The following is a 54,958-nucleotide window of genomic DNA, read 5'->3' as shown; positions in this document are numbered from 1 at the left end:
TGGTGTGGTGGGAATCCGCCGCCATGAAGCGCGCCAGAATGTGCGGCTGGCCGAAGTAGCCCAGGCCCCAGCCCATCAGAGAGACGATGGCGACGAAGTTCAGCCCTTTCAGCATATCGACGTTTTCGATGCTCTTCTGCTTGATCACTTCCAGCGATTCGCCAAAGCCGCCGACGGTGAAAATGACAATCACCGGCGTCAGGATCAGGGCGAAGATCATCAGGCTCGCCTGCACGGTATCGGTCCAGCTTACCGCCAGGAATCCGCCCACGAAGGTATAGAGGATGGTCGCGGCCGCACCGGCCCACAGGGCGGTTTCATAGCTCATGCCGAAGGTGCTTTCGAACAGGCGCGCGCCCGCCACGATGCCGGAGGCACAGTAGATGGTGAAGAACAGCAGGATCACCACCGCGGAGATAATGCGCAGGATACGGCTGTTATCTTCAAAGCGTCCGGTGAAGTAGTCCGGCAGCGTCAGGGCGTTGTTGTTGGCTTCGGTGTGCACGCGCAGACGGCCTGCCACCAGCTTCCAGTTGATCCACGCGCCGACGGTCAGACCGATGGCGATCCAGCTTTCGGAGATACCGGAGATGAAAATCGCGCCCGGCAGCCCCATCAGCAGCCAGCCGCTCATGTCGGAAGCGCCCGCAGAGAGTGCGGTGACCATCGGGCCTAAGCTGCGCCCGCCGAGGATGTAATCGTCAAAGTTTTTCGTTGAACGCCATGCCAAAAACCCTATCAGGATCATGCCAAAAATATAAACGAGAAATGTCACCAGCATCGGTGTGCTAATAGCCATTCAAATTCTCCAAAATGTCGAGCGACAACCGTCCGGGTTGCCTTGTTATGTCATCACCGGAACGTAGTGATGTGTATGTGTTTCCGTTGGGCGCGCTATCCTGCCGTATACGCATCCCACTGACAAACGATTTAACACTGCATTTACATGAATTTCATCCCTGGTTTTATACGTCTTTCCTATAGGTTGCACTCGCTCACGCTTTTACGGGTTGCACCTTTAAAAAGTGTTAAGCACCGCATAAAAACTGGGCTCAGAAACCGCCGCACGTTCTTTTTCACAGCTAACCAATCGTTAACAATCCATTCATTTTCCAGCTTGCAGACCAGGTCACATTTAACACGGTTGCACAAAGTTGCAACATGGTGGATATTTCACGCTATCAACAGAACGCTATTACAGAACAACAGGAGTTTTGGCATGGGGATGACCACCATGGGGGTTAAGCTGGATGACGCTACCCGCGAACGGATTAAAACCGCTGCGACCCGCATCGACCGCACACCGCACTGGTTAATCAAGCAGGCGATTTTTAACTATCTGGAAAGACTGGAGAGTGAAGAAGGTCTGCCGGAGCTGCCTGCCCTGCTGGCGGGTGCAGCGAACGAAAGCGAAGAGGCCGCGACGGCCGTTGAAGAGAACCACCAGCCGTTCCTGGAATTTGCCGAGCAGATCCTGCCGCAGTCCGTCAGCCGCGCCGCCATTACCGGCGCCTACCGCCGTGCCGAAACCGACGCCGTGCCGATGCTCCTGGAGCAGGCGCGCCTGCCGGAAGCCGTTGCCGCTCAGGCGCACAGCCTCGCGTATCAGCTCGCCGACAAGCTGCGTAACCAGAAAACCGCCAGCGGACGCGCCGGTATGGTGCAGGGTCTGTTGCAGGAGTTCTCCCTCTCCTCGCAGGAAGGCGTGGCGCTGATGTGTCTGGCGGAAGCGCTGCTGCGTATTCCGGATAAAGCCACCCGCGATGCCCTGATCCGCGACAAAATCAGCAACGGCAACTGGCACTCCCACATTGGCCGCAGTCCGTCCCTGTTCGTTAACGCCGCCACCTGGGGCCTGCTGTTTACCGGCAAGCTGGTCTCCACCCATAACGAAGCCAACCTGTCGCGCTCTCTGAACCGCATCATCGGCAAGAGCGGCGAGCCGCTGATCCGCAAGGGCGTGGACATGGCGATGCGCCTGATGGGTGAGCAGTTCGTCACCGGGGAAACCATTGCCGAAGCGCTGGCGAACGCCCGCAAGCTGGAAGACAAAGGCTTCCGCTACTCCTACGACATGCTGGGTGAAGCGGCGCTGACCGCCGCCGACGCGCAGGCCTACATGGTCTCTTACCAGCAGGCGATCCACGCCATCGGTAAAGCGTCCAACGGTCGCGGTATTTATGAAGGTCCGGGCATCTCTATCAAGCTTTCCGCCCTGCACCCGCGCTACAGCCGTGCGCAGTACGACCGGGTGATGGAAGAACTCTACCCGCGCCTGAAGTCCCTGACCCTGCTGGCGCGCCAGTATGACATCGGCATCAACATCGACGCCGAAGAGGCGGACCGTCTGGAGATCTCCCTCGACCTGCTGGAAAAACTGTGCTTCGAGCCGGAGCTGGCGGGCTGGAACGGGATTGGTTTCGTTATCCAGGCCTACCAGAAACGCTGTCCGTTCGTCATTGACTACCTGATTGACCTGGCCAGCCGCAGCCGTCGCCGCCTGATGATCCGTCTGGTGAAGGGCGCCTACTGGGACAGCGAAATCAAACGCGCCCAGATGGAAGGTCTGGAAGGTTATCCGGTCTATACCCGCAAGGTCTATACCGACGTCTCTTACCTCGCCTGCGCGAAAAAACTGCTCGGCGTGCCGAACCTGATTTATCCTCAGTTCGCCACCCACAACGCCCACACCCTGGCGGCGATCTACAGCCTCGCGGGTCAGAACTACTATCCGGGCCAGTACGAGTTCCAGTGCCTGCACGGCATGGGTGAACCGCTGTACGAGCAAGTGACCGGTAAAGTGGCCGACGGCAAGCTGAACCGTCCGTGCCGAATCTATGCCCCGGTAGGTACCCACGAAACCCTGCTGGCCTACCTGGTGCGTCGTCTGCTGGAGAACGGGGCGAACACCTCCTTCGTTAACCGCATCGCCGATACCACCCTGCCGCTGGACGAACTGGTGGCCGATCCGGTACAGGCCGTTGAGAAGATGGCGGCGCAGGAGGGCCAGATTGGTCTGCCGCATCCGAAGATTGCCCTGCCGCGCGAGCTGTATGGTGCAGGTCGCGTCAACTCGGCGGGTCTGGATCTCGCCAACGAACACCGTCTGGCGTCGCTCTCTTCTGCCCTGCTAAACAGCGCATTGCAGAAGTGGCAGGCCAGGCCGATCCTTGAGCAGTCCGTTGAGGACGGTGAAATGCAGCCGGTGATCAACCCGGCAGAGCCGAAGGATATCGTCGGCTACGTGCGCGAAGCCACGGAAGCGGAAGTGGAGCAGGCCCTGGAGAGCGCGGTGAACAACGCGCCAATCTGGTTTGCCACCCCGCCGCAGGAGCGTGCCGCCATTCTGGAACGCGCGGCGGTGCTGATGGAAGATCAGATGCAGCAGCTTATCGGCATTCTGGTGCGTGAAGCGGGTAAAACCTTCAGCAACGCCATCGCCGAAGTGCGCGAGGCGGTCGACTTCCTGCACTACTACGCCAGTCAGGTGCGCGATGATTTCGACAACGAAACCCACCGTCCGCTCGGCCCGGTGGTGTGTATCAGCCCGTGGAACTTCCCGCTGGCGATCTTCACCGGCCAGATTGCCGCGGCGCTGGCCGCAGGCAACAGCGTGCTGGCGAAACCGGCAGAGCAGACCCCGCTGATTGCCGCCCAGGGCATTAGCATTCTGCTGGAAGCGGGCGTACCGGCGGGCGTGGTGCAGCTGCTGCCAGGGCGCGGTGAAACGGTCGGGGCCAAACTGACCTCCGATAACCGCGTACGCGGCGTGATGTTTACCGGTTCTACCGAAGTGGCCTCCCTGCTACAACGCAACATCGCCACCCGTCTGGATGCGCAGGGCCGTCCTACCCCGCTGATCGCTGAAACCGGCGGCATGAACGCCATGATCGTGGACTCCTCCGCGCTCACCGAGCAGGTCGTCGTTGACGTGCTGGCCTCTGCCTTCGACAGCGCGGGCCAACGCTGTTCCGCCCTGCGCGTACTGTGCTTACAGGATGACGTGGCTGACCACACGCTGAAGATGCTGCGCGGTGCGATGGCGGAATGCCGCATGGGCAACCCGGGCCGTCTCACCACCGACATCGGGCCGGTGATCGACGCGGAAGCCAAAGCCAACATTGAAAACCACATTCAGACCATGCGTGCCAAAGGCCGTCCGGTGTTCCAGGCGGTGCGCGAGAACAGCGAAGATGCCCGCGAGTGGCAGACCGGCACCTTCGTGCCGCCAACGCTGATTGAGCTGGCAAGCTTCGACGAGCTGAAAAAAGAGGTCTTCGGTCCGGTACTGCACGTGGTGCGCTACAACCGTAACAACCTCAACGAGCTGATCGATCAGATCAACGCCTCGGGTTACGGCCTGACGCTTGGCGTGCATACCCGTATCGACGAAACCATTGCCCAGGTGACCGGCAATGCTAAAGTCGGCAACCTGTACGTCAACCGCAACATGGTTGGCGCGGTCGTGGGCGTGCAGCCGTTCGGCGGTGAAGGTCTCTCCGGCACCGGCCCGAAAGCGGGCGGTCCACTCTATCTGTACCGCCTGCTGGCAAACCGTCCGGAAAATGCGCTGGGCGTGACGCTGGCGCGTCAGGACGCGGAATATCCGGTGGATGCGCAGGTGAAAGCCGTGCTGACCCAGCCGCTGGACGCGCTGATTAAGTGGGCTGAAAATCGTCCCGAGCTGCATGCGATTGCACAGCAGTACGGCGAGCTGGCGCAGGCGGGAACACAGCGTCTGCTGCCGGGTCCAACCGGTGAGCGCAACACCTGGACGCTGATGCCGCGCGAGCGTGTGCTGTGCGTGGCGGATAACGAGGAGGATGCGCTGGTGCAGCTGGCAGCCGCAACAGCAACGGGCTGTGAGGTGCTGTGGCCGGAAGATGCCCTGCATCGCGACCTCGCCAAACAGTTGCCAAAAGCGGTCTCGGCCCGCATTCGCTTTGCGAAGGCCGATGCCCTGCTGACCCAGCCATTTGACGCGGTGATCTACCACGGTGATTCCGACCAGCTGCGCGAACTGTGCGAGCAGGTTGCGGCCCGCAGCGGTGCGATTGTCTCGGTGCAGGGCTTCGCCCGCGGGGAGACCAACCTGCTGCTGGAGCGCCTGTACGTTGAGCGTTCGCTCAGCGTTAACACCGCGGCGGCGGGCGGTAACGCCAGCCTGATGACAATCGGTTAATCGTGTAAACTCTCCCCGGTGACGCTACGCTTACCGGGGCTACAAAACAGCCCAGGCCGGATAAGCACAGCGTATCCGGCTTTTTACATGGAGGGGATGATGAAAAGAGTATTTCTCGCAGGTGCAGCCCTGCTCATGAGCGCCAGCGCGCTGGCCGACGAGTGCGATAACGCGACCACCCAGCTTGAACTGAACACCTGTAGCGCGCAGCAGTACCAGGCCGCCGATAAAAAGCTCAACGAGACGTATCAGGCCGCCATCAAACGTGCGGCAGCGCCTCAGCGCGATCTACTGAAAAAGGCGCAGCAGGCGTGGATTAGCCTGCGCGACGCGGACTGTGCGTTTATCGGTTCGGGTACGGAAGGCGGGAGCGTTCAGCCAATGATTGTTAACCAGTGTCTGGCGGAGAAAACCGCGGAGCGCGAAGCGTTTCTGGCCACGCTGATGCAGTGTGAAGAGGGCGACTTAAGCTGTCCTCTTCCGCCGGGAAACTAGCGCACGCGGATCCCTTCGATAATCATCCGCTGTACGTTTTCCAGGGTGCTCTGGAAAAACGCCTCGTCCTGGAGCGTTTTACCTGTCACCGCCTCGACCTGGGCCGCGAAGTCAGCGTAGTGCTGGGTTGAGGCCCAAATCATGAAGATCAGATGATGCGGATCGACGGGCGCCAGTTTTCCGCTGGCGACCCATCCGGCAATAATGGCCGATTTATCGTCCACCAGCTGCTTTAGATCTCCCGTCAGCTCCGCCTGCAACAGCGGCGCGCCCTGCAACATCTCCAGGCAGAACAGCCTTGATGCCTGCGGGTAATCACGCGATACCTCCAGCTTCAGGCGTATGTACTCCTCTATCGCCACCAGCGGGGCCAGCTCTTCGCGAAATGCTTTAAGTGGTGCGAGCCAGATATCCAGGATCTGCTGCATCACCGCCACATACAGCGCCTCTTTCGAAGGGTAGTAGTAGAGCAGATTGGTTTTGGACACCCCGGCCTGCTCCGCCACCTGCTCAAGGCGCGTACCGTGAATACCAAACTGCGAAAATGTCTCCAGCGCAGCGCTGAGGATCGCCTGTTTCTTGGCGCTCACCGCCTGCGAACGTTTACCGGGTGTTTTCACTGCGCCTTGTGTCATTTTCGCTCTCCATTTTCTGTCCTGCGCTCAGCATAGCAAAACCCCCGTCTCGCCACGACCTTCTGCACCCTCAGCGCGCATGAGTGCCTGTTTTCTGTGCAATGATTTTGACCATCCAGTCCACATTTTCGCTGTTAATTTTAGCAACCATCATTTAACACATTAATAACAAAGTGATTTTCAAAACTGGCACTGCCTTTGCAAAAACATCGTGACACCTGCGACGTAATGAAGAGAGGTTCGTGATGAAAATTGGCGTATTTGTACCGATCGGCAACAACGGCTGGCTTATCTCGACCACTGCCCCGCAATACATGCCGACCTTTGAGCTGAATAAAGCCATCGTGCAGAAAGCGGAGCACTACCACTTCGACTTTGCGCTCTCGATGATCAAGCTGCGCGGTTTCGGCGGTAAGACCGAATTCTGGGACCACAACCTGGAGTCCTTCACCCTGATGGCGGGTCTGGCGGCGGTAACCTCGCGCATCCAGATTTACGCCACTGCCGCCACCCTTACCCTTCCCCCGGCAATCGTGGCGCGGATGGCCTCCACCATCGACTCCATCTCCGGCGGGCGCTTTGGCGTTAACCTGGTCACCGGCTGGCAAAAGCCGGAGTACGAGCAGATGGGGATCTGGCCGGGGGACGATTACTTCTCCCGTCGCTACGACTACCTGACTGAATATGTGCAGGTGCTGCGCGATCTATGGGGCACCGGCAAAAGCGATTTCAAAGGCGACTTCTTTACCATGAACGACTGCCGCGTCAGTCCGCAGCCGTCGGTGCCGATGAAGGTGATTTGCGCCGGGCAGAGCGACGCGGGAATGGAATTCTCGGCGAAATACGCCGACTTCAACTTCTGCTTCGGCAAAGGCGTTAACACCCCGGCCGCCTTCGCGCCCACCGCGGCACGCATGAAAGCGGCCGCCGACAAAACCGGGCGCGACGTGGGCTCCTACGTGCTGTTTATGGTGATTGCCGACGAAACCGACGACGCCGCGCGCGCCAAATGGGAACGATACAAGGACGGCGCGGATGACGAAGCGCTGAGCTGGCTTACCGAGCAGAGCCAGAAGGATACCCGCTCCGGCGCGGACACCAACGTTCGCCAGATGGCCGACCCGACGTCTGCCGTCAATATCAACATGGGCACCCTGGTTGGCTCGTATGCCAGCGTCGCCAGAATGCTCGACGAAGTGGCTACCGTGCCCGGCGCCGAAGGCGTGCTGCTGACCTTCGATGATTTTCTCACCGGCGTGGAAACTTTCGGCGAGCGCATTCAGCCGCTGATGCAGTGCCGCGCCCACATCCCTGCCGTGACGAAGGAGGTGGCGTAATGACGACCCTCAACGCTCGCCCGGAAGCCATTACCTTTGACGCGCAGCGCAGCGCGCTGATCGTGGTGGATATGCAAAACGCCTATGCCAGTAAAGGCGGGTATCTGGATCTGGCCGGGTTTGACGTCTCCACCACGCAGCCGGTGATTGAGAACATCAAAACCGCCGTGAGCGCCGCGCGTGCTGCGGGCATGCTGATCGTCTGGTTCCAGAACGGCTGGGACGAGCAGTACGTCGAGGCTGGCGGTCCCGGCTCACCCAACTTTCACAAATCCAACGCCCTGAAAACCATGCGCCAACGGCCCGAACTCCAGGGCACGCTGCTGGCGAAAGGCGGCTGGGATTATCAGCTGGTGGATGAGCTGGTACCGGAACCCGGCGATATCGTGCTGCCGAAACCGCGCTACAGCGGCTTTTTCAATACCCCGCTCGACAGCCTGCTGCGCAGCCGGGGCATTCGTCATCTGGTCTTTACGGGCATTGCCACCAACGTGTGCGTGGAGTCGACCCTGCGCGACGGCTTTTTCCTCGAGTATTTTGGGGTGGTGCTGGAGGATGCCACCCATCAGGCCGGGCCGGATTTTGCCCAGAAAGCCGCCCTGTTCAATATCGAAACCTTTTTTGGCTGGGTCAGTAACGTCAATGATTTCTGCGACGCGCTGGATCCCCCGCTCGCTCGCATCGCCTGAGGAGAACCGCTATGCCGAAATCCGTGATTATTCCGCCGGGCACCAGCACCCCGATTGCCCCGTTTGTCCCCGGCACCCTCGCTGACGGCGTGGTGTATGTCTCGGGCACGCTGCCGTTTGATAAAGATAACAACGTGGTGTTTATCGATGACCCAAAGGCGCAAACCCGCCACGTGCTGGAGACGATCAAAACCGTGATCGAAACGGCGGGTGGGACGATGGAGGACGTGACCTTCAACAGCATCTTTATCACCGACTGGAAAAACTACGCCGCGATTAACGAAATCTACGCGGAGTTTTTCCCCGGCGATAAACCGGCGCGGTTTTGCATCCAGTGCGGGCTGGTAAAGCCCGAAGCGCTGGTTGAAATTGCCACCGTTGCGCACATTGCAAAGTGAGGCGGCCATGAAACTGTCCATTTCCCCGCCCCCCTTTGCGGGTGCGCCCGTGGTGGTGCTGATTGCCGGGCTCGGCGGCAGCGGCAACTACTGGCTGCCTCAGCTCGCCGTGCTGGGGCAGGAGTATCAGGTGGTGTGCTACGACCAGCGGGGCACGGGGAATAATCCGGATACCCTGCCGGAAGACTACACCCTCGCACACATGGCCGACGAGCTCGCGCTGGCGTTAGCCGGGGCCGGGATCGCCCGTTACTGCGTGGTCGGTCACGCGCTGGGGGCGCTGGTCGGCCTGCGGCTGGCTATCGATAAGCCCGACGCCCTCACCGCGCTGGTCTGCGTCAACGGCTGGCTGACCCTCAATGCCCATACCCGCCGCTGTTTTGACGTTCGCGAACGCCTGCTGCATGCGGGCGGCGCGCAGGCGTGGGTAGAGGCGCAGCCGTTGTTCCTCTACCCGGCAGACTGGATGGCCGCCCGCGCCCCGCGGCTGGAGGCCGAGGACGCGCTGGCGCTGGCCCACTTTCAGGGCAAAGCCAATCTGCTGCGCAGGCTACATGCCCTGAAGCAGGCCGATTTTAGCCGCCACGCGGCACGCGTTCGCTGCCCCGTGCAGATTATCTGTTCCACCGACGATCTGCTGGTGCCGTCCGTCTGCTCCGCTGAACTGCACGCCGCCCTCCCGCACGCCCGCAAAACGGTCATGCGCCAGGGCGGGCATGCCTGCAACGTTACCGCGCCGGACACCTTTAACACTCTGCTGCTGAACGGGCTTGCGAGCCTGCTGCACAGCCCAGAACCCGCTTTGTAAGGAGCTTGAATGAGCGAAGCCATCACGCCCGCCGCGCTGGAAACGCTGTTTACCGGCGCACGTACCCATAACGGCTGGCTGGATATACCGGTCAGTGACGAGACGCTGCGCGAGATTTATGACCTGATGAAATGGGGGCCGACGTCCGCCAACTGCTCACCGGCGCGCATTGTGTTTGTGCGAAGCCCGGAAGGAAAAGAGAAGCTCCGCCCGGCGCTTTCCAGCGGCAACCTGGAGAAAACGCTCACGGCCCCGGTCACGGCGATTGTCGCCTGGGACAGCGAGTTTTATGAGCGCCTGCCTGAACTGTTCCCGCACGGCGATGCCAGAAGCTGGTTTACCGCAAGCCCCGCGCTGGCGGAAGAGACCGCCTTTCGCAACAGCTCAATGCAGGCCGCGTACCTGATTTTCGCCTGCCGCGCGCTCGGGCTGGACACTGGGCCGATGTCGGGTTTTGACCGGGAAAAAGTGGACGCGGCCTTTTTCACGGGCACGCTGCTCAAAAGCAATCTGCTGATTAACATCGGCTATGGCGATATGAGCAAACTGTACGGACGCCTGCCGCGTCTGGCCTTTGACGATGCCTGCGGGCTGGCGTAAATAAGGAGCCATCATGACGACCCTCGATCAACAAACGTTCCGTGATGCCATGGCCTGCGTCGGTGCGGCAGTCAATATCATCACCACCGACGGCCCGGCGGGAAAAGCGGGTTTCACCGCCAGCGCGGTATGCAGCGTAACCGATACCCCGCCCACTCTGCTGGTTTGCCTCAACCGTGGCGCGTCCGTCTGGCCGATTTTCAGCGAGAACCGCACCCTGTGTGTTAATACGCTGAGTGCCGGACAGGAGCCATTATCCAACCTGTTTGGCGGGAAAACGCCGATGGCGGAACGCTTTGCCGCCGCTCGCTGGCAGACAGGCGACACGGGCTGCCCACGTCTGGAAAATGCGCTGGCCTCGTTCGACTGCCGCATCAGCCAGGTGGTGAGCGTTGGCACTCACGACATTCTGTTCTGCGACATTGTATCCATCGTACGCCACCCGGCGCCGCAAGGGCTGGTGTGGTTTGACCGCGGCTATCACGCACTTATGCGACCCGCCTGTTAATCCGCATTCAGGAGACAGATCATGTTCGGACTTCCCCACTGGCAGTTGAAATCGACCTCCACAGAAGCAGGCGTGGTCGCGCCGGATGAAAGGCTCCCGCTCGGGCAGACCATGGTGATGGGCGTGCAGCATGCGGTCGCGATGTTTGGGGCGACGGTGCTGATGCCCATGCTGATGGGGCTGGATCCTAACCTCGCCATTTTGATGTCGGGTATGGGTACCCTGCTGTTCTTTTTTGTCACCGGCGGGCGTGTGCCCAGCTATCTGGGCTCCAGCGCCGCCTTCGTTGGGGTGGTCATTGCAGCGACCGGGTTTAACGGTCAGGGTATTAACCCCAACCTGAGCGTGGCCCTCGGCGGCATTATCGCCTGTGGGCTGGTCTACACCCTGACCGGTCTGGTGGTGATGAAAGTCGGCACGCGCTGGATCGAGCGAATGATGCCCCCCGTCGTCACCGGGGCGGTGGTGATGGCGATAGGCCTGAACCTCGCGCCGATTGCGGTGAAGAGCGTATCCGGCTCGCCGTTTGAAAGCTGGATGGCGGTGATAACGGTGCTGTGCATCGGCGTGGTGGCGGTCTTTACGCGCGGCATGATCCAACGGCTGCTGATCCTGGTCGGGCTGATTGCGGCCTGTCTGGTCTACGCGCTGCTGGCGAACGTGTTCGGTCTCGGCAAACCGGTTGATTTCACACTGATTCACCAGGCCGCCTGGTTCGGCCTGCCGCAGATGACCTCCCCCACCTTTAACGCTCAGGCGATGATGCTCATCGCGCCTGTCGCGGTGATTCTGGTGGCTGAAAACCTGGGCCACCTGAAAGCCGTAGCGGGAATGACCGGGCGCAATATGGATCCGTATATGGGGCGGGCGTTTGTGGGAGACGGTCTGGCGACCATGCTCTCCGGCTCGGTCGGCGGCAGCGGCGTGACGACCTACGCGGAAAACATCGGCGTGATGGCTGTGACCAAAGTCTACTCGACGCTGGTCTTCGTGGCGGCGGCGGTGATGGCGATGCTGCTCGGCTTTTCCCCGAAATTCGGCGCATTGATCCACACCATCCCGGCCCCCGTGATTGGCGGCGCCTCGATTGTGGTATTTGGTCTGATTGCCGTGGCGGGGGCACGCATCTGGGTGCAGAATCATGTTGATCTGAGCCTGAACGGTAATCTGATCATGGTGGCGGTGACGCTGGTGCTGGGGGCGGGTGATTTCGCCCTGACGCTGGGCGGGTTTACGGTGGGCGGGATTGGCACGGCGACCTTCGGCGCGATCCTGCTCAACGCCCTGCTGAGCCGCCGGAAAAGGGATGTACCGCAAGGAAAAGCCATCACCCCCTCCACCTGAAATACGTGCCGCTTTCTTGCCGGGTGACGCTACGCTTACCCGGCCTACAATTGGCAAGTAGGCCCGCGCAAGCGAAGCGCCGCCGGGCTAAACGGGCAGGCTGCGCGTTATTAGCTATCTGCCCCTTGTTCAGCGCTCAATCCGGCAGTCGCCTTACGTCGTTTTTTTAACTTCAACTCGCTCACCAGCACCCCGGCGATAATAAACGCCGCGCCCACCAGCGCCAGCAGGGGCAGACGCTCCCCGGCGAGTCGCCCGAAAATACCCGCCCATACCGGTTCACCGGTATAAATGACCGTCGCCCGAGTTGGGGATACGCTGCGCTGCGCCCAGTTCATGGTGACCTGGATAATGGCGCTGAAAATGCCCAGCCCCAGCGCCACGACGATAAGCCCGGTAGACATCGGCGGGACGGACTCCCCTGCCGGCACCATCGTCGCGAACGCCACCAGCGACGCGGTGGTAAGCTGCACCACCGTCACCCGCTTGACGTCCACTTTTCCTGCCCAGGCGCTAATCAGGATAATTTCTGCCGCAATGGCGACGGCCCCCACCAGAGTGATGATCTCCCCCGGCCCCAGCGCCAGCAGATTATTTTCCGGCCCGGCTAATAAAATAAGGCCGATGAACGCCAGCACGATGCCAATGCACGACATCAAGCCCGGCATTCTGCCGAGGCACAACCACTGCAACAGCGGCACCAGCGGTACGTACATGGCGGTGATGAAGGCGGATTTACTGCTGGAGATAGACTGGAGCCCCCACGTTTGCAGGCTGTAGCCCATGGCAATCGCCACGCCAATGGCGACACCCGCTTTAAGCTCTCTCAGGGTCAACCCGCGCAGGGTTTTCAGCGAAATAAGCGCCACGGCAATCGCCGCGGTTGCAAAGCGCAGCCCCACGAAGAAAAACGGATCGCTCATCGTGACCGCGTACTGAACGGCAAGAAAGGTTCCGCCCCAGAACATGGTGATCAAAATCAGGATGGCTTCCTGAGGCTTAATGGAGAAGGTAAAACGGGAAACGGACATGGGACACCAGCACGAAGAATCAATCCTGTAGTGTGCGATGCCTTTGATGACAGTTCAATGTAGCAGACATAAAAAAACCGCCGGGAAACCCGGCGGCAGGGAGTTAACCCGGCGTACTACTTGTTGCTGCCGTGGCTATTTTTACCCCCTTTTTTACCAGCCTCTGATGCGCGCTGAGGGTCGTTTTTAAAGTTGCCCCCGCTAGACTGGCCACCTTTACGACCTGCTTCTGATGCTCTTTCACGGTCTTCAGCGAAATTACCTGAACCACCACGATGGTTTGCCATCTCTAACCTCCAGAGTGTGAAACATTAGACATCATATTGCATTCAGTAAAAGAGGATTCTTTCACCTCGCGGCTCAAGGACAGTGCCTTTATCTGTGCCGCGTGAAACTAAGCTTAGTGTAATGCGGCTATCCGGCAAGCGAGAGGTAATATTCTGCAACATGATCTCAGCCTTTCGTATGAAATGTCGGGGAAGTCATTCATAAGCCGTTCTTATATTTTGAAAAATCCGCGCCGCGAAAGTTGTTTCATTTTGCTACAAGGCGCATAACCAAAAGATATTGTTATATATCAAAGAAATGCCGTTCATTTTTGCAGTCTGGCTGTGATGTCATATCTTTAAAGGAACGCAGCGATCCGCTGTAAGAAAAACCAACGAGGAGTGATGCAAAATGGCAAAAGTTCTGGTGCTCTATTATTCCATGTATGGACACATTGAAACCATGGCTCACGCAGTAGCAGAAGGCGCAAACAGAGTAGACGGCGTTGAGGTCGTGGTTAAACGCGTACCGGAAACCATGCAGGCGGAAGCCTTCGCCAAAGCCGGGGGGAAAACACAAAACGCCCCGGTCGCCACCCCGCAGGAGCTCGCGGACTATGATGCCATTATCTTCGGCACCCCGACCCGCTTCGGCAATATGTCCGGCCAGATGCGCACCTTCCTCGACCAGACGGGCGGGCTCTGGGCCTCCGGCGCGTTATACGGCAAGCTGGCCAGCGTGTTCAGCTCTACCGGCACGGGCGGCGGCCAGGAGCAGACGATCACCTCCACCTGGACTACCCTTGCCCATCATGGGATGGTGATTGTGCCGATTGGCTACGGCGCGCAGGAACTGTTCGATGTTTCCCAGGTTCGTGGCGGGACACCGTATGGCGCGACAACCATTGCCGGTGGGGATGGGTCACGTCAGCCAAGCAATGAAGAACTTTCAATCGCCCGCTATCAGGGTGAATACGTCGCGGGTCTTGCAAAAAAACTGAACGGCTAACCCAACAGGAGGACAAGTATGCCAACTCAAGAATCCAAAGCTCACCACGTGGGCGAATGGGCAAGTTTACGCAATACCTCTCCGGAGATTGCCGAAGCCATCTTTGAAGTCGCCAATTATGACGAAAAGCTGGCTGAGCAGATTTGGGAAGAAGGCAACGATGAAGTGCTGGTTCGCGCCTTCGAAAAAACCGACAAAGACTCGCTGTTCTGGGGCGAGCAAACCATCGAACGTAAAAACGTCTGAACGTTCCCCCCGCCCACGCGGGGGGTTATCTTCTATTTCGCCGCGTTGTTCATCACCGCATTGAATTTATCGACAGGACAGAAGCCGTTGCCATCCACCGGACAGCCCTTCAGCTCCAGCGTCACGCGCTGCGCAGGGGATTGCAGCGACAGTACGCTGGCGTTACGCAGTTGATCTGAACTCTGGTAGACATACTCAATTTTCATCAGCTCCTGATTAGTGTTTTTGTCATGCCAGCGCTGGAAGACAATTTTACCGCCAATCGGGGTTCTTTCCTGCTGGTCGTGCAGCTGATAAGGCCTGAAGTCCAGCGCGGTCAGCAGCGAGGCGATGTTAGAGTCGTGCCCCACCAGCAGGGTGATTTTTGGCGCTTTTGCCTGGTCGGTCACCAGCGCTTTATCAATGTACTTCACCAGCGGTTTAGCCACGTTCTGCGCCACCTCCGTCGACGTAAACAGCGAGTCCTGATAGCCGTTTTTCAGCTTCGACAGCACGCGCCACTGCTGATCGGTTTTGATTTCCCCCCAGGCCACCTGGTCTGTCGGGAAGCCTTCGTAATACTGTAGCGTGAACGCATCCACCAGCGAGTTACCCACCTTCAGCGGCCCAGAGACGCCCGGCTCTTTTTCATAATCGGCGCTGAACGTATCTTTCGCCTCCGTCAGGGAGCAGACTTTTTTCTCCTTGCAGGACGGCGAGTCGCTGTAGTTTGTCAGCTGTTCCAGCAGTTTGTAGCTTTCATCCAGCTGCATTTTCTGCCGTTCCGTCTCCATCGCTTTCAGCGCTTTCTCGCGAAACTCAGGGGAGTTATCGGTAATGACCGGATTGAAGGTGGGGTCCATGGTGCCCATTTTTTCCTGGTGATGCACAGGAACATCGCACCCGGGGAACGCGCCGGTGATAAAGAACTGCGCGGTCGCCACGGTGCGCTGGAGGCTGTTGGCGTAGGCATAGACGGTATCCGCTGGCGGGCATTCACCCGTCTTCACCATCCCCTGCTCTGCCAGCCACTCGCGCATATAGTGACCCATATACACTTCCAGTACGCCGCCTTTGGTGGTGAGCTGTCCACCCGGGACGTCCCACTCCGGCCACTGCTTCGGCGTGGACTGCTCCAGCACGCTGCCGTTATTGGCAAGCGGCGCGCGCAGGTTGTGGCGGCTCATGATGAGCACCTGTTCCAGCTGATAGCCGTCCGGCGTGTCCTGCGCCTGTGCGCCAAAGGTCACGGAAAGGGTACATGCCACGGCAACTGCGAGTAGTGCTTTTCTCATCCCTAATTCCTCACACGTTTTTAATGTCGCCCTGAGTGTGACAGATCCGTGACAGGTTTTTCGGGAAGCATTTCTCAAACTGATGATTAACGTGCTTACGGCGTGTGCCGATGAGTTTTATAAAAAAACCATACCCCACCGGAGAATTCGCTGTGAAACGTACCCGCCTTGAAGAGAGCACCTGCCCCGTCGCCCGTTCGCTGGATATTATCGGCGACTGGTGGTCGCTGCTGATTGTTCGCGACGCGCGCTACGGGGTCGCAGTCGATATTCTGGTGGCCTATCTCACCGATGAAGCGGGGATCCGCGCTACGTAAAACAGTAGCCTAACGCTGAAGCTGGTCACCGTATTCGCTCATCCAGGCGGCCAGCGGCGAGAGTGCGTCCTGAAGGGTTAGCCCCAGCTCGGTGATCTGATACTCCACGCGCGGCGGGATCTCCGGGTAGACCGTTCGCGTCACCAGACCGCGCTGCTCAAACAGGCGCAGCTGCTTCGTCAGCTCTTTCTGGGTGATGGGGGCAGCGGCACGCAGCAGATCGCCAAAGCGAACGGGCGTATTGAACACAATCAGGCGATAGAGAATGGGGATCGCCCACTTACCGGAAATCAGATTCACAAACTGCGTCATCGGGCAGGTATACGCCTCAGATTTTTTTTCGCAGCACGCTTCCAGCAGCTCTGCCATTTCACACCTCTTGCCTCGTTAGTATCCAGTTGGTACCTGGTTTCCTTTCGATACTAACGTTTCTATAGTGCTTTCTCCAGAGACATTTCAGGAGAAGAACATGGGTCGTTTAACCGATAAGTATACGTTGATTACCGGCGGCACCAGCGGTATCGGTCTCGCCACCGCGCAGGCGTTTATCGCCGAAGGGGCGCGCGTCGCCGTGACCGGACGCAACCCGGATACCCTCGCCGAAGCAGAGCGCATTCTGGGCGATAAGGCCTGGGTGATCCCAACCGACGCAGGCGATATTTCGTCGCAAAAAGCGCTGGCGGAGTCCCTCACCGCCCGCTGGCCACGCCTGGATGCGGTCTTTCTCAACGCCGGTGACGTAACGCACGCGCCGCTGGAAGTCTGGCAGGAAGAGGCCTGGGACCGTCTGATGAACATCAACCTGAAGGGACCGTTCTTTTTAATTCAGGCGCTGCTGCCGCTGCTGAATAACCCATCCTCGGTGATCCTCTGCGGCTCCGTGAGCGCGCGCATCGGCCTGCCCACCAGCAGCGCGTATGCCGCGAGCAAGGCCGCCCTGCTGTCGCTGGCGCGTACACTGTCGGCGGAGCTGCTGCCGCGCGGGATCCGCGTCAACGGTCTGAGTCCCGGTCCGGTGGAAACCCCGGCGTTTACGAAAACGGGCTTAAGCGACGAGGCGCTTAACGCGATGATGGCAGAGGTCATTAAGCTGGTGCCGCTGGGCAGAATGGGCTCGACGACCGAGCTGGCAAAAGCCGCACTCTATCTGGCCTCCGACGAGTCGAGCTACACGGTGGGAACGGAACTGCTGGTGGACGGCGGAATGGGGAGCCTGTAATTCAAAAGGCGCTGATGCCGGTGACCGCGCCGACATACAGCGCCGCCCACGCACAGGCGGAAAGCAGGCTGACGGCGTAGACCTTGACGGCGTTCAGCCTGAGCATCCCGGCCGCCAGCGGAACGATGTAACGCAACACCGCCAGGAAGCGCGACGTAAAAAGCACGATGACCCCGTTCTTTTGCAGCTGATGCTGGACCCGCAGGAACTTATTGGCATGCTTTGAGGTGAAGCGCGTGACCATCCGGGTATGCCCCATCAGTTGGCCGATATGGTAATTCAGCATCGAACCTGCCGTTGCCCCCATCACTACGGCGAGCCACGTCAGCGCAGGATGCATGCTCCCCTGGCTGACGGTAATACCCGCCAGCAGCATCACCGACGCAGGCGGCAGCACGGAGGAGATCAGCACCGTCGATTTGCTCAGCGCCATCACGAATAACAGCACAAACAGATGTGCCGGATACAGCGCAAAATGATTCAGCAGGTTATCAACCCATGCCATTTTCCCCTCCCCCGCTAATAATTTAATTGTCCATTTAAAATGAATAACCTTAAATAAACCCTCAACATTTTATTAATAAGATTTACCTAAACCGTTCTTAAACATTATTTAATTTTCTGAGCACTAAATTTAAACAGGCGTATTATCCCTCTCGTTTTACAACGATCTCGTTATGGCGAGGCTCCTGTACAAATACACGTTATCGCTCTGGTGGGTTCGAGAGAACCGGCACAGGGTAAAACAGGCACTGTCGAATCAAGGCTTTGTCAGTATAACTTCCCTTGTGGGATACGGTGTACAGTGCTGAACCCAGGACGTGGGGATCTCCTTTCCGACATGCCCTGTCTTGCTCGCCCCTGAGAGATTTTATTATTCAAAGGGAATTTACTATGTCTTACGCTATTCACAACCAAAACCTGGCTTTTAATGACAGCGCCATCGCGCAATATATGAATACCGATTTTATCGTTATCGATATTTCATTATGCGTAGCTCTGGCACGCGAGCAGTTCTTTGAAAAATTAAAAGATGATGATATTCCGTCGCATATTTTTATCGAAGATAACGGTCGCCTCGCGGGTTTAATCGCCGTACGCAAATTATTGCAGGCCACGGACACCGTGCAGCCTGTTAAGGGGTTGATGATATCGGATTTTATTCAGCTCAAACCGGAAGATGAGCGGGCGGATGTCGCCGGGCTGCTGGCGCACGCTGGTGCGGATGTAGTGCCGGTGGTGACCCACGGCAAGCTGGTGGGCTGCCTTACCGAGCGTGAAATCGCCCATCTGCTGGAAGATGACGTTACTGAAGATGCCCAGCTTCAGGGGGCGACGCTGCCGCTGGAGAAGCCCTATCTGGAAACCAGCGCCTTCAGCCTGTGGAAGAAACGCTCCGTCTGGCTGCTGCTGCTGTTTGTTGCGGAAGCGTATACCAGTTCGGTGATCCAGCATTTTGAAGAGGCGCTGGAATCTGCCATCGCGCTGGCGTTCTTTATTCCGCTGCTGATTGGCACCGGCGGAAACAGCGGGACGCAGATCACCTCGACGCTGGTGCGCGCCATGGCGCTGGGTGAAGTCCACCTTCGCGATGTGGGTCGCGTGCTGCGCAAAGAGATCAGCACCTCGTTAATGATTGCCGCCACGCTGGGTCTGGCGGGCTGCGTTCGCGCCTGGATGATGGGTATTGGGATGGAAATCACGCTCATCGTCAGCCTGACGCTGGTCTGCATTACACTGTGGAGCGCCATCGTCTCGTCGGTGATCCCGATGGTACTGAAACGCTGCAAAATCGATCCGGCGGTAGTCTCCGCACCGTTTATCGCCACGCTAATCGACGGGACCGGGCTGATTATCTACTTCAAAATCGCGCAGTATACGCTGGGGCTGGAATAACGAAAAAACCCTGCGATATTGCTATCGCAGGGTTTTCGAATTTGGCGGAAGCGTAGAGATTCGAACTCTAGAACCCTTTCGGGTCGCCGGTTTTCAAGACCGGTGCCTTCAACCGCTCGGCCACGCTTCCAAAGTGAGGCGCACTATAAACATCTCTGAGCATGATGTAAAGCACGAAATTGCATAACATTACACGTCTTCCGTCCTCCCCTTCCGTCCCGCTGATTTCTTCGCCATCGACTGGCTAAAATGTAAACATTTATTTTTACATTCATAACGTTTATTAGATTCGCGGGTGGTCATTTAGACTCTTTTTCGCACAACACCCATTAACCGTGGATCACTGCGATAAGAGATTAGCCATGACTTTATTTAACGACGATTATGAATTTTTTATTTATCAGTGATAACTACTACCTTTGCCAGGGCGTATCAAGCTCCCTGACATCAACCCATTTGATTCGCGATGACGCGGATATTCACGATCTTGATGGGGTCGATCAGGCGATGGATTTTATCATTGCGATTGAACAGGATAAGTTACGCAATAAAACCATTCGGCAGGTCAAAAAAGTTAAGCGTGATTACATTGTCCTGATGCATGAGATAGAAGCCAACCGCGCAGTGAGAATCGATAATATTATCTATTCGTCGATGCATTTTACTGCTCACCCTTTTCAGCAGCTGATGCGCTTTTACCGGGCGCTCAGGACACACTCCTTTACGCGACGCGAATATGACGTGCTGAAGCTGTTTCATTTGGAAAACCATGAGATCGCGAAAAAGCTGCAACTGTCACAAAAAACGACCAGCACCTACCGCGTGAGGATCCTCGAGAAATTAAATATGCGCTCAAAAAACATTCTGGCGATGACCCGTGTAAAATCGGCGATCGTCGATTAAAAGCTGTAACATTTTGCCTTGCCACAAAAAAAACGGGCCGTCACGTTTCGCCCTGAGGGGGTTTGGCTGGCGCGGTATACCAGTTCTCTTTGGCAACCATTACGCTGCCCTCTGGCTGCATAACAAAATTCGGGGACATGATCTGCACGTTAAATTCGTTAAACACATCCTGTATCTGGCTATGCAGTTCATTGCGGGCAACCGCGAGGGACTGTTCGGGCAGCAGACGGACCTGCAATTCGTAAGCGATATACCAGTCCATTAACCCTAACTGGCGTACCAGCGGCGGCTCGGAAAGGTCAATCCCTTTTGCCCGTTTCGCGGCCAGCTCCAGCATGGCATGCACCTGACGCCATGGGGTGTCATAACCGATCGTGACGCTGACCGTCAGATTGAGGCTGCCATCGGGCTGTAGCGCGCTCAGATTGGTGATCTTACCGCTCACCACCACCGCGTTGGGCACGGTAACGACATAATTTTCCCGGGTAATAATTTTGGTCGCCAGCATGCCAATTTCACTGACCTTGCCTTCGTTATCCGCCACCCGAATGACATCGCCTTTGCGCAGCGCGCGGGAGTAAATCAGGACCAGACCGCTCATGGCATGGTTCATCACCCCTGCCGAGCCCAGCGTTAACATCAGGCCAAAGAAGACGCTAATACCTTTAAACGCCAGCGAGTTTGCACCGGGAAGAAACGGCCAGGCGGCGGAGAGAGCAAATAGCCAGCCGGTATCGTATTGATCGCGCAGCGCCATCCTTTGCGCTTCCATGCGCGCCAGCACGCGCTGTGCGGCCTGATTGAGGGTAAGATCGTCCCCTTCGTCCAAATCCCCTTCCGTCAGCAGCATCACAGGTTTCCCGTTCATCACTATTAGCCGTCCCTGCTGGTTATAGCGGGTCACGGGGACGATGCTGAGCGGCTCACGCACATCCGCCTCGGTAAAATTGCGCAGGGTGTTGCGGATGCGTAAAACGCGTTCTTCCGGCGTGGTCAGGCCAAATTTCGCCTGGAGCATGACGATGGGCTGATGGAAGATGTAGACCGTTCGGGCGCGCTCCTGCTCCGTAGGCGCCTGGCGGGGCTCTGCGGCATACGATGAGAAGGCGCTCAGGGCGGCAAAACAGAACGCAAACGCGAGCAGGATCTTTTTCATCCTTACTACCCCAGGTCAGAAATCTTGTTATTTTTCAGGCAACCCGCGAATGCCAGGTGGGTATGTTGAGAATAGTCCAGCCTTTCGTTTCTGCAACAAGCGACGGTGAGCGTGTTGCTCTCAGTCACAATATATGTATTATGTTATAACATAACAATTTCGGATTGCGTTCTATGTTACTTAAAAATGGGTTATTTCTGGCTTCACTGCTCTCCATGGCGCCTGCCGCTTTCGCCGCAACCACCTGGCCCCTCACGATTGAAAATTGCGGCGTTAAGCAGACCTTTACGCAGGCTCCTCAGCGCGTCGTGACCGTGGGTCAGCATGAAACAGAATTACTGCTCGCACTGGGGCTGGAGAAAACGATCGCCGCGACGTCAGTCTGGTTCGGCAAGCTCCCGGCCCCGCTGGAGGATGCCGGGAAAAACCTCCCCAGGCTTGCGGATAATTCCCCCTCCTTTGAGGCCGTGGTAGGACAGAAACCTGAACTCGTTCTCGCACAGTATCACTGGCACATTGGTCCGCAGGGAGAAGTGGGAACCCGTGAGCAGTTTGCGTCGCTGGGGATTAATACGTGGATCTCCCCTGCCGACTGCACGGATAAAACGGTAACGGAAACCTCAAACGCAGACGGAGCACGTAGCGCGCCGTTTTCACTGGCGGAAATTACACGGGAAGTGACAGATCTGGCGACGATTTTTGATGTTTCCGCGCGAGGTGAGCAGCTCAATCGTGCGCTGGCGGAGCGTATTAAAAAGGCCCAGGCGCGCGCCTCCGCGAAACCGCTTAGCGTTGTATTCTGGTTCTCCAGCAGCCGTCTGAATGGCGATCCCTGGGTGGCCGGGAATTACGGCGCGCCTGGCTGGATCAGCCGCACGCTGGGGTTGAAGAACATTATTGACTCTCACGACGAATGGCCCGCTGTAACGTGGGAACATATAGCCCGCTCGCAGCCGGACGTGATTGTTATCGCCGGGATGTCCCGCAGGCTCTACCCTGCCGATGACGTTGAGGTAAAAAAAGCGTTCTTGCGCAGTGACCCGGTGACAAAGAACATGCCTGCGGTCAGGAACAACCACATCATCGTGGTGCCAGCGATGTCGTTAAACCCTTCATTGCGTAACGTCGATGCGGTTGAGCTTATCAGCGATCGGCTGGCTTCTTTCCAGGATGAACAATGAGTCATTTCGCTTTTGACCGCCGCCAGCAGGGTTTACTGGCAGCAGGTGCCATGGCGCTGCCGCTGATGCTGGTCTTTGCCGCCAGTATCGGTGATATGCCGGTGTCGTATGCCAGTACCGGGAAAGCGATCCTCAACGGACTGGGTTTGACCTCTTATGCTTTGCCGCAAACGGAGGAAGGTATCGTCTGGCAATATCGCATGAGCCGGGCAGTAATGGCCGCGTGCAACGGCGGCGGCCTGGCGTTGTGCGGGCTGGTGTTACAGTCGATCCTGCGTAACCCTCTGGCTGAGCCTTATCTGCTGGGGATTTCCGCGGGCGCATCGCTGGGGGCCGTCTGCGTGATGCTTCTCGGCATCGGGGGGAGCGTGATTGGCGTAAGCAGCGGTGCGTTTGTCGGCTCGTGCGCCGCCTTTGCGCTCATCATGGTGATTACGAACGGGATGAGTGAAAGCCCGTCGCGCATTTTGCTGGCTGGCATTGCGGGCACCCAGCTCTTCAACGCCATGACCGCGTACGTCGTCAGTACGTCCGCCAATGCCGAGCAGTCCCGTAGCGTCATGTTCTGGCTGCTGGGAAGTCTGAGCGGCGTGCGCTGGCCTGACGCGCTGCTGGCGCTGGCCGTTACGCTTGCGGGTTTACTGGTGGTATTGCTCTTTTCACGGGCGCTGGACACCTTCACCTTCGGGGATGAGGTCTCCACCACGCTGGGGATCCCGGTTACCGCCGTGCGTATTGTCTTATTGCTGACCTGTGCCATTGTTACCGCAACGCTGGTGAGCGCCACGGGCGCAGTGGGGTTTGTCGGGCTGGTCATTCCCCATGTAACGCGCATGCTATGTGGGCCGGGCCATCGTCTATCTATCCCGCTGACGTTTCTTATCGGCGCCCACTTTATGATCCTCGCCGATATCGTCTCACGCACGCTGATTGTGCACCAGGTTCTGCCCATCGGGGTGGTGACTGCGCTGGTGGGCGCCCCCGTCTTTGTGGCGTTGCTTTATCAAAACCGAAAGGAGCATCCATGAATATTACTGTGGCCGGGTTAACCGTAACCCGACAAGCGCAGACGGTGCTTAAGGATATCGATCTCGACCTGCCATCCGGGCAGATTATCGGCCTGTTAGGGCCAAACGGCTCGGGCAAGTCGACGCTGCTGCGCTGTCTCGCCGGGCTGTTTCCACGACTCAGTGAACGCGTGGCGCTTAATGGCACAACGCTAGGCATGATGCCGCTGAAAAAACGCGCGCAGCACATGGCGTTTGTCCCGCAACATGCTGAGGTCGACGGAGAACTGACCGTTGAGGACATTGTCAGACTGGGGCGTACGCCCTACCGGAAAACATTCCAGAAAACCTCGCGCGACGATGAGGCTGCGGTTGAGCAGGCGATTGGCCTGATGCAGTTATGCCGCTTACGCCAGCGGCGATGGCACTCTTTGTCTGGCGGAGAACGCCAGCGAAGCCAGATAGCCCGCGCGCTGGCCCAGCAGCCGCAGGTGCTGTTGCTCGATGAACCGACAAACCACCTGGACATTCAGCACCAGCTGGAGCTGATGCGGCTCGTTTCACAGCTGCCGCTTACGGTGGTGGTTGCACTGCACGATCTCAATCTTGCGGCCAATTATTGCCAGCGTCTGATCCTCCTGAAGGCCGGGCAGATCGCCGCCACGGGCGCGCCCGAAGCGGTTCTGACGCCGGCAAACATCGAGGACACCTGGTGCGTAAAAGCTCAGGTCTGCAAGGCCGACGCCGGGATCACGATAAGCTACAACATGGTGGCATGACGGAAGACTGGCGCAAAAACAAAAACCCCTGCGATATTGCTATCGCAGGGGTTTCGAATTTGGCGGAAGCGTAGAGATTCGAACTCTAGAACCCTTTCGGGTCGCCGGTTTTCAAGACCGGTGCCTTCAACCGCTCGGCCACGCTTCCTAAGTGAAGCGAACTATAAACACCTCACCGCGCGCTGTAAAGAGTGCGCGCATTCGTTCGCTTTAAAAATAGCCAAAATGCGTTTAATCGGTTGAATAGACGACAGATTGGCCGTTTTGGCAGCATAATATCCACCGCGGATCGTTAGTGCTTTTTGATGTACATATCTTTGGTGTAGTAATACCCGAGCTTGTCTGGCGTGAAGCCCCCTACCCACGGTTTCACCAGGTGCGTGCGCACGTAATGATAGACCGGGATCGCCGGGACATCGCGTCCCAGCAGATCTTCTGCCTGCTGGTAGAATTTACCGCGCTCCTCCGCCGTTTTCGATTTCGCCGCGTTCACCAGTGCCCGATCGTAGTCCGGATTGCTGTACTGAGTGGTGTTTTGGCTGTCCCCGGTACGGAAGTTGTTCAGGAAGGTTGCCGCATCGTCGTAATCGGCAATCCAGGCGTAGCGTACCGCGTCAAAGTTATGGGTGTGCATGGTATCAAGCATGGTTTTCCACTCCTGATTTTGCAGCTTCGCCTCCACGCCGAGGTTCTTCTTCCACATTGAGCTGGCGGCAATGGCAATACGCTGGTGCGATTCCGAAGTGTTATAGAGAAGATTAAAGCTGAGCGGATGGCTGTCGTTAAATCCGGCTTCGGCCAGCAGCTTTTTCGCCTCGGTAATGCGTTTATCCATCGGCCAGCTGGCGTAATCCGGGTTCTGAAGCTTGACGCCGCCAATATTCGGCTGGCTGATCAGCCATGCCGGGCGCTGACCCTGCCCTAATACTTTATCGGCGATGATGTCTTTATCCAGCGCCAGGTTCAGCGCCTTGCGCACGCGGGCGTCGTTGAACGGCGGCCGGGTAGTGTTGAACTGATAATAATAGGTGGCAAGCTGCGGTGAAACGTCCAGCTCGCTCCCCAGCGTTTTCTTCAGCTGAGCAAACTGGTTGATCGGCACCGTGTAGACAATGTCGATTTCGCCCGCTTTGTAGCGGTTGACGTCAGCAGCTTCAGAGGAAATGGGCAGATAGGTCACCTTCTTGATGACGGTATGTTCGTTATCCCAATATTTCGGGTTACGCACCGCCACAATGCGTTCGTTAACCACCCACTGTGACAGTTTATAGGCCCCGCTGCTGACGAAGTGCTCCGGTTTGGTCCACTTATCACCGAAACGGCCTACCAGGACTTTATCAATTGGCACCAGAGACGGGTGAGCCAGCATCGCCAGGAAAGCGGCGTTAGGTTGCGTGAGCGTAACTTCCAGCGTGGTGTCATTGATGGCTTTCACCCCCAGCGACTCGGGCGCTTTTTTGCCTTCTGCGATATCAGTGCCGTTGACGATACGCATACTACCGGGATAGCTGGCATACGGAGAGGCGGTTTTCGGGTCGACCAGCCGCTGCCAGCTCCAGACAATATCTTCCGCGGTGATGGGGGTTCCATCGCTCCAGGTAATGCCCGGACGCAGATGGAACGTCCAGACGGTGTTGTCTTTATTTTCCCATTTCTCCGCCAGGCGCGGCTGGATTTCACCTGCCGGAGAGACGCTGACCAGCCCGTCGAATAAATCGCTGATAATATTGAATTCGACATCGCTTTCGACTTTATGCGGGTCGAGCGAGGCGGGTTCACTGCCGTTGTTCCTGACCAGTTCCTGCTTATCTGCCAGCTGGGTTCCTGCCGGCACGTTAGCCGCCCAGGTTGCCGTGCTGGCGCACAGGATCCCTGCGGTTAACAAAGAGAGTGTAAAGTGCGTGCGTGTTTGTGGTTTCATTTCCTTCGCCTTATTGTCTGTTTTTATGACGATCCGGAAATAACTCTTAGCGGCCTTAGGGAAATAACGCAATATTTTTCAGTGACCTATAAGAGGTTGATCTGAATACGCCCTACAAACCGCACTTCATTCTGAGTACAAAGGCTTTGCCAGAATAAAAAACCAGCATAATCCCTAAGGGGCTGAGTAAAGATGGGTAAAACCACTTTGCCTCTGCCGCGCCGTTTCCTATTCTTTGCGCTAATTACATCTGTCATAAGAGAGTGACTCATGGATCGTATAACTACTTCTTCACGCGACCGCACATCGCTACTCAGCACCCATAAGGTGCTGCGCAATACCTATTTCATGCTCAGCCTGACGCTGGCGTTTTCGGCGATCACCGCGACGGCCAGCACCGTACTGATGCTGCCTTCTCCGGGCCTGATCCTCACGCTGGTAGGTATGTACGGTCTGATGTTCCTGACCTACAAAACCGCGGATAAACCGGTGGGTATTCTCTCCGCGTTCGCCTTTACCGGCTTCCTGGGCTACATTCTGGGGCCAATCCTGAATGCCTATCTGTCTGCCGGAATGGGCGACGTGATTGGTATGGCGCTGGGCGGTACCGCGCTGGTGTTCTTCTGCTGCTCGGCCTACGTGCTGACCACCCGTAAGGACATGTCCTTCCTTGGCGGTATGCTGATGGCAGGTATCGTGATTGTGCTGGTCGGTATGCTGGCGAACATCTTCCTGCAATTGCCTGCGCTGCATCTGGCAATCAGCGCGGTGTTTATCCTGATTTCATCCGGCGCAATCCTGTATGAAACCAGCAACATCATTCACGGCGGTGAGACGAACTATATCCGCGCCACTGTGAGCCTGTATGTGTCGCTGTACAACATTTTTGTCAGCCTGCTGAGCATCCTGGGCTTCGCCAGCCGCGATTAACTCACCGTGCTGTGAACAGGGCCCCGCTTATGCGGGGCTTTGTTTTTTTGGTAGACTTAGGCGGTTTTTGACTAACGTGTGAATGAATATGTTGAGTTTTGAAGGCAAAGAGATCGAAACCGATAACGACGGTTATCTGAAAGAGAGCAGCCAGTGGAGCGAAGCGCTGGCGGAGAAAATTGCGGAAAACGAAGGAATTACTCTCTCCCCGGAACACTGGGAAGTGGTGCGCTTCGTGCGAGAATTTTACCTTGAATTCAACACCTCGCCGGCTATCCGCATGCTGGTCAAAGCCATGGCGAATAAATTTGGCGAAGAGAAAGGCAACAGCCGTTATCTGTATCGCCTGTTTCCGAAAGGCCCGGCTAAACAGGCGACAAAAATCGCCGGCCTGCCAAAGCCGGTAAAATGCATTTAATAGCGAATACTGAAGTCAGCGTATTCCCGGTCGGGTTGATGCGGTTCCGTTAGCACCTTATCAACCCGCGCGCTGCGCGGTCCGCCCGCTTTCAGCCACGCCACCAGCTTCTCAACCCGATCCGCCTCACCGCAGGCCACAACCTCCACGCTGCCATCATCCATGTTACGCGCATACCCTGTCAGCCCGAGCTGAAGGGCTTCGCGCTGGGTGCTGTAGCGGAATCCGACGCTCTGTACAAGGCCATGAACCCAGGCAATGGTGCAAACATTTGACATCATCCTTCTCCTTATCCGACTGGCGCGTTGCATTTCCTCACTGAAGTCGGGAAAATGGCGGCCATTTCATTGGAATCGACAGAATAGCAAATTATGAGTGTACGTTTAGTGTTAGCCAAAGGGCGCGAGAAGTCATTACTGCGCCGTCATCCCTGGGTCTTTTCCGGCGCGGTTGCTCGCATGGAAGGTAAAGCCAGCCTCGGTGAAACCATCGATATTGTTGACCATCAGGGGAAATGGTTAGCACGCGGCGCATACTCGCCAGCATCTCAGATCCGCGCGCGCGTCTGGACGTTCGATAAAGAAGAAACCATCGATATAGACTTCTTTGTCCGTCGTCTGCAACAGGCGCAGCAGTGGCGCGAGTGGCTGGCAAAGCGTGACGGGCTGGACAGCTATCGTCTGATTGCCGGAGAGTCCGACGGGCTGCCGGGCGTGACCATTGACCGCTTCGGCAATTTCCTGGTGTTGCAGCTGCTGAGCGCCGGGGCGGAATACCAGCGTGCCGCGCTGATTAGCGCCTTGCAAACCCTGTTCCCGGAATGTGCCATTTACGACCGCAGCGACGTGGCGGTACGTAAAAAAGAGGGCATGGAGCTGACGCAAGGCCCGGTCACCGGCGAACTGCCGCCTGCCCTGCTGCCTATCGAAGAACATGGCATGAAGCTGCTGGTGGATATCCAGGGCGGCCATAAGACCGGTTATTACCTCGACCAGCGTGACAGCCGTCTGGCAACGCGCCAGTACGTTGCCGATAAACGCGTGCTGAACTGCTTCTCTTATACCGGCGGCTTTGCGGTCTCTGCCCTGATGGGCGGCTGTGCTCAGGTGGTGAGCGTCGACACCTCACAGGAAGCGCTGGACGTGGCGAAGCAGAACGTTGAGCTGAATAAGCTGGATCTGAGCAAAGCGGAGTTTGTGCGCGACGACGTATTCAAACTGCTGCGTAAATACCGCGACCAGGGCGAGAAATTTGACGTAATCGTGATGGACCCGCCGAAGTTTGTTGAAAACAAAAGCCAGCTGATGGGCGCCTGCCGTGGCTATAAAGACATCAACATGCTGGCGATCCAGCTGCTGAACCCGGGCGGCGTGCTGCTGACGTTCTCCTGCTCTGGCCTGATGACGACAGATTTATTCCAAAAAATCATCGCCGATGCCGCAATAGATGCGGGTCGTGATGTACAATTTATAGAGCAGTTCCGTCAGGCCGCCGATCACCCGGTGATCGCTACCTACCCGGAAGGGCTGTATCTGAAAGGGTTTGCCTGTCGCGTCATGTAACTTGAAAAGAGAAATATTGCCCGCACATAGTGTGTATGTAATGTTTCCCGGGAGGTGACTATGATTGCCAGCAAATTCGGTATCGGCCAGCAGGTCCGCCACACCTTGCTTGGATATTTGGGTGTGGTCGTGGATATCGACCCGGAGTATTCCCTTGATGAACCGTCAGCAGACGATCTGGCCGTTGACGCAGAGCTTCGCGCCGCGCCCTGGTATCATGTGGTTATGGAGGGCGACGATGGTCAGCCTGTCCATACCTATCTTGCCGAAGCGCAGCTGAGTGGTGAACTACAGGATGAGCATCCGGAACAACCCACTATGGACGAGCTTGCTCAGACCATCCGCAAACAGTTACAGGCACCAAGACTGCGCAACTAAAGGTGTAAAAAAGCCCGTCAAACGGGCTTTTTTTATTTTGCCAGCCCCAGACGGGGAATATCGATTGCCGGACAGCGATCCATCACCACCTTCAGCCCGGCATCGCGCGCCAGCACGGCCGCCTGCTCATTAATCACGCCCAGCTGCATCCACAGCGTTTTCGCGCCAATGGCAATTGCCTCCTGCGCCACGCCCCAGGCCGCCTCTGAATTACGAAAAACGTCCACCATATCCACCTTTTCCGGCACGTCCGCGAGCGTCGCATAGCCCTGCTGGCCCAGCAGCGTTTTCCCCGCCACCTTCGGCGAGACCGGGATCACGTGATAACCCTGATCCAGAAGGTATTTCATGACCCGATAGCTTGGGCGATCCGGTTTATCGCTCGCGCCGACCAGCGCGATAGTGCGCGTGGACGTCAGAATCTCGACAATGTCGTTCTCTTTCATGCTCTTCCTCCTGGCTTTTTTCAAAGTGTACGTCAAAGCGGACATCTCAACCACGCATCCCATACAGAAGTATGAGGGCAAAACGGCAGAATATGTCTATATGTTAGTAAACGTGTTTGTCGAAAACTTTTAATACATTCTTACCGGGTAGTTTGTCTACAGGAGTCTGCTATGAAAACCGGCATTGCCTGGGCTATGGTTGCGTTAATCATGCCGGTTTGTGTTTTCGCAACCACTCTCAGACTCTCAACCGACATTGACCTGCTGGTGCTGGACGGGAAAAAAGTCTCCAGCTCCCTGCTGCGGGGTGCAGACAGTATCGAGCTGGATAACGGCCCGCACCAGGTGGTTTTTCGGGTGGAAAAGACCATTCGCCTCGCCGACAACGAACAGCAGGTGTACATTTCGCCTCCGCTGGTGGTCAGCTTTAATACCCACCTTATCAGCCAGGTCAATTTTCGTCTCCCGCGCCTTGAGACAGAAAAGGAGTCACTGGCATTTGATGCCTCGCCGCGCATTGAACTGGTGGACGGGGACTCCATGCCCATCCCGGTAAAACTGGATATTCTGGCGCTGACAAAAAGGTCAAAGGGAACAGACTATGAAGCGGACACCGAGACCTACAACAGGGCCAGCAGGCGCGCCTCGCTGCCCCAGTTCGCCACCATGATGGCGGATGACAGTACCCTGCTTTCGGGCGTATCGGAGCTGGATGTACTCCCCCCTCAGTCGCAGACCCTTACTGAGCAACGCCTCAAGTTCTGGTTCCAGAATGCCGATCCGGACACGCGCGCCCGTTTTCTGCAATGGGCGAAGCAACAACCTTCGTCGTAAGCCACATTTTTTCGTCCTTTCTCTTGCAGCATCAGCCAGTTCCCGTCATCGTGTAACGAGGTAACCTCACGGATAAGATTATGGAACTGACAACACGCACACTTCCGGCGCGCAAGCACATTGCTCTGGTTGCGCACGATCACTGTAAACAAATGCTGCTTAACTGGGTTCGTCGCCATCAGCCTCTTTTACAGCATCATGCCCTTTCTGCCACGGGAACAACCGGCAACCTGATCCACCGCGAAACCGGTCTGGAAGTGAATGCCATGCTGAGCGGCCCGATGGGGGGTGACCAGCAGGTAGGTGCTCAGATTTCAGAAGGTAAAATTGACGTTCTGATTTTCTTCTGGGATCCGCTGAACGCGGTTCCGCATGATCCGGACGTTAAAGCGCTGCTGCGTCTGGCGACGGTGTGGAACATTCCGGTAGCCACCAATCTTTCAACGGCAGATTTCATCATTGAATCGCCGCAGTTTAACGATCCGGTGGAGATTTTGATCCCGGATTATCAGCGTTATCTTGCGGAGAGACTGAAGTAGTTTTTTGCCCGGTGGCGCTGCGCTTACCGGGCCTACAGAATTTGCCCGGCGCGTTACGGCTTTCTCGCCACCGGCACGTCAATACTTTTCAAAATATCGACAAACACCGACGGCTCCTCTTTGTTGAACAAGAGCCACACGCGATGGCGCGCGCGGGTTATCGCCACGTACAGTAAACGCCGCTCCTCTGCATCCGGGAAATCTTCCGGAACAGGTAATAACGCCTCTTCCATCACGGATTCCCGCGCCGGTGCAGGGAAACCGTCGCTCCCCTCTTTTAGCCCCACCACAATCACGTAGTCGGCCTGCTGCCCTTTACTGGCGTGAATGGTCATAAAATCGAGCTGAAGTTTTGGCCAGCGCGTCGCCGCTTTTTCCAGCGCCGTCGGCTTGAGGTGATGATAACGCGCCAGCACCAGAATACGCTCATCCGGTTTCGCATAGCCGCTCAGTTTATCCAGCAGCGGTTCCAGCTGATCGTCCGCCAGCAGCGTGACGGCCTTTTTATCCCCCGACGTCAGGCTGTTAAGCGGTTTCGACAGCTGGTGCGGGTTCTGCTGAATAAAACGGTTGGCTATTTCGCCAATCCGCGAGTTGAAGCGGTAGGTGGTGTCCAGATCGCTGCGATCGCCTTCCCCAAAATAGTGGTGGAAGGCCGTTGTGAGGGATAGTTGCGCCCCGCTGAAACGGTAGATAGCCTGCCAGTCATCGCCCACGGCAAACAGCGACGTGTGTTTATTCTGCGCCCGCAGCGCCGAAAGCAGCGCAGCGCGCTGCGGCGAGATATCCTGAAACTCATCCACCAGGATGTGTTTCCACGGGCTGACGAAGCGCCCTTTCTCCAGAATGATAATGGCCTGATGGATCAGCCCCGAAAAATCGACCGCGTTTTCGTCTTTCAGCACGGTTTTCCACGCTTTCAGCATCGGCGCCATCAGCTTAACCCGTTTAGAAAACACAGCGCGGATCGACTCCGGTGCGCTTTCTATCATCTCCGCCTGAGAGCCGCCGTGCATGCGCATCAGGCTTACCCACCGGTCGAGACGAGAGCCCAGCCGGCGCGCCAGCTTTTCATCCTGCCAGAAGCTGCCCTCCGGCACCTCCCAGCTGAGTTCCTCTTCAAGCCACTGACGCCAGCCTTTCGCCTGCGCCTTTTTTTCACTGCACTGCTGACGCCATGCCTCGATAAACAGCGCCTGGCGAGCCTGAGCGTCGTTCTCCAGCTTGCTGACAACAGGAACTTTTTTGCTGCCCTGTTGAATGATGTGTAAAGCGAGGGAGTGGAACGTGCGCGCCGAGATATCCTGGGTATGCAAACGCGCCTGAATGCGCTCATCCATCTCCTGCGCAGCCTTGCGACCAAAGGCCAGCAGCAAAATCTGGTCTGCAACCGCCTCGCCCGTTGTCAGAAGCCAACCCGCGCGCGCCACCAGCACCGACGTTTTGCCGCTCCCGGCACCTGCCAGCACCAATAAAGACTGTTCGCCATTCACCACGGCGCGCGCCTGGGCAGGATTGAGGGGCGATGACTCCACTGTACTGAAGAAGTCGGCATATTGTGTAAGCATCGCCTCAGTCCAGGCCTGGTTATGCGCCAGACGGCTTTTCTCGATATCGCTCAGCCAGGCCTGGCACTTCCGCCACGCGTCGCGGCAGTTATCAAATTCCTCAAGCCGCGCCACCGGTAAAGGCAATGCCGTCAGCGCCTGGGCGATTTTTTGCTGAAGCCCGGCGGTTTGCTGGCGCGTCAGCCACTTCTGCTGCGTATTGCTTAGCGCGATATCGTCCAGCACCTGTTGTAGCACCTGTGCGGCTATCACGCTCATCTCCTGGCTCCACTGCTGCCAGCGCGTGTTCAGATGATGGTGGAAGCGTTGGGTTTCCGCCCACTCGGTCCCGTGGAGTCGCACCACTTTGTCTGCCGGCAGGACGAACTCCAGCTCCCCCCATACCAGCCCTCGTTTACAATGAATGGCCAGTAGCTGATTAAACGGAATAAGGTATTCGTGGCGTTCCCCGGAGACTTTCACTCCCGCATTGAGAAGGACAACCTTGTCGTAAGGGTGCTGCGCCAGGCGTTTGCCCATTGAAGTTGCTTTCAGTTCCATATCCTGCCGGATCCACGAGGTCATAATTTGTCAGACAGTTTAACTGCCAGTTTTAAGGTGCTCCAGCCCAAAAAAACGTTACAATCACCGGGCGTTAATCATATCGAAGGAAATGAGGGTTTATGCGTACCGTTCTGAATGTGTTGAATTTTGTCCTTGGCGGTTTTGCCACCACCCTTTCCTGGCTTTTTGCCACTCTGGTGAGCATCGTGCTCATCTTCACCCTTCCGCTGACGCGCTCCTGCTGGGAAATCACCAAACTGTCCCTCGTTCCTTATGGAAATGAAGCCGTACACGTGGATGAGCTGGAGCCGGAAAGAAAAAATGCCCTGATGAATACCGGCGGCACGCTGCTGAATATTTTATGGCTGATCTTCTTTGGCTGGTGGTTGTGTCTGATGCATATCTTCGCTGGTATCGCCCAGTGCATCACGATTATAGGCATTCCGGTTGGCATCGCTAATTTCAAAATTGCTACCATCGCCCTGTGGCCGGTAGGACGCCGTGTTGTCCCGGTCGAAGTCGCGCAAGCCGCGCGTGAAGCCAACGCCCGTCGCCGTTTTCAGTAATAAGGACTGGCCGCACTCATGCTAAGCCCCCTGCTTCGTCGCTATACGTGGAACAGTAACTGGCTGTATAACGTCAGGATCTTTATCGCCCTCTGCGGCACCGTCGCTCTGCCGTGGTGGCTAAATGACGTGAAGCTCACCATCCCCCTCACGCTTGGGGTGGTGGCCGGTGCGCTGGCGGATCTCGACGACCGCCTGGCCGGTCGTTTGCGTAATCTGGTCATCACGCTGGTCTGCTTCTTTATTGCTTCCGCCTCCGTTGAGCTGCTTTTCCCCTGGCCCTGGCTGTTTGCCTTAGGGCTGACGGTGTCCACCAGCGGCTTCATTTTGCTCGGCGGCCTCGGGCAACGCTACGCCACTATCGCGTTTGGCGCCCTGCTGATTGCCATTTACACCATGCTGGGCGTCTCTCTTTACGATCAGTGGTATCAGCAGCCGGTCCTGCTGCTGTTGGGCGCTATCTGGTATAACCTGCTGACCTTAACCGGACATCTTATTTTTCCGGTTCGTGCCTTACAGGACAACATTGCCCGCAGTTACGAACAGCTGGCCCACTATCTGGAGCTGAAATCCCGGCTGTTTGATCCGGATATTGAAGAGGACAGCCAGGCGCCCCTGTACGATCTGGCGCTGGCAAATGGCCAGCTGGTCGCCACGCTAAATCAGACCAAAGCGTCTCTGCTCACCCGTCTGCGCGGCGATCGCGGTCAGCGCGGTACCCGGCGCACACTGCACTACTACTTTGTCGCCCAGGATATTCACGAGCGCGCCAGCTCCTCGCATGTGCAGTACGCTGACCTGCGCGAGAAATTCCGCTACAGCGACGTGATGTTCCGTTTCCAGCGCCTGCTGTCAATGCAGTCTCAGGCCTGCCAGCAACTTGCGCGCTCAATACTGCTGCGCACGCCCTATCAGCACGATCCTCGCTTTGAACGCGCATTCAGTCATCTGGATGCGGCCCTCGATCGCGTTCAGGCCAGTGGGACATCGCCGGAACAGTTCAAAGCCCTGGGATTCTTGCTCAACAACCTGAGAGCCATCGATGCTCAGCTCGCCACCATTGAGTCTGAACAGGCGATGGCAATGCCGGGCAATGACGCCGACAACCAGCTTGCCGACGACAGTCTCAACGGTTTCAGCGATATGTGGCTGCGCCTGAGCCGTCATTTTACGCCGGAATCCGCCCTCTTTCGCCATGCGGTAAGGATGTCGCTGGTTCTGTGCGTCGGCTACGCGTTTATCCAGATAACAGGATTGCACCACGGTTACTGGATCCTGCTGACCAGCCTGTTTGTCTGCCAGCCGAACTATAACGCTACCCGCCATCGGCTCGCGCTGCGTATTGTCGGGACATTAGTCGGGGTCGCCATCGGGCTGCCGGTGCTCTACTTTGTGCCATCCGTAGAAGGGCAACTGATCCTGATTGTGATTACCGGTGTACTGTTTTTCGCCTTCCGCAATGTGCAGTACGCCCACGCCACGATGTTCATCACGCTGCTGGTGCTGCTCTGCTTCAATCTGCTGGGTGAAGGCTTTGAAGTGGCCCTCCCCCGCGTGATCGACACGCTAATCGGCTGCGCCATTGCCTGGGCGGCGGTGAGCTTTATCTGGCCGGACTGGCGTTTTCGTAACTTACCGCGCGTGTCCGACAGAGCAATGAACGCCAACTGCCGCTATCTGGATGCTATTCTTGAGCAATACCATCAGGGTCGCGATAACCGTCTGGCCTATCGGATTGCCCGTCGCGATGCGCATAACACGGACGCAGAGCTGGCTTCCGTTGTCTCGAATATGTCGACTGAGCCGCGCGCCACGGCAGAAATCCGGGAGACAGCCTTCCGCCTGCTGTGTCTAAACCACACGTTCACCAGCTATATCTCTACCCTTGGCGCCCACCGTGAGAAACTGACAAATCCGGGCATCCTGGCGCTGCTGGACGACGCCGTTTGCTACGTTGATGATGCGCTTCATCATCAACCTGCGGATGAGCCACGGGTTCACCAGGCACTGGATGAACTGGTGCAACGTATCGCTCACCTTGATCCTGGCACCGACAACAAAGCTCCGCTGGTCCTACAGCAAATTGGCCTGCTTATCGCTTTGCTGCCGGAAATTTGTCGGCTGCGACAGAAGATCGCTACCTGGCGGAATGATGGCCCTGCGACTCAGGCAGCGCATTAAACCACTCCATAAGCTCCCGGCGAATATCCGCCGGGAGTGCCGCTTCATGTAACCCTTCGATGGCGCCTTCAAGCGCGAACAATACCCGGATACTCAGCGCTTTATTCTTAGAGCGCATTTTCAGCCAGCTCGTCTTCGCCCCCAACTGTCGTAGCGTCTCTTCATTGGTAATGCCCGCCTCCATAAGCAGGACCTCAATCTGAAAGGTCAGGTTCGGCAGATCCTTAAGCCGATTACGCTGATGGCGCTGGTAGCGCTCTTTCCTGGCGGCATCGAGCGCAAACGAGGAGAGCTGAAGCAGCTTTTCCCTGTTTTGCCACAGACCTTCATCCACACGGTAGTAATTAAGTAGCACTGGCCGTCCTCGTTTCATCAGTGTCAGAAAAGAGGAGGCGTTTTTTACACAGTATTTTGCACTTTGCTCACAGGCGCGAAGGTACAGCTCGCCGTCAGACACCATCGCGAACACCGCTTCATCCACGGCCAGGGTATAACCGCCAAACAGGGCGCGATGATGAATTTCGCCCAGCGGAGAGAGGTATTCCTGAGATTGATAAATCCGATCATAAGATATCTTTTTCATGATAATTCCATTAAAAATCATACAGTAAACACGATATTTCTTACTAACGGATCCGTTAGCAGGAAAATAGGCAACTTATTGCCGTTGGGCAAGATGATTTTTTCAGGTTCACCAGGAATGGATGAAATTTGCGAGTCGCTTTCCGAAAATGAGGTTGATCTTTATGCACACAGGGGTTACTGTATATCCATACAGTAACTACAGGGCTGGAATGAATATGTACACTTCAGGCTATGCAAATCACTTAACACCTTCCACTTCTGCCGCAGGCAATGCTGCGCAGAATTCTATCGGGCGTGTATCGACAGGGCTTATCAGTGAAGTGGTTTACCGTGAAGACCAGCCGCTGTTAACACAACTCTTACTCCTGCCGCTTTTGCAGCAGCTCGGGCAACAGTCTCGCTGGCAGCTCTGGCTGACGCCACAGCAAAAATTAAGTCGTGAATGGGTTCAGTCGGCTGGCCTGCCGTTAGCGAAGGTGATGCAGATTAATCAACTCTCCCCTTGCGATACGGTCGAGTCGATGGTCCGGGCATTACGTACCGGGAACTATAGCGTCGTGATTGGGTGGTTGCCTGAGGATCTGTCGCATGAGGAACATTTGCGTCTGACTGAAGCGGCTGAAGAAGGTAACGCGATGGGTTTCATCATGCGGCCGGTTCGTGGAGATTCCTATCGCAGAGGACAACATCCCGGGCTAAAAATTCACTCAAATGTTTACCATTGAGTCATTTTAAGAGTTTTCCTGGAATTTTTTTCGACCGCAGTATGCAAAAAAAGTTCAACGCGCCAAAACTGCGGCAAGGCTTGTCTGACGCGGTTCTCGTTAATTTTACTGCACAAAATTCGTTCAAAAATTGTTAAATATTAGGTATACGGAACTTTTTTTTTCATATGCCTGACGGACTTCACACTTGTAAGTTTTCAGCTACGTTGTAGACTTTACATCGCCAGGGGTGCTCGGCCTAAGCCGAAGATATCGGTAGGTTTATATTTGACCACGCCCCCCGGTGAAGGATTTAACCGTGATTCCTCCGATGGAGATATTCATGGCAAATTTTGGATGATAACGAGGCGCAAAAAATGAAAAAGACAGCTATCGCGATTGCAGTGGCACTGGCTGGCTTCGCTACCGTAGCGCAGGCCGCTCCGAAAGATAATACCTGGTATGCAGGTGGTAAACTGGGCTGGTCTCAGTTCCATGACACCGGTTGGTACAACAGCAGCCTGAACAACGATGGCCCTACTCACGAGAGCCAGCTGGGTGCAGGTGCGTTCGGTGGCTATCAGGTTAACCCGTATGTTGGCTTTGAAATGGGTTACGACTGGTTAGGTCGTATGCCTTACAAAGGCGACAACGTAAATGGCGCTTTCAAAGCTCAAGGCGTACAGCTGACCGCTAAACTGGGTTACCCAGTAACTGACGATCTGGACGTGTACACCCGTCTGGGCGGCATGGTATGGCGTGCAGACTCCAGCAACAGCATCGCTGGTGACGACCACGACACTGGTGTTTCCCCAGTATTCGCTGGTGGCGTTGAGTGGGCAATGACCCGTGACATCGCTACCCGTCTGGAATACCAGTGGGTTAACAACATCGGTGACGGTGCTACCGTTGGCGTTCGTCCAGACAACGGCATGCTGAGCGTTGGTGTTTCTTACCGTTTCGGTCAGCAGGAAGATGCGCCAGTCGTAGCTCCAGCTCCGGCTCCAGCTCCAGAAGTACAGACCAAGCACTTCACTCTGAAGTCTGACGTTCTGTTCAACTTCAACAAAGCTACCCTGAAACCAGAAGGTCAGCAGGCACTGGATCAGCTGTACACCCAGCTGAGCAACCTGGATCCTAAAGACGGTTCTGTAGTGGTTCTGGGCTTCACCGACCGTATCGGTTCTGACGCTTACAACCAGGGTCTGTCTGAGAAACGTGCTCAGTCTGTAGTTGATTACCTGGTATCTAAAGGTATCCCAGCTAACAAGATCTCCCCACGTGGTATGGGCGAATCTAACCCAGTTACCGGTTCTACCTGTGACAACGTGAAACCACGCGCTGCACTGATCGACTGCCTGGCACCAGATCGTCGCGTAGAGATCGAAGTTAAAGGTATCAAAGACGTTGTAACTCAGCCTGCGGCATAAGTTATCGTCTTATAAAAAAACCCCGCGATGCGGGGTTTTTTATTATCTGAAGAAAAGTAAAAAGCTTATTTTTTACCTAACAGTGCCTGTAGATCGTTCTTCAGCGTCGACATCTGGCTGGCATACTTCTCTTTGTGCTCGGCATCTTCAATCAGCTGCACCACCGTTTCCGACAGGGTTTTTCCGCGCCGCTGCGCAAGCCCGGCCAGACGCTGCCAGACCATAAACTCCAGGTCGATCGATTTCTTACGGGTGTGCTGATGCTCGGCATTGAAATGCCGTTTACGACGAGCTCGGATAGTTTGCTTCATCCGGTTTAACAAGGCCGGATTAATGTGTTTCTCAATCCAGCCGTTGACCTGCACCGGTTCGTTTTCGAGGGTCAGCAACATATCCACAGCTTCTTGTGCCGCGCTGGCTTCGATGTAGCAGGTGATCAGCTCCCCTTCACGGTGCTTTTTGACCAGGTACTTCCATTTCCAGCCGCTTTCGAGGTTTTCCAGTTGTTGATATTTCATTGCGATCTCAGTGTTACCGTGTAACTCTGTTCAGAATATCAGTTTTTTGGCAATCTGCTGAAAAGAAATCATATCCTGTGAAACGCCGCAGGCGATCCGCATGACGAAAACCCGAATCCTGATTGGGCAGAGTGCGCCGCTTACGGTATACTCCACGGTTTTACTTCTGACTAAAAAACATCAACTTTGACCATTACGAAACTTGCATGGCGTGACCTGGTTCCGGATACCGAGAGCTATCAGGAGCTGTTTGCACAGCCAGACCTCACAAAAGAACACGAATTCATACTTAGCGATACACAACCGCGTTTGCATTACGCGCTGGAGCAGATGTCATCCCCATGGGCTACATCTCCTTTCATGCTGCTCAAAGCCCCGGAAGAAGCCGAGTATCTGACGCTTCTCGGTGATGCCATGCGCCAGTTGCATCCAAAAACGAATGCCGTTTTTGGTGGTCAGTATCATATTGCCGGACGTGACGTGACCTTCGAACCTGCCACGCAGGCAGACGGACAATTCGCTGCAAAAGGCGAAGTGATCACCGCCAACTGGGTGGAAGCAGAACAGCTGTTCGGCTGCCTTCGTCAGTTCAATGGCGATGTGTCACTGCAACCCGGTCTGGTACACCGCGCGAACGGTGGTGTGTTGCTCATCTCTCTTCGCACCCTGCTCGCACAGCCTCTGCTGTGGATGCGCCTGAAAACGGTGGTGATGCAGCAACGTTTTGACTGGATAGGCTACGACGATTCACGTCCGCTGCCTGTTTCCATTCCGTCTATGCCGCTGTCGCTGACCGTCGTGCTGACGGGTGACCGTGAATCTCTGGCTGATTTCCAGGAAATGGAGCCAGAACTCGCGGAGCAGGCTGTCTATAGCGAATTTGAAGACAATATTCAGATCGCCGATGCCGATGACATGGCGCAGTGGTGTCAGTGGGTTATGGCCGTGGCGGAACGTTTCGCGCTGCCCTCGCCTGCCGAGGATGCGTGGCCGGGCTTAATCCGCGAGGCCGTACGCTACACTGGCGATCAGGAAACCCTGCCGCTCTGCCCGCTCTGGATCGGTAAACAGCTGCGTGAAGTGGGCGTTATCAGCGGCAACGGTCCGTTTACCGGCGAGCAGCTTAGTCAGATGCTGGCCCAGCGTGAATGGCGTGAAGGTTATCTTGCTGACCGTATGCAGGATGAAATTCTGCTGGAACAGATTCTGGTGGAGACCGAAGGCGAACGTATCGGGCAAATCAACGCCTTGTCCGTCATCGAGTTCCCCGGACACCCGCGCGCCTTTGGCGAGCCTTCCCGCATCAGCTGTGTCGTGCACATTGGTGACGGCGAATTTACCGATATCGAACGCAAGGCCGAACTGGGCGGAAACATTCATGCCAAAGGCATGATGATCATGCAGGCATTCCTGATGTCTGAACTTCAGCTGGAGCAGCAGATCCCCTTCTCTGCCTCGTTGACCTTTGAGCAGTCCTACAGTGAAGTCGACGGCGATAGCGCCTCGATGGCGGAACTGTGCGCCGTGATCAGCGCGCTTGCAGACGTACCGATTAATCAGAATATTGCGATTACCGGTTCCGTGGATCAGTTTGGTCGTGCCCAGCCGGTGGGTGGACTGAATGAGAAAATCGAAGGCTTCTTCGCTATCTGCCAGCAGCGCGGTTTAAACGGCAAACAGGGCGTGATTATTCCGGCGCCTAACGCTCGCCATTTGAGCCTGAGCCAGGCGATTCTGGATGCGGTCGAGCAGGAACAATTCTCCGTCTGGGCCATCGAAGGGGTTGAGGATGCACTACCCTTACTGACAAACCTGGTCTGGGACGGCGAAGGCCAGACAACCCTGATGCAGACCATTCAGGAACGTATAGCTCAGGCGACACAGCAGGATGCTCGTCATCGTTATCCGTGGCCGTTACGCTGGTTAAGTTGGTTTAGTGCAAACTGATCGGACTTGTTCAGCGTACACGTGTTAGCTATCCTGCGTCCTTCACTAAAATAAGGCTTACTGAGAACATGGTAGATAAACGCGAATCCTATACTAAAGAAGACCTTCTTGCCTCTGGTCGCGGTGAACTGTTTGGCGCGAAAGGCCCGCAGTTACCGGCCCCAAATATGCTGATGATGGACCGTGTCGTGAAAATGACCGAAACCGGCGGCAACTTTGATAAGGGTTACGTAGAAGCAGAACTCGATATCAACCCGGACCTGTGGTTCTTCGGTTGCCACTTTATTGGCGATCCGGTAATGCCTGGCTGCCTGGGCCTCGATGCCATGTGGCAGCTGGTTGGCTTCTATCTGGGCTGGCTTGGCGGTGAAGGCAAAGGCCGTGCGCTGGGCGTAGGCGAAGTGAAATTCACCGGTCAGGTTCTGCCTACCGCGAAGAAAGTCACCTACCGTATCCATTTCAAACGCATCGTTAACCGCCGCCTGATTATGGGCCTGGCGGACGGTGAAGTACTGGTAGATGGTCGTCTTATTTATACCGCGAACGACCTGAAAGTGGGTCTGTTCCAGGATACCTCCGCTTTCTGATAACGGCTTTTAGCCCCATCCAGAAAGGCGAAACCTCCGCATTGCGGAGGTTTCTTTTTAAAGAGACGGTATCAAGCAAGTACTGCCCTGTCTCCGATGGCTTCTCGCCAGCCCCCTAGCCATTGGGACCTTTGATTCAGGGCCTGATAGGGACACATTTCTTTTGAACGTCCGGCGATGCCAGCCTGATAACCACGTTGATGAGCCCTTTCCAGGCGATCTCGTTTCTGTCTCTTCATGCCTCGTTTCCCTCATTCTTTTGTCTGGTGGAAAGAAAACAGTGGTTGCAATATGTGCAAGCACAGTTAACGAATACCCCGAATCGGCGTCAGCGTCAACGTTCAAAATTCATACGGGTGTCATATTTGTGAGCTACATGGAAGATCGTTTGTACAAAAAATGTGACGCGGGACAAGTAACAACCTGAACGCAAAACGAAAAAAAAGCCGCAATCAGCAGGAAGCTGAGTGCGGCTTTCGTCGATGAATTTTACTTATGGCAGCCGGGAAATCTCTCTTGCGATAGCAGCCGACTCCTGTGCCCACCCCTGCGCGAGCACTTTCACCATTTCGTCATAGCCATCTTTCTGCTGCTTCAGTTCCAGATGGAAAGGACGCTTAATCAGCTGGCCCTGATGATTCAGCAGCCACTCCCCGCTGATAACAACGGCACCATCATAGCGGCCATGGAAACCCGTCACGTTAACATTCAGGGTGTCCTGGTCGCTTCCCAGAGGCTGCGAGGCGACGACCCAACCAGGGAGCTGGCTGCTCAGATTCGCCACCAGCGTATTGCGAAGCTGCTGATCCAGCGGGCTGGCCCACAGGTTATTGTTGGCGATAACGTACTGCACATCGCTGGTCTGGTAGACCACCCCGTTGCCCGCCAGATAATCTGGCACGGCAACCTGTTCAACCCACAGCAGACGGCTGCCCTGCGAGGCGCTGCTCTGCGCACCGGACTGGGCGCTTAACGGCAGCTGGTAGTAGCTTTTGTTATCGCTTCCAGAGCTACAGGCCGTTAATACCAGTGCGCCTGCGATGATTAGCCATTTTTTCATTGTTTCGCCCTCTTAGGCTCAGGATCCTTTTTGTCTTTCGCTTCAAACACTAGCGCGTTGCTCTTTTCATTGAGCGTTTTCAGAACGGGCTGTAGCTCGCGTAAAACCTGATCAAGACGTTGCATATCCGCCACCATCTTGTTGTAGGCCGCTGAGCCCGGCTGGAAGCCCTGCATACTGCGATTCAGTTCGCGCAACGTTTTCTGCATATCCTGCGGCAGCTGCTGCATGGACTGGTTAGCGGTGATCTTGTTGATATTATCCAGCGTGGTTTGCAGACGTTGCATCGTCGCCTGGCTCTGATGCAGTGATCCCGTCGCAGCCTCAAGCATTGGATTCAGCGGCAGATTGTTGATCTTATCCAGCGTTTCCATCAGGCGCTGTTGGATCTGCGCCAGGCCACTGCTGACCGTAGGAATGATTTTGTAGCCGCCAAATTCACGGATCCCCGTCATTGGTGGCGCTTTTGGATAGAAGTCCATATCGACATACAACGCCCCTGTGACCAGGTTGCCGGTTTTCAGCGAGCCACGCAGCCCGCGATTCAGAAGGTCGCTGATATGCTCCCCAATATCCTGGTCCTCGCCTATCTGGTTAATCAAACGCTCAGGCTCAATGCGGATCAGCACCGGAATACGATAATCATCATCAAGCATCTGCTTCAGTCCCGGAACAAAGTAAGGCACTTGTCCCACTGTCCCCAGACGGATACCGCGGAACTCAACTGGTGCCCCTGGCTGCAAGCCGCGTACGGAATCCTTAAAGAACATCAGGTAGTCGATGTGATCGGTATAGAGCGCATCCTGAATGCTTTTTTGATCGTCAAACAGCCTGAAGGCGGTTTTCTCCGCCACCGGTTGCCCGAGCTCCATGCCTTCCGGCACGTCAAAACTGACGCCCCCACCAAACAGCGTGGTGAGTGAACCCATCTCAACGCGCATCCCCGCAGAGGTGAGATCCACCGCGATCCCGCTGTCTTTCCAGAAGCGAACGTTGCTGGTCACCAGGCGGTCATTAGGCGCATTGATAAATAGCTGATAGCTGATGGTCCGTTTTTGCGGATCGAAGGTGCTTGTTTCAACCGAACCGACGCGATACCCACGGAACAGCACCGGATCGCCCGGCGAGAGCTGACCCGCTTTTTTGCTGTCCAGAATAACGCGGATCCCTTTTGCATCCGGTGGCGCAAGCGGCGGTGAATCCAGCAGCTGATAGTTTGCTGGCTGGGCGCCTTTGTTGCCGGGCTGGAGTTCAATATAAGCCCCGGACAATAGCGTCCCTAAGCCGCTGATCCCTTCTCTCCCGACCTGCGGTTTCACTACCCAAAAAACAGAATCTTCATGGAGCAGTTTTTCCATGCCGGCATTCAGGCGGGCCTTGATTTCAACATGGGTTAAATCATCCGTCAGGGTCGCGCTTTCCACGACACCCACATCCACGCTGCGGCTCTTGATGGTGGTTTTTCCGCCCTCAATCCCCTCTGCATTGGTGGTAATTAGCGTGACTTCCGGTCCCTGATGGCTGTAATGATAAAACAGGATCCATGCACCGATCAGCGCGGTCACGATGGGGAAAATCCACACCGGCGACCAGTTTCTGACCTTCTGCACTTTAGCCTCTCCACTCTTATTTTCCATGCTCTTACTCTTCCTCATGGCTTGAATCGGGCTCACGATCCCACGATAAACGAGGGTCGAAGGTCATGGCCGCAAACATGGTCATAATGACGACCAACGCAAACATCAGCGCCCCCATAGCGGGATAAATACTCATCAGCCCCCCCATACGCACCAGCGCTGAGAGAACTGCAATCACGAACACGTCAATCATCGACCAGCGGCCAACAAATTCCACGACCTCATAAATCAGATGCATACGCTCGCTGTCTCGCTTACCGTGCCCTTTTGCATCCCAGCAAAGCCAGGCAATGGCAATCATCTTTAAGGTCGGAACCATAATACTGGCGAGGAATATGACGCCTGCCACAGGGTATGACCCCTCGCTCCACAGCAAAATCACCCCGGCCAGTATGGTCGAGGGCATTCTGTCGCCGAGCAGATCGGTGATCATGATCGGTAAGATATTGGCGGGCAGATAGAGCATGACAGAGGTCACCAGCAGCGCCATGGTCCATTGCAGGCTATTTTTACGCCGGACGTGACCTTTTGTTTCACAGCGCGGGCACACCTCGACATCCGCGGGCAGCACGGCGGTGCAGCACGAGCAGGAGCGAAGCCCCTGACGGATACCCGGTACGCCCACCTTTACCGTCTGCGAGAGCGTAGGCGCCGGGGCAATATCGTCCCAGGCCCAGCGTCGGTCCACGCACTGGAACGCGCGCAGTTGTAGCACGCAGTACAGACACCACGGAATAAAGCTGCTGCCAATCCCCACATCGCCGTAGGCCATCAGCTTCACGAAACTGACCAGGATACCCGCGAGAAAAATTTCCGCCATCCCCCAGCTTTTCAACTGGAACAGGATCCGCGCGAGTTTGATTTTAAGGACAGTGGGCATCCTGACGCGGTTGACCAGCAGCAGAATGACGACCAGGCAAAAAGCCGGGACGATCTGCACGAAAAGAAGAAAGAAGGTGCCAAGGCTGGCGTAATCTTCCGAGAACATCACGCCTGGTATTTCCAGTAAATCCACCTGGCTGGTCATCCCGCCCACTTTCATATAGATGAAAGGGAAGAGATTGGAGAGCAGTAACATGAATAAGGCTGCCAGCGCATAAGCCGTAGGACGCTGCCTTGGCGCGTCCCACTCGGTCGTCAGCGTAGCGCCGCAGCGCGGGCAGGCAGCCTTATGTCCGTGACCAAGCTCTGGCAACGCCACGAGCATATCGCATTGCGAGCATAATATATGCCGATCGGCATGGTGCTGGTCACACATAGATTATCCCTGTTTATGCGCCGTTTTTCAGAGACTCAAGGTACTCCCAGCGCTCAAATGCCTCTTCCAGCGCCTGTTCAGCCTGGGAGAGTTCAGCCAATACTTTCTGAGTATAGTCGTGAGGCTGCGTAAAGAATGACGCATCAGCGACCTGGATTTGCAGTGCTTCCAGTGCAGCTTCCAGCTCTTCCAGACGCTGCGGCAGCCCTTCCAGCTCGCGCTGCAAGTTATAACTCATTTTAGCAGGAGACTTTTTGACAGTTTCTGCCTTTGCAACAACAGGTTCAGCGACATTTTTGGTCTTCGCCTGTTTTTGCGCCAGCGACTGCGATTGCTGTCCACGCGCGTCATGATAGCCGCCCACATATTGCCCGATGCGCCCTTTGCCTTCGAAGATCCAGCACTCGGTCACGGTGTTATCGACAAACTGACGATCGTGGCTGACCAGCATTACGGTTCCCTGATAACCATCAATCAACTCTTCCAGCAGTTCCAGCGTTTCGACATCCAGATCGTTAGTCGGTTCATCGAGAATCAATAAGTTACTGGGTTTCAGGAACAGACGCGCCAGCAAAAGACGGTTACGTTCTCCCCCGGACAGCGCGCGCACCGGCGTCATAGCGCGTTTCGGGTGGAACAGGAAGTCCTGAAGGTAGCCCAGCACGTGACGCGGCTTGCCATTAACCATGACCTCCTGTTTACCCTCGGCGAGGTTATCCATCACCGTACGGTCTGGATCCAGCTCGGCGCGGTGCTGGTCGAAGTACGCCACTTCCAGTTTGGTACCGCAGTGGATACGACCGCTGTCGGCCTGGAGCTGACCGAGCATCAGTTTCAGCAGTGTGGTTTTACCGCACCCGTTCGGGCCGATCAGCGCAATTTTGTCGCCGCGCTGAACCTGAGCGGAGAAATCGCTCACCAGCACTTTGCCGTCAACCGAATAATTCACGTTCTCCATTTCGAAGACAATCTTGCCCGAGCGGGACGCCTCTTCCACCTGCATTTTGGCGCTACCCATGACTTCGCGGCGTTCGCTACGTTCGCGGCGCATCGCCTTCAGGGCGCGAACGCGGCCTTCGTTACGGGTACGACGCGCTTTAATGCCCTGACGGATCCATACCTCTTCCTGGGCCAGCTTGCGGTCGAACTCGGCGTTTTGCAGCTCTTCCACGCGCAGGTTTTCTTCTTTCTCCAGCAGATAGGTATCGTAATCGCCCGGATAGGTCACCAGCTTGCCGCGATCAAGATCGACAATGCGCGTGGCCATGTTGCGGATGAACGAACGGTCGTGGGAGATGAAGATAATGGTACCGTTAAAGGTTTTCAGGAACCCTTCCAGCCAGTCAATCGCTTCGATATCCAGGTGGTTCGTCGGTTCGTCCAGCAGCAGCACCCTGGGCCCGCTCACCAGGGCACGACCCAGCGCCGCTTTACGCAGCCAGCCGCCGGAGAGCGCCGACAGCTCCATATCCGCTTCCAGGCCAAGCTGGGCCAGCACTTCGTTAATGCGGTTTTCCAGCTGCCACAGGCCGTGGTGATCGAGCATCTCCTGCACTTTTGCCAGCTCGTTGAGATTCTTGTCGCTCGGGTCCGTCATCACCAGATGCGAAATCTCGTGGTAACGCTTGAGGTATTCCGCCTGCTCTGAAATCCCTTCGGCCACAAAATCGTACACGCTGCCGGTGACGTTACGCGGCGGATCCTGTTGCAGACGAGAGACGATCAGATCCTGCTCGTAAACAATACGGCCGTCATCCAGCCCCTGCTCACGGTTGAGGATTTTCATCAGCGTCGATTTACCTGCGCCGTTACGGCCCACCAGACAGACGCGCTCGTTATCTTCGATATGCAGCTCTGCATTATCGAGAAGCGGTGAGTCGCTGAAAGAGAGCCACGCGCCGTGCATACTAATTAAAGACATTTATTTTTCCTTTCAGACCGCGGAGATCAGCCAGCAGTTGTGGATTTGACGGTTACGGGCAAAGTCCTGAGACAGCGTTTTTTGGCTGATTTCTTGTGCTTTCAGTCCCAGTTCGGCCAGGCCGTCGTGATCCATGCGGAATCCGCGCTTGTTATTCGAGAACATAATGGTGCCGCCTTTACGCAGCAGACGCTTCAGGTCGGTCATCAGGCGCAGGTGATCGCGTTGAACATCAAAGCTATCCTCCATACGCTTGGAGTTAGAGAAGGTCGGCGGATCGATAAAGATCAGGTCAAACTGCTCGTCGGTATCGCGCAGCCAGCCCAGCACGTCGGCCTGTAACAGGCGATGCTGACGGCCGGTTAAGCCGTTAAGACGCAGGTTGCGCTCTGCCCACTCCAGATAAGTCCGGGACATATCTACCGTGGTGGTGCTACGCGCGCCGCCAAGCCCCGCATGAACGCTGGCGCTGCCGGTATAGGAGAACAGGTTCAGGAAGTCTTTCCCCTTGCTCATCTGGCCCAGCATGCGGCGGGCGATGCGGTGATCGAGGAACAGGCCGGTATCAAGGTAGTCGGTCAGGTTAACCCACAGGCGCGCGTTATATTCGCCCACTTCGAGGAAGTCGCCTTTCTCGCCCATCTTCTGATACTGATTTTTACCTTTCTGACGCTCACGGGTTTTCAGCACCAGCTTGTTTGGCGAAATGCCGAGTACGGCGATGGTGGCCGCAATCACATCCAGCATACGCTGACGCGCTTTTTGCGCATCGATAGTTTTCGGCGGGGCGTATTCCTGAACCACCACCCAGTCCGCATAGCGGTCAACCGCCACGTTGTACTCGGGCAGGTCAGCGTCGTACAGGCGATAACATTCGATGCCTTCTTGCTTCGCCCACTTCTCAAATTTCTTCAGGTTTTTGCGCAGGCGGTTGGCGTAATCTTCCGCCACGCCTGACGGTTTGCTATCCGCCGCTACCTCTGCCAGATGGTAGTTTTTCTGCACGCAGTCCAGCGGGCCGTTTTTCGCTTTGAACTGGCGATCGGCACGCAATTGCAGGCAGCTCAGCAGCTCCGGCGAGGCGCTAAACAGGGAGAGGTTCCAGCCGCCGAAATGCGCTTTCATGTTGCGGCCCAGCAGGCTGTGCAGTGCAATCAGCGCCGGCTCGCTGTCCAGACGCTCACCATACGGCGGGTTGCTGATCACCGTACCGTACGGGCCTTTTGGCAGAGGATTGGTCAGATTCGCCACGTCCTTCACCTCGAAGGTCACCAGCTCGCCGATACCGGCACGACGGGCGTTGCTGCGCGCGCGTTCAATCACCCGTGCGTCGCTGTCCGAACCGTAAAAGTGAGAGGTGTACTCCGCCAGCCCTTTACGGGCGCGGGTCTGCGCATCGTCTTTGACCTCTTTCCAGATAGCCTCATCGTGCTGCGCCCAGCCTTTGAAGCCCCAGTGGCCGCGGTGCAGCCCTGGCGCACGGTCGGTGGCCAGCATCGCGGCTTCAATCAGCAGCGTACCGGAACCGCACATCGGATCGAGCAGCGGCGTACCTGGCTGCCATCCGGAGCGCATCACGATAGCGGCAGCCAGCGTTTCTTTGATCGGCGCCATCCCGGTGCGATCGCGATAGCCGCGCAGATGCAGGCCTGCGCCACTCAGATCCAGGGAAATACTGGCCGTATCGCCGTTCAGCCAGACGTTGATACGCAGATCCGGGTTTTCACGGTCAACGTTCGGACGTTCTTTATTGCGACGCGTGAAGCAGTCCACAATGGCATCCTTAACGCGCAGGGCACCATACTGGCTGTTGCGGATCTCATCGTTGACGCCGTTGAAATGCACCGCAAAGGTAGCGTCCGGGGTGAAGATCTCTGTCCAGTCGATCATCTGTACGCCGGTGTAGAGATCAAGATCGCTGTAGACCTTGCACTCTTTCATCGGCAGCATGATGCGCGACGCCAGACGGCTCCACATCAGGCTCTGGTAAATAAGCCGCGTGTCGCCCTCAAAATGGACACCACCCTGAACCACCCGGCACTCTTTCGCGCCCAGGGCTTCCAGTTCAGTTTTTAACAGCTCTTCCAGCCCACGGGCCGTACTGGCAAACAGAGAATTCATATCGTCACTTTTACTCATAGAAAATTGTCGCGCATTATAGCTAATATGGCGTGTATGTCATAAAGTTGAAGGCTTATTTTCTTTAGCGGGAGTGTGCAGTGGCGACGTTATCCAGGCTTTTTATTCATCCGGTGAAATCCATGCGCGGCATCGGCGTCTCTCACGCGCTGGCCGATATGAGCGGATTCGCCTTCGATCGTATTTTTATGGTCACCGAGCCTGACGGTACGTTTATCACCGCACGTCAGTTCCCGCAGATGGTTCGCTTTACCCCTTCCCCGCTTCATGACGGGCTGCATTTGACTGCGCCGGACGGTTCAAGCGTCGTGATCCGCTTTGCTGATTTTGCGCCGCTTGATGCGCCAACGGAAGTGTGGGGCAATCATTTTACCGCGCGTATCGCGCCGGATAACATTAACCAGTGGCTGAGCGGCTTTTTCTCCCGTGACGTTCAGCTGCGCTGGGTTGGGCCTGCGCTGACCCGTCGCGTGAAGCGCCACGATGCGGTTCCCCTCTCCTTCGCCGATGGTTTTCCCTTCCTGCTGACCAGCGAGGCCTCGCTGCGTGATTTACAAAATCGTTGTAAAGCCAGCGTGCAGATGGAGCAGTTTCGCCCGAATCTGGTGGTGACCGGAGCGGATGCCTGGGATGAAGATACCTGGAAAGTGATCCGCATCGGCAGCGTTATTTTTGATGTCGTGAAGCCGTGCAGCCGCTGTATTTTTACCACCGTCAGCCCGGAGAAAGGCCAGAAACACCCTTCCGGCGAACCGCTGAAAACCTTGCAGTCATTTCGTACCGCGCAGGATAACGGTGATGTCGACTTCGGCCAGAACCTGATCCCCCGCTCCAGCGGCGTGATCCGCGTGGGCGACGAGGTCGAAATTCTCACCCGCGGGCCTGCCAGGGTGTACGGCGCAGGTCAGGAAGAAGAGATGGTTGACGTTGTCACCAACGTCGCTTCCGCGGTGGATATTCACTGGGAAGGCAAAGTTATCCGTGGTAACAATCAGCAGGTGCTACTGGAACAGCTGGAGCAGGCAGGTATCCGCGTACCGTATTCCTGTCGCGCGGGGATTTGCGGATGCTGTCGCATTAAACTGGTCGATGGTGAAGTAAGTGCCCTGAAGAAATCTGCGATTGGCAGTGACGGCACGATCCTGTGCTGTAGCTGTGTCCCGAAAACATCCGTACAGCTGGAAGCTTAAACTGCCTGTTCAAGGCTGAAGGAATCAACGCGCAGCTGTGGCTTCAGCCTGTCATTCATCACTTTGATGGCATCACCTAACTGCATAACTCGCCCGGCAATGGTCACGCCGGGTTGGGCCAGCAAACAGAGCGCAGCGTTTTCACCGGGTTCAACCACCAGCAAATTCACCTCTTCTTCGGTATCGCTCAGATTGACGCTCGCCGCATCGCCGATAGCCAGGGTCCAGCACATGCCGTGGGCGAGAAAATGCCAGCTTTTCGGCATTTGCGGTTTCAGGAAACGGATCGCCACCAGCGCATTTAGTACCAGTTCAGCGCGCTGTTCTTTGGAGAGATCGAACTCGCGGCATTTTTCTTCAAAAGAGAAATAGAGTGCGGCGTCGTCAACGCAAAAGCCTGAGGGAGCAAACGCGTCTGGCGTTAACATTCGGCGCGCAAAACGAGAGCGAAACAACATGCCATTGGCTAAGTCGAGCATCATACGGTCATGCTCGTCACAAAAATACCAGCGCCAGTTATCGTCAGGTTTAATTCGCATGTTTCTCTCCCGTCCCCTAAACGTCCTGTACTAAAAATGTCCTGTTTGCCGCTTCGCTTATAACACTAGTAATAAAAGACTATAATGTTTAAATAAGCAACAATGACGGAATATAAAACAACCAGGGCTGGAAATAAAGCCCTGGTTGTCTGATTAAGAGAAAAGATTAGATATGCGTGACGATTTCTTTAATCAGCGGCGGCCCTTTAAAAATAAAGCCGGAATAAATTTGCACCAGCGATGCACCTGCCGCCATCTTCTCACGTGCAGCGATGACAGAGTCAATGCCACCCACGCCAATAATCGGCAGCTGACCTTTTAATTCTGCGGAGAGTGCGCGAATAATTTCGGTGCTTTTTAATTGTACCGGACGGCCACTTAATCCACCCGCTTCGTCACAGTTTTTCATTCCCTGAACGAGAGAGCGATCGAGTGTTGTATTGGTTGCAATCACACCATCAATATTATGGCGAACTAAACTGTCGGCAACCTGGATCAATTCTTCTGCCGAAAGATCCGGGGCGATCTTAACCGCGACCGGAACATATTTATGGTGGATCGCCTGTAGCGCCGTTTGTTTATTTTTAATGGCGCCAAGAAGATCGTCGAGCGCTTCGCCATATTGTAATGAACGCAGCCCTGGGGTGTTAGGCGAAGATATATTCACCGCAATATAACCGGCATAGGCATAGACTTTTTCCATACAAATCAGATAGTCATCTTTACCCTGCTCGACCGGCGTGTCTTTATTTTTGCCAATATTAATACCCAGCACGCCATCAAAATGGGCTTTCTTAACGTTCTCAACCAGATGATCGACGCCAAGGTTATTAAAGCCCATGCGGTTGATCAGCCCCTCGGCTTCAACCAGGCGAAACAGACGTGGCTTGTCATTTCCCGGCTGCGGACGCGGCGTCACCGTCCCGATTTCGATCGAGCCAAAGCCCATCGCACCGAGTGCATCAATGCATTCGCCATTTTTGTCCAGACCGGCCGCCAGGCCCAGTGGATTTTTGAAAGTCAGGCCCATGCACTGAACTGGTTTTTCCGGCACGTTTTGACGCACCAGCGCGGCCAGAGGCGTTCCTGTAATACGGCGTAACTGCTGAAATGTAAATTCATGAGCGCGCTCAGGATCGAGCTGGAAAAGGGCTTTACGAACGAAGGGGTAGTACATGAACTCTCCTGGATTCCCGGTGTGCAAACCGGGAGGGGATTATGTGCGATTCCGCCCGGAAAGGGAATTGACCTGTGGCAAAAAAAGCCACGTAAAACGCAATCGTTTACTTATCGGTTCGCTTCTTATGCATTTTTCTGCATTCATCCTGAGGATAAATCATTTAGTGGAATAACCACGCAATGTCACACTCCTGAAAATTGTTATGAATGTTAGATAAAAGCAAACAATTAGTTATAAGGAGCAACCATGCGCGTCATTACCCTGGCCGGAAGCCCCCGCTTCCCCTCTCGCTCCAGCGCACTGCTGGAATACGCTCGCGAAAAGCTTAATGCTCTGGATGTCGAAGTGTGTCACTGGAATTTGCACAATTTCGCGCCTGAAGATCTGCTCTACGCCCGTTTCGACAGCCCGGCGCTGAAAACCCTGATCGAACAACTTAAGAGTGCTGACGGGCTGGTCGTCGCGACACCGATTTATAAAGCCTCTTTTTCCGGCGCACTGAAAACGCTGCTCGATCTGCTGCCCGAACGCGCGCTGGACGGTAAGGTCGTCCTGCCGCTGGCCACAGGCGGTACGGTAGCTCATTTACTGGCGGTGGATTATGCCCTCAAGCCGGTTCTGAACGCGCTGAAAGCGCAGGAGATCCTGCATGGCGTCTTCGCTGACGACTCACAGGTAATCGACTACCAGCATAAACCCCATTTCACGCCGAATCTGCAAACCCGCCTCGACAGTGCGCTCGAAACCTTCTGGCACGCCCTGAACCGTCGGGATCGCCACGCGGCAGCATTTCATCAATCACAAGGAGTGGCGCATGTTTAAAACAGTTACCCGTATCGGGCTGGCAGGTCTGCTGGCAGTGGCGTCGCTGGCTCAGGCGGCGGAGAAAGCGCCGGAGAGCCTGCGTATCGGTTATCAGAAAGGCAGCGTCAGCATGGTGTTGGCGAAAAGCCATGCGTTGCTTGAGAAGCGTTTCCCGGAGACCAAATTCTCATGGGTCGAGTTCCCTGCCGGACCACAGATGCTGGAGGCGCTGAACGTCGGGAGTATTGATTTAGGCAGCACCGGCGATATCCCGCCAATCTTTGCGCAGGCTGCCGGGGCGGATCTGGTTTACGTTGGCGTTGAGCCCGCCAAGCCGAAGGCAGAGGTTATTTTGGTGCCGGAAAACAGCGAGATCAAAAGCGTCGCCGACCTCAAAGGCCATAAGGTTGCTTTCCAGAAAGGTTCAAGCTCGCACAACCTGCTGCTGCGCGCGTTGCAGGAGGCCGGCCTTAAATTCACCGATATCCAGCCCGTTTACCTGACGCCTGCCGATGCGCGCGCGGCGTTTCAGCAAAAAAATGTTGATGCCTGGGCTATCTGGGATCCGTACTACTCCGCCGCACTGTTGCAGGGCGGTGTGCGGGTGCTGAAAGACGGCACCACCCTGAAGCAGACCGGTTCGTTCTACCTGGCGGCACGTCCTTACGCTGAGAAAAATGGCGCATTTATTCAGCAGGTGCTGGATACCTTCTCTCAGGCCGATGCGCTGACCCAAAGCCAGCGTCAGCAGAGCATCACGCTGCTGGCAAAAACCATGGGCCTGCCTGAACCGGTGATCGCCACCTATCTTGACCACCGTCCTCCTACCACCATAGCGCCTGTTGACGCCCACGTTGCCGCTCTCCAGCAGCAAACGGCAGATCTCTTTTATCAAAACCGCCTGGTTCCAAAGCAGGTGAATATTCGCGAACGCATCTGGCAACCCGCTGGCATTGAAGGAAAAAAATCATGAGTCTGAATCTTTTCTGGTTTTTACCCACCCACGGTGATGGACACTATCTTGGCACAGAAGAAGGCGCCCGCCCGGTCGATCACGGCTATCTACAGCAGATCGCCCAGGCGGCAGACCGCATCGGTTTTACCGGGGTACTGATCCCGACGGGCCGCTCGTGTGAGGATGCGTGGCTGGTTGCCGCGTCAATGATCCCCGTCACCCAGCGTCTGAAATTCCTGGTAGCCTTGCGCCCGAGCGTGGTGTCGCCCACCGTCGCGGCGCGTCAGGCGGCAACGCTGGACAGGCTTTCCAACGGCCGTGCGCTGTTCAACCTGGTG

The 54,958-nt window shown here is 56.1% G+C and carries 55 protein-coding genes, 2 tRNA genes, 1 pseudogene and 1 riboswitch (2 of these 59 running past the window's edge); of the genes and pseudogenes, 34 read left to right on the top strand and 24 right to left on the bottom strand.

Features of this window, described 5'->3' with window-relative positions:
• Positions 1–799: the 5' portion of a sodium/proline symporter PutP gene (gene putP / locus ACWKXX_RS03825; protein ID WP_017384768.1), read on the bottom strand. Its footprint begins 710 nt before the window's first position; 799 of the gene's 1,509 nt are visible here — the first part of the coding sequence; the start codon lies at positions 797–799; its stop codon lies off the left edge, out of view.
• 420 nt (positions 800–1,219) lie between these two features.
• On the opposite strand from putP, the gene putA reads away from it, so the two are divergent.
• Positions 1,220–5,182 carry a trifunctional transcriptional regulator/proline dehydrogenase/L-glutamate gamma-semialdehyde dehydrogenase gene (gene putA / locus ACWKXX_RS03820; protein ID WP_261666314.1) on the top strand — a complete coding sequence of 1,321 codons (3,963 nt, stop codon included), beginning with the start codon at positions 1,220–1,222 and terminating at the stop codon, positions 5,180–5,182.
• Between the two features lie 99 nt (positions 5,183–5,281).
• Positions 5,282–5,677, top strand: a complete 396-nt coding sequence (locus ACWKXX_RS03815) for a lysozyme inhibitor LprI family protein (RefSeq protein ID WP_017384770.1) — start codon at positions 5,282–5,284, stop codon at positions 5,675–5,677.
• On the opposite strand, the gene rutR is transcribed toward ACWKXX_RS03815, so the two are convergent.
• Entirely contained in the window at positions 5,674–6,312 is a 639-nt protein-coding gene (gene rutR, locus ACWKXX_RS03810) for an HTH-type transcriptional regulator RutR (protein ID WP_023324433.1), read from the bottom strand. The two genes, ACWKXX_RS03815 and rutR, sit on opposite strands and share 4 nt — an antisense overlap.
• A gap of 245 nt (positions 6,313–6,557) precedes the next feature.
• Here rutR and rutA point away from each other — a divergent pair, with 245 nt between their 5' ends.
• The 7 genes from rutA to rutG are packed head-to-tail and all read left to right on the top strand — an operon-like array spanning position 6,558 to position 11,996.
• A complete protein-coding gene (gene rutA, locus ACWKXX_RS03805) occupies positions 6,558–7,649 on the top strand; it encodes a pyrimidine utilization protein A (protein WP_261666315.1) in 1,092 nt (363 codons plus the stop codon).
• Complete coding sequence (rutB, locus tag ACWKXX_RS03800) at positions 7,649–8,338, top strand: pyrimidine utilization protein B (protein WP_032619950.1); 690 nt, start codon at positions 7,649–7,651, stop codon at positions 8,336–8,338. Before rutA ends, rutB begins: the two co-directional genes overlap by 1 nt.
• A gap of 11 nt (positions 8,339–8,349) precedes the next feature.
• Positions 8,350–8,736 (top strand): pyrimidine utilization protein C, encoded by a 387-nt coding sequence (gene rutC, locus ACWKXX_RS03795; RefSeq protein ID WP_015570870.1) that lies wholly within the window; start codon positions 8,350–8,352, stop codon positions 8,734–8,736.
• 7 nt (positions 8,737–8,743) lie between these two features.
• Positions 8,744–9,544 (top strand): pyrimidine utilization protein D, encoded by an 801-nt coding sequence (gene rutD, locus ACWKXX_RS03790; RefSeq protein ID WP_047717625.1) that lies wholly within the window; start codon positions 8,744–8,746, stop codon positions 9,542–9,544.
• A gap of 9 nt (positions 9,545–9,553) precedes the next feature.
• Positions 9,554–10,144, top strand: coding sequence for a malonic semialdehyde reductase (locus ACWKXX_RS03785; protein WP_032619952.1), 591 nt, complete (start codon positions 9,554–9,556; stop codon positions 10,142–10,144).
• Positions 10,145–10,157: 13 nt separating this feature from the next.
• Positions 10,158–10,652 (top strand): NADH-dependent FMN reductase RutF, encoded by a 495-nt coding sequence (gene rutF / locus ACWKXX_RS03780; protein ID WP_032619953.1) that lies wholly within the window; start codon positions 10,158–10,160, stop codon positions 10,650–10,652.
• A gap of 21 nt (positions 10,653–10,673) precedes the next feature.
• Positions 10,674–11,996 (top strand): pyrimidine utilization transport protein G, encoded by a 1,323-nt coding sequence (rutG, locus tag ACWKXX_RS03775; protein ID WP_261666316.1) that lies wholly within the window; start codon positions 10,674–10,676, stop codon positions 11,994–11,996.
• 110 nt (positions 11,997–12,106) lie between these two features.
• Here rutG and ACWKXX_RS03770 read toward each other — a convergent pair whose 3' ends face one another.
• Both ACWKXX_RS03770 and ACWKXX_RS03765 read right to left on the bottom strand, forming a co-directional pair.
• Positions 12,107–13,027 (bottom strand): DMT family transporter, encoded by a 921-nt coding sequence (locus tag ACWKXX_RS03770; RefSeq protein ID WP_017384777.1) that lies wholly within the window; start codon positions 13,025–13,027, stop codon positions 12,107–12,109.
• A 116-nt stretch (positions 13,028–13,143) separates the two neighbouring features.
• Positions 13,144–13,314, bottom strand: coding sequence for a con-10 family general stress protein (locus tag ACWKXX_RS03765; RefSeq protein WP_001273664.1), 171 nt, complete (start codon positions 13,312–13,314; stop codon positions 13,144–13,146).
• 391 nt (positions 13,315–13,705) lie between these two features.
• Here ACWKXX_RS03765 and wrbA point away from each other — a divergent pair, with 391 nt between their 5' ends.
• On the top strand, positions 13,706–14,302 hold the full coding sequence (gene wrbA / locus ACWKXX_RS03760; protein ID WP_006809323.1) for an NAD(P)H:quinone oxidoreductase: 597 nt from the start codon (positions 13,706–13,708) through the stop codon (positions 14,300–14,302).
• An 18-nt stretch (positions 14,303–14,320) separates the two neighbouring features.
• Positions 14,321–14,548, top strand: coding sequence for a YccJ family protein (locus ACWKXX_RS03755; RefSeq protein WP_006809324.1), 228 nt, complete (start codon positions 14,321–14,323; stop codon positions 14,546–14,548).
• Positions 14,549–14,580: 32 nt separating this feature from the next.
• On the opposite strand, the gene agp is transcribed toward ACWKXX_RS03755, so the two are convergent.
• On the bottom strand, positions 14,581–15,822 hold the full coding sequence (gene agp / locus ACWKXX_RS03750; RefSeq protein WP_047726845.1) for a bifunctional glucose-1-phosphatase/inositol phosphatase: 1,242 nt from the start codon (positions 15,820–15,822) through the stop codon (positions 14,581–14,583).
• 152 nt (positions 15,823–15,974) lie between these two features.
• On the opposite strand from agp, the pseudogene ACWKXX_RS03745 reads away from it, so the two are divergent.
• Positions 15,975–16,082, top strand: a pseudogene (locus tag ACWKXX_RS03745) (winged helix-turn-helix transcriptional regulator); the annotation flags it as partial.
• A gap of 66 nt (positions 16,083–16,148) precedes the next feature.
• On the opposite strand, the gene ACWKXX_RS03740 reads toward ACWKXX_RS03745, so the two are convergent.
• Positions 16,149–16,508 (bottom strand): winged helix-turn-helix transcriptional regulator, encoded by a 360-nt coding sequence (locus ACWKXX_RS03740; protein WP_017384779.1) that lies wholly within the window; start codon positions 16,506–16,508, stop codon positions 16,149–16,151.
• A 100-nt stretch (positions 16,509–16,608) separates the two neighbouring features.
• On the opposite strand from ACWKXX_RS03740, the gene ACWKXX_RS03735 reads away from it, so the two are divergent.
• Positions 16,609–17,358 carry an SDR family oxidoreductase gene (locus ACWKXX_RS03735; RefSeq protein WP_017384780.1) on the top strand — a complete coding sequence of 250 codons (750 nt, stop codon included), beginning with the start codon at positions 16,609–16,611 and terminating at the stop codon, positions 17,356–17,358.
• Position 17,359: 1 nt separating this feature from the next.
• On the opposite strand, the gene ACWKXX_RS03730 is transcribed toward ACWKXX_RS03735, so the two are convergent.
• Positions 17,360–17,863 carry a DedA family protein gene (locus tag ACWKXX_RS03730; protein WP_017384781.1) on the bottom strand — a complete coding sequence of 168 codons (504 nt, stop codon included), beginning with the start codon at positions 17,861–17,863 and terminating at the stop codon, positions 17,360–17,362.
• A gap of 159 nt (positions 17,864–18,022) precedes the next feature.
• A riboswitch (M-box (ykoK) riboswitch) is annotated at positions 18,023–18,192 on the top strand.
• A 60-nt stretch (positions 18,193–18,252) separates the two neighbouring features.
• Here ACWKXX_RS03730 and ACWKXX_RS03725 point away from each other — a divergent pair.
• Positions 18,253–19,254, top strand: a complete 1,002-nt coding sequence (locus ACWKXX_RS03725; RefSeq protein ID WP_015570882.1) for a magnesium transporter — start codon at positions 18,253–18,255, stop codon at positions 19,252–19,254.
• A 42-nt stretch (positions 19,255–19,296) separates the two neighbouring features.
• Here ACWKXX_RS03725 and ACWKXX_RS03720 read toward each other — a convergent pair.
• A tRNA-Ser gene (locus ACWKXX_RS03720) sits at positions 19,297–19,384 on the bottom strand.
• 254 nt (positions 19,385–19,638) lie between these two features.
• Between ACWKXX_RS03720 and ACWKXX_RS03715 the strand changes: the two genes are divergently transcribed.
• Complete coding sequence (locus ACWKXX_RS03715; protein WP_023303404.1) at positions 19,639–20,157, top strand: LuxR C-terminal-related transcriptional regulator; 519 nt, start codon at positions 19,639–19,641, stop codon at positions 20,155–20,157.
• 40 nt (positions 20,158–20,197) lie between these two features.
• On the opposite strand, the gene ACWKXX_RS03710 is transcribed toward ACWKXX_RS03715, so the two are convergent.
• A complete protein-coding gene (locus ACWKXX_RS03710; RefSeq protein WP_261666317.1) occupies positions 20,198–21,313 on the bottom strand; it encodes a mechanosensitive ion channel family protein in 1,116 nt (371 codons plus the stop codon).
• 173 nt (positions 21,314–21,486) lie between these two features.
• Between ACWKXX_RS03710 and ACWKXX_RS03705 the strand changes: the two genes are divergently transcribed.
• From ACWKXX_RS03705 to ACWKXX_RS03695, 3 genes are read left to right on the top strand one after another with little or no spacing between them, the layout of a single operon-like run.
• Entirely contained in the window at positions 21,487–22,494 is a 1,008-nt protein-coding gene (locus ACWKXX_RS03705) for an ABC transporter substrate-binding protein (RefSeq protein WP_047731344.1), read from the top strand.
• Positions 22,491–23,522 (top strand): FecCD family ABC transporter permease, encoded by a 1,032-nt coding sequence (locus ACWKXX_RS03700; protein WP_017384785.1) that lies wholly within the window; start codon positions 22,491–22,493, stop codon positions 23,520–23,522. The genes ACWKXX_RS03705 and ACWKXX_RS03700 overlap by 4 nt, the downstream gene beginning before the upstream one ends.
• Positions 23,519–24,280, top strand: a complete 762-nt coding sequence (locus ACWKXX_RS03695; RefSeq protein WP_015570887.1) for an ABC transporter ATP-binding protein — start codon at positions 23,519–23,521, stop codon at positions 24,278–24,280. Before ACWKXX_RS03700 ends, ACWKXX_RS03695 begins: the two co-directional genes overlap by 4 nt.
• A 60-nt stretch (positions 24,281–24,340) precedes the next feature.
• Here ACWKXX_RS03695 and ACWKXX_RS03690 read toward each other — a convergent pair.
• Both ACWKXX_RS03690 and ACWKXX_RS03685 read right to left on the bottom strand, forming a co-directional pair.
• Positions 24,341–24,428: transfer RNA gene (locus ACWKXX_RS03690), tRNA-Ser, on the bottom strand.
• A 144-nt stretch (positions 24,429–24,572) separates the two neighbouring features.
• Complete coding sequence (locus ACWKXX_RS03685) at positions 24,573–26,201, bottom strand: ABC transporter substrate-binding protein (protein WP_017384786.1); 1,629 nt, start codon at positions 26,199–26,201, stop codon at positions 24,573–24,575.
• A gap of 270 nt (positions 26,202–26,471) precedes the next feature.
• Here ACWKXX_RS03685 and yccA point away from each other — a divergent pair, with 270 nt between their 5' ends.
• Positions 26,472–27,131, top strand: a complete 660-nt coding sequence (yccA, locus tag ACWKXX_RS03680) for an FtsH protease modulator YccA (RefSeq protein WP_261666319.1) — start codon at positions 26,472–26,474, stop codon at positions 27,129–27,131.
• 88 nt (positions 27,132–27,219) lie between these two features.
• Positions 27,220–27,549, top strand: coding sequence for a sulfurtransferase TusE (gene tusE / locus ACWKXX_RS03675; RefSeq protein WP_003858129.1), 330 nt, complete (start codon positions 27,220–27,222; stop codon positions 27,547–27,549).
• On the opposite strand, the gene yccX is transcribed toward tusE, so the two are convergent.
• Positions 27,546–27,827, bottom strand: coding sequence for an acylphosphatase (yccX, locus tag ACWKXX_RS03670; RefSeq protein ID WP_454540766.1), 282 nt, complete (start codon positions 27,825–27,827; stop codon positions 27,546–27,548). The two genes, tusE and yccX, sit on opposite strands and share 4 nt — an antisense overlap.
• A 93-nt stretch (positions 27,828–27,920) precedes the next feature.
• Here yccX and rlmI point away from each other — a divergent pair, with 93 nt between their 5' ends.
• Both rlmI and hspQ read left to right on the top strand, forming a co-directional pair.
• Complete coding sequence (gene rlmI, locus ACWKXX_RS03665; RefSeq protein ID WP_015570890.1) at positions 27,921–29,111, top strand: 23S rRNA (cytosine(1962)-C(5))-methyltransferase RlmI; 1,191 nt, start codon at positions 27,921–27,923, stop codon at positions 29,109–29,111.
• 60 nt (positions 29,112–29,171) lie between these two features.
• The gene (hspQ, locus tag ACWKXX_RS03660) at positions 29,172–29,489 is read left to right on the top strand and encodes a heat shock protein HspQ (protein ID WP_003858136.1); all 318 of its coding nucleotides are present in this window, start codon (positions 29,172–29,174) and stop codon (positions 29,487–29,489) included.
• A gap of 32 nt (positions 29,490–29,521) precedes the next feature.
• Here the strand turns inward: hspQ and ACWKXX_RS03655 are convergent, their stop codons facing one another.
• Positions 29,522–29,935 carry a CoA-binding protein gene (locus ACWKXX_RS03655; protein ID WP_006809337.1) on the bottom strand — a complete coding sequence of 138 codons (414 nt, stop codon included), beginning with the start codon at positions 29,933–29,935 and terminating at the stop codon, positions 29,522–29,524.
• Positions 29,936–30,106: 171 nt separating this feature from the next.
• Here ACWKXX_RS03655 and csgI point away from each other — a divergent pair, with 171 nt between their 5' ends.
• Positions 30,107–30,769 carry a curli synthesis inhibitor gene (csgI, locus tag ACWKXX_RS03650; protein WP_017384801.1) on the top strand — a complete coding sequence of 221 codons (663 nt, stop codon included), beginning with the start codon at positions 30,107–30,109 and terminating at the stop codon, positions 30,767–30,769.
• 80 nt (positions 30,770–30,849) lie between these two features.
• Complete coding sequence (gene mgsA / locus ACWKXX_RS03645; RefSeq protein ID WP_003858146.1) at positions 30,850–31,308, top strand: methylglyoxal synthase; 459 nt, start codon at positions 30,850–30,852, stop codon at positions 31,306–31,308.
• A gap of 53 nt (positions 31,309–31,361) precedes the next feature.
• Here the strand turns inward: mgsA and helD are convergent, their stop codons facing one another.
• Positions 31,362–33,416, bottom strand: a complete 2,055-nt coding sequence (helD, locus tag ACWKXX_RS03640; RefSeq protein WP_017384802.1) for a DNA helicase IV — start codon at positions 33,414–33,416, stop codon at positions 31,362–31,364.
• 122 nt (positions 33,417–33,538) lie between these two features.
• Here helD and ACWKXX_RS03635 point away from each other — a divergent pair, with 122 nt between their 5' ends.
• Positions 33,539–33,985 carry a YccF domain-containing protein gene (locus tag ACWKXX_RS03635; RefSeq protein WP_003858149.1) on the top strand — a complete coding sequence of 149 codons (447 nt, stop codon included), beginning with the start codon at positions 33,539–33,541 and terminating at the stop codon, positions 33,983–33,985.
• Between the two features lie 18 nt (positions 33,986–34,003).
• A complete protein-coding gene (gene yccS, locus ACWKXX_RS03630; protein ID WP_015570895.1) occupies positions 34,004–36,166 on the top strand; it encodes a YccS family putative transporter in 2,163 nt (720 codons plus the stop codon).
• On the opposite strand, the gene ACWKXX_RS03625 is transcribed toward yccS, so the two are convergent.
• Positions 36,123–36,749, bottom strand: coding sequence for a TfoX/Sxy family DNA transformation protein (locus ACWKXX_RS03625; RefSeq protein ID WP_017384804.1), 627 nt, complete (start codon positions 36,747–36,749; stop codon positions 36,123–36,125). The two genes, yccS and ACWKXX_RS03625, sit on opposite strands and share 44 nt — an antisense overlap.
• Before the next feature lie 217 nt (positions 36,750–36,966).
• On the opposite strand from ACWKXX_RS03625, the gene sulA reads away from it, so the two are divergent.
• Positions 36,967–37,476 carry an SOS-induced cell division inhibitor SulA gene (gene sulA / locus ACWKXX_RS03620; RefSeq protein ID WP_261666481.1) on the top strand — a complete coding sequence of 170 codons (510 nt, stop codon included), beginning with the start codon at positions 36,967–36,969 and terminating at the stop codon, positions 37,474–37,476.
• 356 nt (positions 37,477–37,832) lie between these two features.
• On the top strand, positions 37,833–38,885 hold the full coding sequence (gene ompA, locus ACWKXX_RS03615; protein ID WP_017694761.1) for a porin OmpA: 1,053 nt from the start codon (positions 37,833–37,835) through the stop codon (positions 38,883–38,885).
• 65 nt (positions 38,886–38,950) lie between these two features.
• On the opposite strand, the gene matP is transcribed toward ompA, so the two are convergent.
• Complete coding sequence (matP, locus tag ACWKXX_RS03610; RefSeq protein ID WP_006809347.1) at positions 38,951–39,403, bottom strand: macrodomain Ter protein MatP; 453 nt, start codon at positions 39,401–39,403, stop codon at positions 38,951–38,953.
• A gap of 186 nt (positions 39,404–39,589) precedes the next feature.
• Here matP and ACWKXX_RS03605 point away from each other — a divergent pair, with 186 nt between their 5' ends.
• Positions 39,590–41,350 (top strand): Lon protease family protein, encoded by a 1,761-nt coding sequence (locus ACWKXX_RS03605; RefSeq protein ID WP_261666320.1) that lies wholly within the window; start codon positions 39,590–39,592, stop codon positions 41,348–41,350.
• 68 nt (positions 41,351–41,418) lie between these two features.
• On the top strand, positions 41,419–41,937 hold the full coding sequence (fabA, locus tag ACWKXX_RS03600; RefSeq protein ID WP_000227926.1) for a bifunctional 3-hydroxydecanoyl-ACP dehydratase/trans-2-decenoyl-ACP isomerase: 519 nt from the start codon (positions 41,419–41,421) through the stop codon (positions 41,935–41,937).
• A gap of 71 nt (positions 41,938–42,008) precedes the next feature.
• On the opposite strand, the gene rmf is transcribed toward fabA, so the two are convergent.
• The 6 genes from rmf to rlmKL all read right to left on the bottom strand — a co-directional run bounded on the left by rmf (position 42,009) and on the right by rlmKL (position 49,934).
• Entirely contained in the window at positions 42,009–42,176 is a 168-nt protein-coding gene (gene rmf / locus ACWKXX_RS03595; protein WP_003858162.1) for a ribosome modulation factor, read from the bottom strand.
• Between the two features lie 254 nt (positions 42,177–42,430).
• Entirely contained in the window at positions 42,431–42,997 is a 567-nt protein-coding gene (gene pqiC / locus ACWKXX_RS03590; RefSeq protein WP_023296271.1) for a membrane integrity-associated transporter subunit PqiC, read from the bottom strand.
• The gene (gene pqiB, locus ACWKXX_RS03585; RefSeq protein WP_032647911.1) at positions 42,994–44,634 is read right to left on the bottom strand and encodes an intermembrane transport protein PqiB; all 1,641 of its coding nucleotides are present in this window, start codon (positions 44,632–44,634) and stop codon (positions 42,994–42,996) included. Before pqiB ends, pqiC begins: the two co-directional genes overlap by 4 nt.
• A gap of 4 nt (positions 44,635–44,638) precedes the next feature.
• The gene (gene pqiA / locus ACWKXX_RS03580; RefSeq protein WP_017693685.1) at positions 44,639–45,892 is read right to left on the bottom strand and encodes a membrane integrity-associated transporter subunit PqiA; all 1,254 of its coding nucleotides are present in this window, start codon (positions 45,890–45,892) and stop codon (positions 44,639–44,641) included.
• A gap of 13 nt (positions 45,893–45,905) precedes the next feature.
• The gene (locus ACWKXX_RS03575; protein WP_045349203.1) at positions 45,906–47,813 is read right to left on the bottom strand and encodes an ABC transporter ATP-binding protein; all 1,908 of its coding nucleotides are present in this window, start codon (positions 47,811–47,813) and stop codon (positions 45,906–45,908) included.
• A gap of 12 nt (positions 47,814–47,825) precedes the next feature.
• A complete protein-coding gene (rlmKL, locus tag ACWKXX_RS03570; protein WP_032620367.1) occupies positions 47,826–49,934 on the bottom strand; it encodes a bifunctional 23S rRNA (guanine(2069)-N(7))-methyltransferase RlmK/23S rRNA (guanine(2445)-N(2))-methyltransferase RlmL in 2,109 nt (702 codons plus the stop codon).
• 98 nt (positions 49,935–50,032) lie between these two features.
• Between rlmKL and ACWKXX_RS03565 the strand changes: the two genes are divergently transcribed.
• Positions 50,033–51,142 carry a YcbX family protein gene (locus ACWKXX_RS03565; RefSeq protein ID WP_017693688.1) on the top strand — a complete coding sequence of 370 codons (1,110 nt, stop codon included), beginning with the start codon at positions 50,033–50,035 and terminating at the stop codon, positions 51,140–51,142.
• Here ACWKXX_RS03565 and zapC read toward each other — a convergent pair.
• The gene (gene zapC, locus ACWKXX_RS03560; RefSeq protein WP_261666321.1) at positions 51,139–51,681 is read right to left on the bottom strand and encodes a cell division protein ZapC; all 543 of its coding nucleotides are present in this window, start codon (positions 51,679–51,681) and stop codon (positions 51,139–51,141) included. The two genes, ACWKXX_RS03565 and zapC, sit on opposite strands and share 4 nt — an antisense overlap.
• A gap of 166 nt (positions 51,682–51,847) precedes the next feature.
• Positions 51,848–52,858: a quinone-dependent dihydroorotate dehydrogenase gene (gene pyrD / locus ACWKXX_RS03555; RefSeq protein ID WP_023299739.1), complete on the bottom strand. Its 1,011-nt coding sequence runs from the start codon at positions 52,856–52,858 to the stop codon at positions 51,848–51,850.
• 249 nt (positions 52,859–53,107) lie between these two features.
• On the opposite strand from pyrD, the gene ssuE reads away from it, so the two are divergent.
• The 3 genes in view from ssuE to ssuD are tightly spaced (each overlapping or abutting the next) and all read left to right on the top strand, a layout consistent with a single transcriptional unit that may run on beyond the window.
• The gene (gene ssuE, locus ACWKXX_RS03550) at positions 53,108–53,683 is read left to right on the top strand and encodes an NADPH-dependent FMN reductase (RefSeq protein WP_003858180.1); all 576 of its coding nucleotides are present in this window, start codon (positions 53,108–53,110) and stop codon (positions 53,681–53,683) included.
• The gene (locus tag ACWKXX_RS03545; RefSeq protein ID WP_023303399.1) at positions 53,676–54,638 is read left to right on the top strand and encodes a sulfonate ABC transporter substrate-binding protein; all 963 of its coding nucleotides are present in this window, start codon (positions 53,676–53,678) and stop codon (positions 54,636–54,638) included. Before ssuE ends, ACWKXX_RS03545 begins: the two co-directional genes overlap by 8 nt.
• Positions 54,635–54,958: the beginning of an FMNH2-dependent alkanesulfonate monooxygenase gene (ssuD, locus tag ACWKXX_RS03540; RefSeq protein WP_017384817.1), read on the top strand. 822 nt of this gene lie beyond the right edge of the window; only the first 324 of its 1,146 coding nucleotides appear in the window; its start codon is at positions 54,635–54,637; the stop codon falls past the right edge of the window. Before ACWKXX_RS03545 ends, ssuD begins: the two co-directional genes overlap by 4 nt.

The sequence above is a fragment of the Enterobacter sp. UPMP2061 genome, assembly GCF_053709615.1.
This window is presented reverse-complemented; position numbering and strand designations above follow the sequence as displayed.

What these genes read in the sequence shown, in the direction of transcription:
- ACWKXX_RS03710 (WP_261666317.1), bottom strand. Translation starts at nt 21,313, where the DNA reads ATGAAAAAGATCCTGCTCGCGTTTGCGTTCTGTTTTGCCGCCCTGAGC.
- wrbA (WP_006809323.1), top strand. Translation starts at nt 13,706, where the DNA reads ATGGCAAAAGTTCTGGTGCTCTATTATTCCATGTATGGACACATTGAA.
- yccS (WP_015570895.1), top strand. Translation starts at nt 34,004, where the DNA reads ATGCTAAGCCCCCTGCTTCGTCGCTATACGTGGAACAGTAACTGGCTG.
- yccA (WP_261666319.1), top strand. Translation starts at nt 26,472, where the DNA reads ATGGATCGTATAACTACTTCTTCACGCGACCGCACATCGCTACTCAGC.
- fabA (WP_000227926.1), top strand. Translation starts at nt 41,419, where the DNA reads ATGGTAGATAAACGCGAATCCTATACTAAAGAAGACCTTCTTGCCTCT.
- csgI (WP_017384801.1), top strand. Translation starts at nt 30,107, where the DNA reads ATGAAAACCGGCATTGCCTGGGCTATGGTTGCGTTAATCATGCCGGTT.
- ACWKXX_RS03730 (WP_017384781.1), bottom strand. Translation starts at nt 17,863, where the DNA reads ATGGCATGGGTTGATAACCTGCTGAATCATTTTGCGCTGTATCCGGCA.
- pyrD (WP_023299739.1), bottom strand. Translation starts at nt 52,858, where the DNA reads ATGTACTACCCCTTCGTTCGTAAAGCCCTTTTCCAGCTCGATCCTGAG.
- ACWKXX_RS03695 (WP_015570887.1), top strand. Translation starts at nt 23,519, where the DNA reads ATGAATATTACTGTGGCCGGGTTAACCGTAACCCGACAAGCGCAGACG.
- pqiA (WP_017693685.1), bottom strand. Translation starts at nt 45,892, where the DNA reads ATGTGTGACCAGCACCATGCCGATCGGCATATATTATGCTCGCAATGC.
- ompA (WP_017694761.1), top strand. Translation starts at nt 37,833, where the DNA reads ATGAAAAAGACAGCTATCGCGATTGCAGTGGCACTGGCTGGCTTCGCT.
- rmf (WP_003858162.1), bottom strand. Translation starts at nt 42,176, where the DNA reads ATGAAGAGACAGAAACGAGATCGCCTGGAAAGGGCTCATCAACGTGGT.
- matP (WP_006809347.1), bottom strand. Translation starts at nt 39,403, where the DNA reads ATGAAATATCAACAACTGGAAAACCTCGAAAGCGGCTGGAAATGGAAG.
- zapC (WP_261666321.1), bottom strand. Translation starts at nt 51,681, where the DNA reads ATGCGAATTAAACCTGACGATAACTGGCGCTGGTATTTTTGTGACGAG.
- sulA (WP_261666481.1), top strand. Translation starts at nt 36,967, where the DNA reads ATGTACACTTCAGGCTATGCAAATCACTTAACACCTTCCACTTCTGCC.
- ACWKXX_RS03715 (WP_023303404.1), top strand. Translation starts at nt 19,639, where the DNA reads ATGAATTTTTTATTTATCAGTGATAACTACTACCTTTGCCAGGGCGTA.
- rlmI (WP_015570890.1), top strand. Translation starts at nt 27,921, where the DNA reads ATGAGTGTACGTTTAGTGTTAGCCAAAGGGCGCGAGAAGTCATTACTG.
- ACWKXX_RS03685 (WP_017384786.1), bottom strand. Translation starts at nt 26,201, where the DNA reads ATGAAACCACAAACACGCACGCACTTTACACTCTCTTTGTTAACCGCA.
- yccX (WP_454540766.1), bottom strand. Translation starts at nt 27,827, where the DNA reads ATGTCAAATGTTTGCACCATTGCCTGGGTTCATGGCCTTGTACAGAGC.
- ACWKXX_RS03705 (WP_047731344.1), top strand. Translation starts at nt 21,487, where the DNA reads ATGTTACTTAAAAATGGGTTATTTCTGGCTTCACTGCTCTCCATGGCG.
- ACWKXX_RS03700 (WP_017384785.1), top strand. Translation starts at nt 22,491, where the DNA reads ATGAGTCATTTCGCTTTTGACCGCCGCCAGCAGGGTTTACTGGCAGCA.
- ACWKXX_RS03735 (WP_017384780.1), top strand. Translation starts at nt 16,609, where the DNA reads ATGGGTCGTTTAACCGATAAGTATACGTTGATTACCGGCGGCACCAGC.
- ACWKXX_RS03765 (WP_001273664.1), bottom strand. Translation starts at nt 13,314, where the DNA reads ATGGCAAACCATCGTGGTGGTTCAGGTAATTTCGCTGAAGACCGTGAA.
- putA (WP_261666314.1), top strand. Translation starts at nt 1,220, where the DNA reads ATGGGGATGACCACCATGGGGGTTAAGCTGGATGACGCTACCCGCGAA.
- hspQ (WP_003858136.1), top strand. Translation starts at nt 29,172, where the DNA reads ATGATTGCCAGCAAATTCGGTATCGGCCAGCAGGTCCGCCACACCTTG.
- rlmKL (WP_032620367.1), bottom strand. Translation starts at nt 49,934, where the DNA reads ATGAATTCTCTGTTTGCCAGTACGGCCCGTGGGCTGGAAGAGCTGTTA.
- rutB (WP_032619950.1), top strand. Translation starts at nt 7,649, where the DNA reads ATGACGACCCTCAACGCTCGCCCGGAAGCCATTACCTTTGACGCGCAG.
- pqiB (WP_032647911.1), bottom strand. Translation starts at nt 44,634, where the DNA reads ATGGAAAATAAGAGTGGAGAGGCTAAAGTGCAGAAGGTCAGAAACTGG.
- agp (WP_047726845.1), bottom strand. Translation starts at nt 15,822, where the DNA reads ATGAGAAAAGCACTACTCGCAGTTGCCGTGGCATGTACCCTTTCCGTG.
- ACWKXX_RS03815 (WP_017384770.1), top strand. Translation starts at nt 5,282, where the DNA reads ATGAAAAGAGTATTTCTCGCAGGTGCAGCCCTGCTCATGAGCGCCAGC.
- rutC (WP_015570870.1), top strand. Translation starts at nt 8,350, where the DNA reads ATGCCGAAATCCGTGATTATTCCGCCGGGCACCAGCACCCCGATTGCC.
- ssuE (WP_003858180.1), top strand. Translation starts at nt 53,108, where the DNA reads ATGCGCGTCATTACCCTGGCCGGAAGCCCCCGCTTCCCCTCTCGCTCC.
- ACWKXX_RS03740 (WP_017384779.1), bottom strand. Translation starts at nt 16,508, where the DNA reads ATGGCAGAGCTGCTGGAAGCGTGCTGCGAAAAAAAATCTGAGGCGTAT.
- rutA (WP_261666315.1), top strand. Translation starts at nt 6,558, where the DNA reads ATGAAAATTGGCGTATTTGTACCGATCGGCAACAACGGCTGGCTTATC.
- ACWKXX_RS03655 (WP_006809337.1), bottom strand. Translation starts at nt 29,935, where the DNA reads ATGAAAGAGAACGACATTGTCGAGATTCTGACGTCCACGCGCACTATC.
- helD (WP_017384802.1), bottom strand. Translation starts at nt 33,416, where the DNA reads ATGGAACTGAAAGCAACTTCAATGGGCAAACGCCTGGCGCAGCACCCT.
- ACWKXX_RS03625 (WP_017384804.1), bottom strand. Translation starts at nt 36,749, where the DNA reads ATGAAAAAGATATCTTATGATCGGATTTATCAATCTCAGGAATACCTC.
- rutD (WP_047717625.1), top strand. Translation starts at nt 8,744, where the DNA reads ATGAAACTGTCCATTTCCCCGCCCCCCTTTGCGGGTGCGCCCGTGGTG.
- rutR (WP_023324433.1), bottom strand. Translation starts at nt 6,312, where the DNA reads ATGACACAAGGCGCAGTGAAAACACCCGGTAAACGTTCGCAGGCGGTG.
- ACWKXX_RS03725 (WP_015570882.1), top strand. Translation starts at nt 18,253, where the DNA reads ATGTCTTACGCTATTCACAACCAAAACCTGGCTTTTAATGACAGCGCC.
- ACWKXX_RS03785 (WP_032619952.1), top strand. Translation starts at nt 9,554, where the DNA reads ATGAGCGAAGCCATCACGCCCGCCGCGCTGGAAACGCTGTTTACCGGC.
- tusE (WP_003858129.1), top strand. Translation starts at nt 27,220, where the DNA reads ATGTTGAGTTTTGAAGGCAAAGAGATCGAAACCGATAACGACGGTTAT.
- ACWKXX_RS03755 (WP_006809324.1), top strand. Translation starts at nt 14,321, where the DNA reads ATGCCAACTCAAGAATCCAAAGCTCACCACGTGGGCGAATGGGCAAGT.
- ACWKXX_RS03635 (WP_003858149.1), top strand. Translation starts at nt 33,539, where the DNA reads ATGCGTACCGTTCTGAATGTGTTGAATTTTGTCCTTGGCGGTTTTGCC.
- ACWKXX_RS03545 (WP_023303399.1), top strand. Translation starts at nt 53,676, where the DNA reads ATGTTTAAAACAGTTACCCGTATCGGGCTGGCAGGTCTGCTGGCAGTG.
- ACWKXX_RS03770 (WP_017384777.1), bottom strand. Translation starts at nt 13,027, where the DNA reads ATGTCCGTTTCCCGTTTTACCTTCTCCATTAAGCCTCAGGAAGCCATC.
- ACWKXX_RS03575 (WP_045349203.1), bottom strand. Translation starts at nt 47,813, where the DNA reads ATGTCTTTAATTAGTATGCACGGCGCGTGGCTCTCTTTCAGCGACTCA.
- pqiC (WP_023296271.1), bottom strand. Translation starts at nt 42,997, where the DNA reads ATGAAAAAATGGCTAATCATCGCAGGCGCACTGGTATTAACGGCCTGT.
- mgsA (WP_003858146.1), top strand. Translation starts at nt 30,850, where the DNA reads ATGGAACTGACAACACGCACACTTCCGGCGCGCAAGCACATTGCTCTG.
- rutG (WP_261666316.1), top strand. Translation starts at nt 10,674, where the DNA reads ATGTTCGGACTTCCCCACTGGCAGTTGAAATCGACCTCCACAGAAGCA.
- rutF (WP_032619953.1), top strand. Translation starts at nt 10,158, where the DNA reads ATGACGACCCTCGATCAACAAACGTTCCGTGATGCCATGGCCTGCGTC.